Annotated in this window: 49 protein-coding genes and 5 pseudogenes (1 of these 54 only partly in view); 34 read left to right on the forward strand and 20 right to left on the reverse strand. The window is 72.6% G+C overall.

Annotated elements, in window-relative coordinates:
• Together ACH4PY_RS36030 and ACH4PY_RS36035 are read left to right on the forward strand one after the other, a co-directional pair.
• Positions 1–1,044: pseudogene (locus ACH4PY_RS36030) on the forward strand (hypothetical protein); the annotation flags it as partial.
• 67 nt (positions 1,045–1,111) lie between these two features.
• Positions 1,112–1,516: a hypothetical protein gene (locus tag ACH4PY_RS36035; RefSeq protein ID WP_398192740.1), complete on the forward strand. Its 405-nt coding sequence runs from the start codon at positions 1,112–1,114 to the stop codon at positions 1,514–1,516.
• Between the two features lie 18 nt (positions 1,517–1,534).
• Here the strand turns inward: ACH4PY_RS36035 and ACH4PY_RS36040 are convergent, their stop codons facing one another.
• Genes ACH4PY_RS36040 through ACH4PY_RS36050 form a run of 3 tightly spaced genes read right to left on the reverse strand, consistent with a single transcriptional unit; the run spans position 1,535 to position 7,125 of the window.
• Positions 1,535–3,631 carry an ATP-binding protein gene (locus ACH4PY_RS36040; RefSeq protein WP_398192741.1) on the reverse strand — a complete coding sequence of 699 codons (2,097 nt, stop codon included), beginning with the start codon at positions 3,629–3,631 and terminating at the stop codon, positions 1,535–1,537.
• Entirely contained in the window at positions 3,628–4,365 is a 738-nt protein-coding gene (locus ACH4PY_RS36045; RefSeq protein ID WP_398192742.1) for a DUF4255 domain-containing protein, read from the reverse strand. The genes ACH4PY_RS36040 and ACH4PY_RS36045 overlap by 4 nt, the downstream gene beginning before the upstream one ends.
• A gap of 39 nt (positions 4,366–4,404) precedes the next feature.
• Positions 4,405–7,125: an HYR domain-containing protein gene (locus ACH4PY_RS36050; protein WP_398192743.1), complete on the reverse strand. Its 2,721-nt coding sequence runs from the start codon at positions 7,123–7,125 to the stop codon at positions 4,405–4,407.
• 251 nt (positions 7,126–7,376) lie between these two features.
• Between ACH4PY_RS36050 and ACH4PY_RS36055 the strand changes: the two are divergent.
• Both ACH4PY_RS36055 and ACH4PY_RS36060 read left to right on the forward strand, forming a co-directional pair.
• Positions 7,377–7,832, forward strand: a pseudogene (locus ACH4PY_RS36055) (ricin-type beta-trefoil lectin domain protein); the annotation flags it as partial.
• 48 nt (positions 7,833–7,880) lie between these two features.
• A pseudogene (locus ACH4PY_RS36060) lies at positions 7,881–8,561 on the forward strand (polysaccharide lyase family 7 protein); the annotation flags it as partial.
• Positions 8,562–8,616: 55 nt separating this feature from the next.
• Here the strand turns inward: ACH4PY_RS36060 and ACH4PY_RS36065 are convergent.
• The 5 genes from ACH4PY_RS36065 to ACH4PY_RS36085 form a co-directional block, all read right to left on the reverse strand.
• Positions 8,617–9,102, reverse strand: a complete 486-nt coding sequence (locus tag ACH4PY_RS36065; RefSeq protein ID WP_398192744.1) for a phospholipase — start codon at positions 9,100–9,102, stop codon at positions 8,617–8,619.
• A 256-nt stretch (positions 9,103–9,358) separates the two neighbouring features.
• Positions 9,359–10,123 (reverse strand): SDR family NAD(P)-dependent oxidoreductase, encoded by a 765-nt coding sequence (locus ACH4PY_RS36070; protein ID WP_398192745.1) that lies wholly within the window; start codon positions 10,121–10,123, stop codon positions 9,359–9,361.
• A gap of 79 nt (positions 10,124–10,202) precedes the next feature.
• Positions 10,203–10,706, reverse strand: a complete 504-nt coding sequence (locus tag ACH4PY_RS36075) for a hypothetical protein (RefSeq protein WP_398192746.1) — start codon at positions 10,704–10,706, stop codon at positions 10,203–10,205.
• A 75-nt stretch (positions 10,707–10,781) separates the two neighbouring features.
• Complete coding sequence (locus ACH4PY_RS36080; RefSeq protein ID WP_398192747.1) at positions 10,782–11,666, reverse strand: bifunctional 5,10-methylenetetrahydrofolate dehydrogenase/5,10-methenyltetrahydrofolate cyclohydrolase; 885 nt, start codon at positions 11,664–11,666, stop codon at positions 10,782–10,784.
• Between the two features lie 108 nt (positions 11,667–11,774).
• Entirely contained in the window at positions 11,775–12,419 is a 645-nt protein-coding gene (locus ACH4PY_RS36085; protein WP_398192748.1) for a cyclodeaminase/cyclohydrolase family protein, read from the reverse strand.
• 230 nt (positions 12,420–12,649) lie between these two features.
• Between ACH4PY_RS36085 and ACH4PY_RS36090 the strand changes: the two genes are divergently transcribed.
• From ACH4PY_RS36090 to ACH4PY_RS36100, 3 genes are all read left to right on the forward strand, one after another.
• On the forward strand, positions 12,650–13,216 hold the full coding sequence (locus ACH4PY_RS36090) for a dihydrofolate reductase family protein (protein WP_398192749.1): 567 nt from the start codon (positions 12,650–12,652) through the stop codon (positions 13,214–13,216).
• Between the two features lie 367 nt (positions 13,217–13,583).
• Positions 13,584–14,228, forward strand: coding sequence for a hypothetical protein (locus ACH4PY_RS36095; protein ID WP_398192750.1), 645 nt, complete (start codon positions 13,584–13,586; stop codon positions 14,226–14,228).
• Positions 14,229–14,339: 111 nt separating this feature from the next.
• Complete coding sequence (locus ACH4PY_RS36100; protein WP_398192751.1) at positions 14,340–14,603, forward strand: hypothetical protein; 264 nt, start codon at positions 14,340–14,342, stop codon at positions 14,601–14,603.
• A 90-nt stretch (positions 14,604–14,693) separates the two neighbouring features.
• Here ACH4PY_RS36100 and ACH4PY_RS36105 read toward each other — a convergent pair whose 3' ends face one another.
• Entirely contained in the window at positions 14,694–15,122 is a 429-nt protein-coding gene (locus ACH4PY_RS36105; RefSeq protein ID WP_167987017.1) for a hypothetical protein, read from the reverse strand.
• A gap of 412 nt (positions 15,123–15,534) precedes the next feature.
• Between ACH4PY_RS36105 and hemL the strand changes: the two genes are divergently transcribed.
• The 9 genes from hemL to mqnP all read left to right on the forward strand — a co-directional run bounded on the left by hemL (position 15,535) and on the right by mqnP (position 26,014).
• Positions 15,535–16,842 carry a glutamate-1-semialdehyde 2,1-aminomutase gene (hemL, locus tag ACH4PY_RS36110; protein ID WP_398192752.1) on the forward strand — a complete coding sequence of 436 codons (1,308 nt, stop codon included), beginning with the start codon at positions 15,535–15,537 and terminating at the stop codon, positions 16,840–16,842.
• Positions 16,839–17,528: a histidine phosphatase family protein gene (locus tag ACH4PY_RS36115; RefSeq protein WP_398192753.1), complete on the forward strand. Its 690-nt coding sequence runs from the start codon at positions 16,839–16,841 to the stop codon at positions 17,526–17,528. Before hemL ends, ACH4PY_RS36115 begins: the two co-directional genes overlap by 4 nt.
• A gap of 406 nt (positions 17,529–17,934) precedes the next feature.
• Positions 17,935–19,227: a hypothetical protein gene (locus ACH4PY_RS36120; RefSeq protein WP_398192754.1), complete on the forward strand. Its 1,293-nt coding sequence runs from the start codon at positions 17,935–17,937 to the stop codon at positions 19,225–19,227.
• Between the two features lie 106 nt (positions 19,228–19,333).
• Positions 19,334–19,945, forward strand: a complete 612-nt coding sequence (locus ACH4PY_RS36125) for a TlpA family protein disulfide reductase (RefSeq protein WP_398192755.1) — start codon at positions 19,334–19,336, stop codon at positions 19,943–19,945.
• A 1-nt stretch (position 19,946) separates the two neighbouring features.
• Entirely contained in the window at positions 19,947–20,723 is a 777-nt protein-coding gene (locus ACH4PY_RS36130; protein WP_398192756.1) for a cytochrome c biogenesis CcdA family protein, read from the forward strand.
• Positions 20,724–20,727: 4 nt separating this feature from the next.
• Positions 20,728–22,491 (forward strand): cytochrome c biogenesis protein ResB, encoded by a 1,764-nt coding sequence (locus ACH4PY_RS36135; RefSeq protein WP_398192757.1) that lies wholly within the window; start codon positions 20,728–20,730, stop codon positions 22,489–22,491.
• Positions 22,488–23,606 (forward strand): c-type cytochrome biogenesis protein CcsB, encoded by a 1,119-nt coding sequence (ccsB, locus tag ACH4PY_RS36140; protein ID WP_398192758.1) that lies wholly within the window; start codon positions 22,488–22,490, stop codon positions 23,604–23,606. The genes ACH4PY_RS36135 and ccsB overlap by 4 nt, the downstream gene beginning before the upstream one ends.
• Before the next feature lie 36 nt (positions 23,607–23,642).
• Complete coding sequence (locus tag ACH4PY_RS36145) at positions 23,643–25,094, forward strand: menaquinone biosynthesis decarboxylase (RefSeq protein ID WP_398192759.1); 1,452 nt, start codon at positions 23,643–23,645, stop codon at positions 25,092–25,094.
• A complete protein-coding gene (gene mqnP, locus ACH4PY_RS36150; RefSeq protein ID WP_398192760.1) occupies positions 25,091–26,014 on the forward strand; it encodes a menaquinone biosynthesis prenyltransferase MqnP in 924 nt (307 codons plus the stop codon). Before ACH4PY_RS36145 ends, mqnP begins: the two co-directional genes overlap by 4 nt.
• Before the next feature lie 36 nt (positions 26,015–26,050).
• Here the strand turns inward: mqnP and ACH4PY_RS36155 are convergent, their stop codons facing one another.
• Both ACH4PY_RS36155 and ACH4PY_RS36160 read right to left on the reverse strand, forming a co-directional pair.
• Positions 26,051–27,310, reverse strand: coding sequence for a hypothetical protein (locus ACH4PY_RS36155; RefSeq protein ID WP_398192761.1), 1,260 nt, complete (start codon positions 27,308–27,310; stop codon positions 26,051–26,053).
• 108 nt (positions 27,311–27,418) lie between these two features.
• A complete protein-coding gene (locus ACH4PY_RS36160; RefSeq protein ID WP_398192762.1) occupies positions 27,419–28,021 on the reverse strand; it encodes a rhomboid family intramembrane serine protease in 603 nt (200 codons plus the stop codon).
• A gap of 175 nt (positions 28,022–28,196) precedes the next feature.
• On the opposite strand from ACH4PY_RS36160, the gene ACH4PY_RS36165 reads away from it, so the two are divergent.
• The 6 genes from ACH4PY_RS36165 to ACH4PY_RS36190 all read left to right on the forward strand — a co-directional run bounded on the left by ACH4PY_RS36165 (position 28,197) and on the right by ACH4PY_RS36190 (position 32,257).
• Complete coding sequence (locus ACH4PY_RS36165) at positions 28,197–28,931, forward strand: UbiX family flavin prenyltransferase (RefSeq protein WP_398192763.1); 735 nt, start codon at positions 28,197–28,199, stop codon at positions 28,929–28,931.
• A gap of 50 nt (positions 28,932–28,981) precedes the next feature.
• A complete protein-coding gene (locus tag ACH4PY_RS36170) occupies positions 28,982–29,470 on the forward strand; it encodes an Lrp/AsnC family transcriptional regulator (protein ID WP_398192764.1) in 489 nt (162 codons plus the stop codon).
• Positions 29,471–29,512: 42 nt separating this feature from the next.
• Entirely contained in the window at positions 29,513–30,676 is a 1,164-nt protein-coding gene (gene mqnE / locus ACH4PY_RS36175) for an aminofutalosine synthase MqnE (RefSeq protein ID WP_398192765.1), read from the forward strand.
• A gap of 46 nt (positions 30,677–30,722) precedes the next feature.
• Positions 30,723–31,244 carry a GNAT family N-acetyltransferase gene (locus ACH4PY_RS36180; RefSeq protein ID WP_398192766.1) on the forward strand — a complete coding sequence of 174 codons (522 nt, stop codon included), beginning with the start codon at positions 30,723–30,725 and terminating at the stop codon, positions 31,242–31,244.
• Between the two features lie 111 nt (positions 31,245–31,355).
• Positions 31,356–31,658 carry a DUF4229 domain-containing protein gene (locus tag ACH4PY_RS36185; RefSeq protein WP_398192767.1) on the forward strand — a complete coding sequence of 101 codons (303 nt, stop codon included), beginning with the start codon at positions 31,356–31,358 and terminating at the stop codon, positions 31,656–31,658.
• On the forward strand, positions 31,658–32,257 hold the full coding sequence (locus tag ACH4PY_RS36190) for a TetR/AcrR family transcriptional regulator (protein WP_398192768.1): 600 nt from the start codon (positions 31,658–31,660) through the stop codon (positions 32,255–32,257). Before ACH4PY_RS36185 ends, ACH4PY_RS36190 begins: the two co-directional genes overlap by 1 nt.
• Here ACH4PY_RS36190 and ACH4PY_RS36195 read toward each other — a convergent pair.
• A complete protein-coding gene (locus ACH4PY_RS36195) occupies positions 32,254–33,204 on the reverse strand; it encodes a helix-turn-helix domain-containing protein (protein WP_398192769.1) in 951 nt (316 codons plus the stop codon). The genes ACH4PY_RS36190 and ACH4PY_RS36195 overlap by 4 nt on opposite strands.
• Positions 33,205–33,328: 124 nt before the next feature.
• On the opposite strand from ACH4PY_RS36195, the pseudogene ACH4PY_RS36200 reads away from it, so the two are divergent.
• Positions 33,329–34,363, forward strand: a pseudogene (locus tag ACH4PY_RS36200) (saccharopine dehydrogenase family protein); the annotation flags it as partial.
• Here ACH4PY_RS36200 and ACH4PY_RS36205 read toward each other — a convergent pair.
• Entirely contained in the window at positions 34,363–34,941 is a 579-nt protein-coding gene (locus tag ACH4PY_RS36205; RefSeq protein ID WP_398192770.1) for a TIGR03086 family metal-binding protein, read from the reverse strand. The pseudogene ACH4PY_RS36200 and the gene ACH4PY_RS36205 sit on opposite strands and share 1 nt — an antisense overlap.
• A 48-nt stretch (positions 34,942–34,989) precedes the next feature.
• Here ACH4PY_RS36205 and ACH4PY_RS36210 point away from each other — a divergent pair, with 48 nt between their 5' ends.
• The gene (locus ACH4PY_RS36210; RefSeq protein WP_398192771.1) at positions 34,990–35,448 is read left to right on the forward strand and encodes a MarR family winged helix-turn-helix transcriptional regulator; all 459 of its coding nucleotides are present in this window, start codon (positions 34,990–34,992) and stop codon (positions 35,446–35,448) included.
• 216 nt (positions 35,449–35,664) lie between these two features.
• On the opposite strand, the gene ACH4PY_RS36215 is transcribed toward ACH4PY_RS36210, so the two are convergent.
• Positions 35,665–36,462, reverse strand: a complete 798-nt coding sequence (locus tag ACH4PY_RS36215; RefSeq protein ID WP_398192772.1) for a MaoC family dehydratase — start codon at positions 36,460–36,462, stop codon at positions 35,665–35,667.
• 1 nt (position 36,463) lies between these two features.
• Complete coding sequence (locus tag ACH4PY_RS36220) at positions 36,464–37,717, reverse strand: 3-oxoacyl-ACP reductase (RefSeq protein ID WP_398192773.1); 1,254 nt, start codon at positions 37,715–37,717, stop codon at positions 36,464–36,466.
• 82 nt (positions 37,718–37,799) lie between these two features.
• Here ACH4PY_RS36220 and ACH4PY_RS36225 point away from each other — a divergent pair, with 82 nt between their 5' ends.
• Both ACH4PY_RS36225 and ACH4PY_RS36230 read left to right on the forward strand, forming a co-directional pair.
• A complete protein-coding gene (locus ACH4PY_RS36225; RefSeq protein WP_398192774.1) occupies positions 37,800–39,080 on the forward strand; it encodes an acetyl-CoA C-acetyltransferase in 1,281 nt (426 codons plus the stop codon).
• A 111-nt stretch (positions 39,081–39,191) separates the two neighbouring features.
• Positions 39,192–41,087: an AMP-dependent synthetase/ligase gene (locus ACH4PY_RS36230; protein ID WP_398192775.1), complete on the forward strand. Its 1,896-nt coding sequence runs from the start codon at positions 39,192–39,194 to the stop codon at positions 41,085–41,087.
• Between the two features lie 118 nt (positions 41,088–41,205).
• On the opposite strand, the gene ACH4PY_RS36235 is transcribed toward ACH4PY_RS36230, so the two are convergent.
• Positions 41,206–41,409: a cold-shock protein gene (locus ACH4PY_RS36235; protein WP_031518800.1), complete on the reverse strand. Its 204-nt coding sequence runs from the start codon at positions 41,407–41,409 to the stop codon at positions 41,206–41,208.
• A 244-nt stretch (positions 41,410–41,653) separates the two neighbouring features.
• On the opposite strand from ACH4PY_RS36235, the gene ACH4PY_RS36240 reads away from it, so the two are divergent.
• From ACH4PY_RS36240 to ACH4PY_RS36270, 7 genes and pseudogenes are all read left to right on the forward strand, one after another.
• Positions 41,654–42,514, forward strand: coding sequence for a menaquinone biosynthetic enzyme MqnA/MqnD family protein (locus ACH4PY_RS36240; RefSeq protein ID WP_398192776.1), 861 nt, complete (start codon positions 41,654–41,656; stop codon positions 42,512–42,514).
• A gap of 81 nt (positions 42,515–42,595) precedes the next feature.
• Positions 42,596–43,786: a cyclic dehypoxanthinyl futalosine synthase gene (mqnC, locus tag ACH4PY_RS36245; RefSeq protein ID WP_398192787.1), complete on the forward strand. Its 1,191-nt coding sequence runs from the start codon at positions 42,596–42,598 to the stop codon at positions 43,784–43,786.
• A 49-nt stretch (positions 43,787–43,835) separates the two neighbouring features.
• On the forward strand, positions 43,836–44,534 hold the full coding sequence (locus ACH4PY_RS36250; RefSeq protein WP_398192777.1) for a demethylmenaquinone methyltransferase: 699 nt from the start codon (positions 43,836–43,838) through the stop codon (positions 44,532–44,534).
• Between the two features lie 129 nt (positions 44,535–44,663).
• Positions 44,664–44,735 (forward strand): annotated as a pseudogene (locus ACH4PY_RS36255) (zinc-ribbon domain-containing protein); the annotation flags it as partial.
• Positions 44,736–44,801: 66 nt separating this feature from the next.
• Entirely contained in the window at positions 44,802–46,724 is a 1,923-nt protein-coding gene (locus ACH4PY_RS36260; protein ID WP_398192789.1) for a hypothetical protein, read from the forward strand.
• 114 nt (positions 46,725–46,838) lie between these two features.
• Positions 46,839–47,411 (forward strand): DinB family protein, encoded by a 573-nt coding sequence (locus ACH4PY_RS36265; protein WP_398192778.1) that lies wholly within the window; start codon positions 46,839–46,841, stop codon positions 47,409–47,411.
• 141 nt (positions 47,412–47,552) lie between these two features.
• Positions 47,553–48,839, forward strand: a complete 1,287-nt coding sequence (locus ACH4PY_RS36270; protein ID WP_031518812.1) for a geranylgeranyl reductase family protein — start codon at positions 47,553–47,555, stop codon at positions 48,837–48,839.
• A 101-nt stretch (positions 48,840–48,940) separates the two neighbouring features.
• Here ACH4PY_RS36270 and ACH4PY_RS36275 read toward each other — a convergent pair whose 3' ends face one another.
• The gene (locus tag ACH4PY_RS36275) at positions 48,941–51,079 is read right to left on the reverse strand and encodes a protein kinase (protein ID WP_398192779.1); all 2,139 of its coding nucleotides are present in this window, start codon (positions 51,077–51,079) and stop codon (positions 48,941–48,943) included.
• A gap of 341 nt (positions 51,080–51,420) precedes the next feature.
• On the opposite strand from ACH4PY_RS36275, the gene gltX reads away from it, so the two are divergent.
• On the forward strand, positions 51,421–52,788 hold the full coding sequence (gltX, locus tag ACH4PY_RS36280) for a glutamate--tRNA ligase (protein WP_398192788.1): 1,368 nt from the start codon (positions 51,421–51,423) through the stop codon (positions 52,786–52,788).
• A 4-nt stretch (positions 52,789–52,792) separates the two neighbouring features.
• Here the strand turns inward: gltX and ACH4PY_RS36285 are convergent, their stop codons facing one another.
• The 3 genes in view from ACH4PY_RS36285 to ACH4PY_RS36295 are tightly spaced (at most 59 nt apart) and all read right to left on the reverse strand, a layout consistent with a single transcriptional unit that may run on beyond the window.
• Positions 52,793–53,719: a glycosyltransferase gene (locus tag ACH4PY_RS36285; protein WP_398192780.1), complete on the reverse strand. Its 927-nt coding sequence runs from the start codon at positions 53,717–53,719 to the stop codon at positions 52,793–52,795.
• Positions 53,720–53,778: 59 nt separating this feature from the next.
• Positions 53,779–54,408, reverse strand: coding sequence for an HD domain-containing protein (locus tag ACH4PY_RS36290; protein ID WP_398192781.1), 630 nt, complete (start codon positions 54,406–54,408; stop codon positions 53,779–53,781).
• A 5-nt stretch (positions 54,409–54,413) separates the two neighbouring features.
• A protein-coding gene (locus ACH4PY_RS36295; protein ID WP_398192782.1) for a carbamoyltransferase C-terminal domain-containing protein crosses the window boundary here: on the reverse strand, positions 54,414–55,986 show its 3' portion. The gene runs 131 nt beyond the window's last position; only the last 1,573 of its 1,704 coding nucleotides appear in the window; its start codon lies beyond the right edge, outside the window — the gene reads right to left on this strand; it ends in the stop codon at positions 54,414–54,416.

Below are 55,986 nucleotides of genomic sequence, written 5' to 3' on the forward strand. Positions count from 1 at the left end.
TCCCTCCTCGGCATCGGCAACCTCGCATCCAAAGTCAAATCCGTCTTCCACGCCGTCGCCAAACCCGTCAACCGCGTCATCGACAAAATCGTCGGCTTCATCGTCAAAATCGGCAAGAAGATCTGGGCCAAGCTCAAGTCGAAGTTCGGCAAGAAGAAGAACGAAGGCAAGGGCAAGGGCGATGGAAAGGACGCAGCGGCCTCAGGTGATCGGCCCGTCGTCCGGGTGCCGTTCGACATGGCCGGTGATTCCCATTCCCTCACCTTCACCCCCAAGGGGGGCGACGTCGATGTTGTCATGGCGTCCGTCAATCCCAGGGACCTTACGGAGAAGTTCAGTACGGCGCATGCCAGGATCGACTACTTCAGGAACTACATCGAATCCATTGAGGATCCGAAGGTGAAGGCGGGCTATGAAGCTCAGATACTTCCCTGGCTGGAGTCGTTCACTCGGGACAATGTAGCCACGTTCAGGAGCATCTACAAGGAATGGTATCCGGCGCGTGGGGAGCCGAACCGCCCGTCGGCTGCCACGGACAGAATCAGCCGGATGACCTCACAGGCGGAGCAGGCTCTGCAGAATCTCAAGGAGTGGGCTGCGAAGACCGGTATACCTGACCTCGAGCCCGAGGCGATCAACAGAACGATCAATGTCAAGGGTGCAGAGATCTGGAAGGAGGAATTCGACAGGAAGAAGCAGCTCATCGAGTCGGTTGTCGGGGGCTTCCGGTACCGGGGAAATCCGATCCAGTATCGGGGCAGCATGGAGTCCGGCTGGCGCGGCCCGCAGAAGGGGAAGACCCATTACGATCCGAAGGACTTCGACGTCGATATGTACGTGATCGACCCCGAGGATTTCGAGAGAATCGCGGAACGTAAGGGGCTCGGGCAGCGGACGAAATGGATCAAGGGCGACGCTGTCTACGCGCCAGAACTTCTCAGGCTCAGTCTTCGAGTCGCACAGGCGCTGCAGGGCGCATTTCCGGAAGTCAAGGGGATCGGCGATTCCAAGGTGATCCTGCGCCGGAGCGAACCCGGGCAATGAACTGCTTCATCCCCATCAAGTGGGCTAGGATCATCGCGGATGACGGGTACGCGCCTTGGAGGGTGTCGTGGTGAAAGTTCTTGAATTCTCGGTCCGGGCGAACGCGAGCGAGCCGTTCGCACGTGTGCGGAATGTGGTTGAGCAGGCGCTGGGTCTCACCTTCGAAGAGGGAGAATTCGAGGACGTTCCTGCTCTGGTGGCGAACTCGCTCGGAATGCATATCGGACTCTTCAAGTGGGGCGAGTTCTACTTGTTGGAGAGCAGGATCGACGACGTCAGGTTCCTGGAGGCGGCCGAGAGGAAGCCGCTGGAAGTAGTGCGGGTCAGTGAGGCTTTCGCGGACATGCTCACTACCCTCGGACCCGTCCGATGGCGTGTCGCCACCGAGGCGGATCTGATCGAGGACCGGGCGTACGGAGACGAGCTCGATCGGCAGATCGCCGACGACGAAGGCGCTCCCCCCTGGGCCTGAGGGCTGTGCACCCTGGGCTCACGTCGTCAGCAGGTGGGCGTACTCGCCGAATTCGGAGGGGAGGGTCAGGCGGCCGAGCTTCTGGTATTCGCGCTGCACCGCGTGGATGAGCATCGGCATCGTCAGGGGGGTGCCGGCTTCTGCCGCGAGGTAGGCGGCGGTCACGGCGACGGAGCGGATGTTGCCGCCGGCCAGCTCGAAGGACTCGGCGCAGAAGGCGAGGTCGAGGGGGGACGACGGCGGGAGGACGGGGTGGAGGGCGCGGTGCCAGAGGAGGTGGCGTTGTTCCGAGTCGGGGAGGGGGAAGTCGACGACGAGGTCGAGGCGGCGGGTGAAGGCGTCGTCGAGGTTGGCGCGCAGGTTCGTCGCGAGGATGGCCAGGCCGTCGAAGGTCTCCATCCGCTGGAGCAGGTACGCGCTCTCGACGTTGGCGTAGCGGTCGTGCGCGTCCTTGACCTCCGAGCGTTTGCCGAAGATCGCGTCGGCCTCGTCGAAGAGGAGGACGCCGTTGACGCCCGCGGCTTCGCTGAAGATGCGTTCGAGGTTCTTCTCGGTCTCGCCGATGTACTTGTCGATGACGGTCGCCAGGTCGACCGTGTAGAGGTCGAGCCCCAGGTCCTTCGCGACGACCTCCGCGGACATCGTCTTGCCCGTGCCGGAGTCACCGGCGAACAGGGCGGTGACACCGCGGCCGCGCCCGCCGCCCGGCCGCATGCCCCACGCGCCGAGGACGAGGTCGCGGTGCCGGGCGCGGGCGGCCAGTTCGTGGAGCTGGGCGAGGGGGTCGGCGGGCAGGACGAGGTCGTCCCAGCCCACGGCGGGTTCGATGCGCCGGGCCAGCCGGTCCAGGCCCGCCGCGTTCTGGGCGCGGGCCCCGGCCCGTACGTGGTCGGCGTCCAGCGGGCCGTCCGTGAGCAGCGCGGCCTGCGCGGTGGAGCGGGCGGCGCGGGTGATCTGGTCCGGGGTGAGGAGGAAGGGCGCGAGGGTGCGCCGTACGTCGAGGTCGTCCGGCACCGGGGCCTGGTAGGTGCGGGCCCACAGTGCGGCCCGGGTCGCCGGGTCCACCCGGGGGGCGTGCAGCAGCAGCGGGGGGCGCGCGGACCAGGCGGCGTCCCAGGGGGTGCGCCCGACCAGGACGGTGAGCGGCGCGGTGTCGGCCAGCAGTCGCAGCGCCTCCGTGTGCTCGGGCGTGAGCGCTTCGAGGGGCGCGCACACCAGGCCCGCCCCGGTGAGCCGCGCCTCGCGGGCCAGGGCGCGGACGGCTTCCGCGGGGTGCGGGTCCTGGGCCAGGCGGGTGAGGTCGACACCGAGGACGGGGTGGCCCGAGCGCGGCAGCGCCGCCGCGGCCAGCGCGGTTCCGGCGCCGCCCTGGTCCTCGCGCAGGTGGGCCAGCCGGACACCGTGGGTGAGGGCGCGGGCGAGGACGTCCGGGTCGCCGACGCCGGGGACGTCGTGCCAGGACGTGAGCAGGTCGGTGAGCCGCGGGTCGGGGGTGTCGTCCCCGAGCAGATGGCCCGCGACGCGGTCGGGCACGCGCAACGACCGTCCCAGGAAGGGGCGTTCGGCCTCCTCGACGACCAGCAGCCCGCCCGCCCGCAGTGGCGCCTGCGGCGCGAGCCGGGCCCGCGCCCGCGGATCGGCGGCCGCCCGCCCGCACAGCCCGAGGGCGAGTCCGACGGTGGGACGGCAGCGCGCGACATGGTCGTTGAGGTAGCCGTAGAACTGCTCGAAGCGGTCGTCCAGGTCGGGGACGAGCGCGATGAGCAGGATCTCGACGTCGAGCGGGGTCAGGCCGAAGGCGCGGGCGAGGTGCCGCAACCGGGACGTGTCGCGCCCGGTGTGCTCGGACGCGTCCGCCAGCGCCTCCGCCTCCGCGAGGCGTTCGGCGTCGGTGTGGTCGGGTCCGGCGAGCGAGCGGCCCTCGTCCAGCAGCCGCCGTACCGTCTCGTCGCTGAGGTAGAGCCCGCGGAAGGCGTCGTCCGGCTGCGGGTCGACCGCCTGCCGGGCGGCCACCGCGCGCCGCACCCGCTCCTCGACGAGCCCGGCCCGCGCGAGCAGGTGCCGCAGGCTGAGGTCGGCGGACCCGGCGCCGAGGCCGTACGGCTCCGGCGTCACGTGTCCTCCGCCACACGGGACGTGATGCCCGACCGGCGGGGCTCGCGCGGCTCGCGGGGCGGCGCCGGGGGGACGTTGGGCCTGCTGCCGTACACGGGGAGTTCGGTCCCGGACGGCATCCGGGCGGGCGGGCGCTCCGGTGACGCCCCGGGCGGCGGGACGCCCTCGGAGAAGCCGAGCCGCAGCCCGTCCTCGCCGACCGGCGGACCCGCCGCGTACACCGGCGACTCCGTCACGGGCACGCTGATCACCAGGTCGAGCGACGGCTTCAACTCGCCGCCGAGCGCGCTCCACACGTCCGCGAACGACCGGTCCTCCGGCGGCGGCAGGGCGACGCTCATCGGTACGGAGATGCCGAGTTCGGACAGCGTGCCGCTGAACCGCTCGGGCGACAGCGCCTCGTAGCGCAGCAGGCACAGCAACAGCGAGGACAGCAGCCGGTGTTCGTCCTCCGGGCGGCGCGTCCAGGCGGTGATCAGGTACGACAGCTTGAAGTAGCGCGGCGGGCGGCGCCGGGCCGTGACGGTGCCGTGCTCGTCGTACTCGTTGAGCAGGCCGCGCTCGCGCCGCCGCATGTCCTCGCGGATGTCGTACAGGTAGAGGTTGACGGTGGGGGCGTTGACCTTGGCCGCCCAGTCCCGGGTGGGCGCGTCGAAGACGACCGCGACCTGGCCGCCCGCGAGCGGGTCCGCGCGGAAGAGGGCGCGCAGGGCCTCGTCGACCTCATGGATCATGGGCGTGCCTCCTGCCGTGCCGGCTCCTACGGACGGGGTTCAGCTGCGGGCCGCGAAGTCCGGTGGCTGCACGGTCTGTTGCACGACCAGCACCGGCTGCGGCACCGGCGGGTCGTAACCGGTCGGCGTGGCCGTCACGTCCCGCGAGCCCAGCAGGTCGCGCGGCAGGACCACCACCTGCGCGGCGAACGTGCCGTCCGGCGCGACGAGCGCCGGATCGGTCCGGGCGGTGATCCCCCGGCTCCACGCCAGCGGCACGGCCGTGCCGGGCGGGAAGTCCGCGCCGCGCACCACGACCACGTCGCCGGGCCGGACGACCGACGGGCTGACCGTCAGCTTCGGCTGGAGGACGCGGATCGGCGCGGTCGCGGTGTTGTCCGCCGTCCGCGGGTCGGCGGGCGAGCCGTGCACGCTCACCCGCACCGTGCCCGCGAGCGGCACGTGGAGGACGCCCTGCTGGAGCAGCGTGACCCGGCCGCCGGGCGGGATCGTGCACGGCTTCGCGGGCGTGCACGCCGTCGGCGCCCCGACGCTGCTCCCGCCCGCGGCGGTCGCCGGCCACACCGACGACACGACCACGCCGGTCGCGGCGCGCGGCCCCGCGTTGCTGATCGTGACCTGTGCGACCGTACGCGCGCCCGTGTACGTCGGCGCGGGCCCGACGCCGATGCGGACGGTCAGGTCCGCCTGGTCGGGGATGGGCTTCGGCAGCACCGTGAACGTCGCCTGCGCGCTGCCGGTGTTGCCCGCGCCGTCGGTCGCCGTGCACGTGACGGTGGTCGAGCCGAGCGGGAAGAGCGACCCGGAGGCGGGCGTGCAGGTGACGGGCAGCGGGCCGTCCACGCCGTCCACGGCGGTCGCGGTGTAGCTGATGTGCGCGCCCTGCGAGCCCTGCGCCTCGACGGACCGGTTGTCGACGGTCACGACGGGGGCGGTGACGTCGCGGACGGCGATGCCGATGATCTCCTGGTAGTCGTTGGCAGGCTCCGGCAAGGGCGCCCCGGGCCCACCGGTGGTGCCGGTGGTGGTGCCCGTTGACGTGCCGGTCGACGTGCCGGTCGACGTGCCCGCGCTGGTCCCGGTGGTGGTGCCCGTCGTGGTGCCCGTGGTCGTGCCGGACGACGTCCCGGTGGTCGTACCCGTGCTGGTGCCCGTGGTCGTGCCGGTCGTCGTACCCGTGGTGGTGCCGGTCGTGGTGCCGGACGAGGTCCCGGTGGTCGTACCCGTCGTCGTCCCCGTCGTCGTCCCGGACGACGTACCCGTAGAGGTCCCGGTCGTCGTCGTACCCGTGGACGTACCGGTGTCCGTGTCCGTGCCGCCCGTCGCGGCGGCGCAGCCCGTGACGCCGCCGAGCAGGCCCGCGCCCGCGCCCGCCACGAGGCCGTCCGGGCCGGCGATCAGGCCGGTGCCGAGTCCGGCCACCAGGCCCCGGCCGCAGGCCCCGTCGCCGCCGCCCGCGCCCACGCCCGCCGCGAGGTCCGTTCCGGCGGTGGTGCCGGCCGGGTTGTCCGCCGCCGCGCGCTGCGGGGCCGCGGGTGTGCCCGTCACGCCGTCCGTGCCGGACGGCGGCGTACGGGCCGGGCCCGTACCGGATCTGTTCCGGACGGCTGCCGCGGTCACGACGTCCGGGGCCTGGCCGCCGGGCACCTTGCCGTCGAGCAGGAACTGCACGGCGCAGGTCAGTTCGGCGCCCTGCGGTGCGTCGGGGGCGACGGCGATCGTCTCGTCGAAGGACGCGGTCTCGCCGCTGGTGACCGTCCTGGTGGCGGGGTCGAGGCTGACGGTGAGGGCGGGGTCGCAGCCGACGGTCTGGTACGTGACGGTGGTGGGGAGGTTGACCAGGCCGTCGCTGATGGCCTGGGCGACGGCGTTCTCGTTCACGCCCGACATGAGCTTGCCGCCGGTGGCGTTCACGACCTTGGTGGCCTCGTCGGGGTCGTGGGTGCCCTCGTGGTTCTCGGGGGTGTCGCCGTCGCCGTCGAGGCCGTCGCCGAGGTCGGTCGTGATGTCGATGGCGAGGACGCGTACGCCCGCGTTCTTGAGGGCGCCGATGGTGGAGTCGAGCGAGTGGTCCACGCTGGGGTCGTGGCTGGAGGCGTCCCCGATGAGGACGACAATGGGGCTGGCCTCCGGGCGGAAGGTGATCCGCCCGTCCGCACCGTTGGCGATCTGCCAGAGCCCGTTGATCCAGTCCTCGGCGGGTCCGGGGCTGTCGTAGCCGCGCTCCGCGTCCAGGTCGTCGAACCACCCGCTCACATCGCTGACGTCCGAGGTCAGTCGGTGCTCCACGGTGAAGACCTTCGCGCCGTCCGTCACGTCGCCGTACGCGGTGAGCGCGAAGCGTGCGCCGGGCTGCTGGGCGAGGACGTTCGTGGCGACGGTCTGCATCGATCCGGCGACGTTGCTGATGCTGTCCTTCATGCTGCCGGTGTCGTCGATCATCAGCACGACGTCCGGCCGCGGCGGGATCGTCGGCGTCTGCACGGTCTTCGCCACGTGCGTGGACTCCCCGGGCGCGAGCGCCTGGTCCACCACCTGGGGCTGGACGGGCTGGTTGGCGGCCGCCGGGGACGCGGCCGGGCCCGCGGCCAGGCCGGGGGCGGCTCCGGCGACGAGGACGAGCCCGGCGACCAGGGTGCCGAGCCGCAGCGCGCGGCTCGCGGACCGGCCGGGCCGCACCCCCGGGGCACCGGCACCGGCACCGGCATCGGTACCGGCTTCGTGGCCGCCGACACCGCCGACGTGCTGACGCTTGCGCACCGAACCCCCCGTTCCCGGAAATCGCACCAGCCGACACCGTCGCGTGCGGGGGCCGGAAAGGGCAGCGCGGAGCGGGTCAAACCATCGGGTACGAAAGGGCTGCCTCATCGGACACCCGGTGCCCGGGCCCGCTGGACCAGCGGACGCCAACGACTGCCGCGGCGCGTGGCGTTGACGCCTCTGACGTGGGCGTGTTATTCAACTGGAGCGCACCCTTTGGACTAGACCATCTAGGCAAAGGACCCCCACCCATGGCAAACCTCCCGAAACTGCTCGCGGCCGTCAGCGCCGCGGGTGTGGCCGCTGCCGCCGGAGTGCTCGTGTCGCCCGCGGCCGTTGCGGCGACGTCCGGGCCGATCACCGGGCTCGGCGGCAAGTGTGTGGACGTCGCCGCCGCGTCGACCGCCAACGGCACGGCCGTGCAGCTCTACGACTGCAACGGCACCTCCGCGCAGAGCTGGACCACCGGCGGTTCCGACAGCACCGTGCGGGCCCTCGGCAAGTGCCTGGACGTCACGGGCGGTTCGACGGCCAGCGGTGCGAAGGTGCAGCTCTACGACTGCAACGGCACGGCGGCGCAGGCGTGGACGTACAGCGGTGGCCAGTTGGTCAACGGCGGCTCGGGCAAGTGCCTGGACGCCACGGACAAGTCCAGCGCCAACGGCAACCGGCTGCAGATCTGGACGTGCACGGGCGCGTCCAACCAGCAGTGGACGGTGGGGGGTTCGACGTCCCCCGGCGGCGGGCTGAACACCGGCGTCGCGCCCGGCGGCAACTTCGACCTCGGGGTGTGGGAGCTCCAGGAGCCGGTCGGCTCGCCCGGCTCGCCGACGACGATCTCCTCCTCCCACCTCCAGGGCGCGGGCGGCTACCAGGACACGTACTTCTTCACCGACGGCTCCGACGGTGCGATGACGTTCTGGGCGCCGGAGAAGGGCGTCACCACGCCCAACTCCAACTACGCGCGCTCCGAGCTGCGCGAGATGAACCGCAGCGGCAGCGCCGCCGACTGGTCGCTCGCCGGGTCGCACCGGATGGACGCGACGCTGCGGGTGGTGTCGGTGACGTCCAACGTGTGCGTCGGGCAGATCCACCTGGGGTCGGGCGGCACGTCCACCAAGCCGCTCATCGAGCTGTACTACCACTCCAACGGCGACATCGTCGCGGGCGTGGAGAACTCCCCGGACGGCGGCCAGACGACGCACACGGTCGGCCATGTCGCCGTCGGAACGAAGTGGAGCTACACGATCGCCGTGTCGGGCGGCAACACGATCGACCTGACGGTCAACGGGAGCGTCACGCACTACCCGATCCCGTCGTCGTTCAACGCCTACAAGCAGTACTTCAAGGCGGGTTCGTACAACCAGTCCTCCTCGGACAGCACGACCAACGGCGCGCGCGTCGCCTTCTACGCGCTCACCGTCGCCCACAGCTGACGGGGACCGGCGGGCCGGGGCCGGAGGGGACAACGGCTCCGGCCCGCCGGGCGGTTCAGCCGCGCCGCGCGGCGGGCGTGGCGCTGCCGAAGATGTCGACGGCGTGGTAGTACGTCCACGCCGTCGAGTCGCACGCGGACTTGGTCACACCGGAGTAGGCGGCGCAGACGCGCTTGAGGTCGGCGTAGAGCATGTTGTCCAGCCGGGCCTTGTTGGCGGTGAAGGTGCCCGCCTTCTTGTAGTTGCGGTAGCCGAAGTCGTGGCGGGCGCAGGAGAGTTTGAAGGGGAAGCCGAGCGGGTTGTCGGGGGAGTCGGAGCAGTAGTCCGTCGACCAGTCGAAGCCGTACGCCGACCAGGCGGCCTGGTTGTTGCGGGCGGCGAGCCAGGCGTTGTAGCTCGCGGCGCTGGTCTGCGTCCAGCTGCTGAGCACCTGCGGCTTGTCGGCGGGGGTGGCGCCTGCGGGGGACGCGGCGGTCAGGACGGCGGGCAGGGCGAGGGCCGCGGCGGCCAGCGGTAGGGCCAGACGGCGGGAGCGGCGCATGTGAACCTCCGGGCGGTGGTGGGGCACTGACGGGGTGTCCGGTTCTTCGCACGAGCCAACGAGTCAACGGGGTCGGAGTGACGTAAGGGTCTACGCGCGAAGAGCCGCGCGGAAATGGTTCCCGTCATCTACGCGCCGGTAACCGCCCGGTGCGGGTGAACCCGAAGGAAAGTGACGTGCCGTCAGGAGCCGGTGCACGCGCCCGTGCGCGCCCGCCCGGCGCGGTGTGCGCCGGGCCTTCCGGAGGCGGGAACGGCTACTGCTCCCGGTGGACCTTGTAGTTGGACGCCTGCGCGCGCGGGCGCAGCACCAGCAGATCCACGTTGACGTGCGAGGGACGGGTGACGGCCCAGCAGACGGTGTCGGCGACGTCGTCCGCGGTCAGCGGCTCGGCGACGCCCGCGTAGACGGCGTCGGCGCGGTCGGTGTCGCCGCGGAAGCGGGTGAGGGCGAACTCCTCGGTCCTGACCATGCCGGGCGCGATCTCGATGATCCGCACCGGGTGGCCGTTCAGCTCCAGCCGCAGCGTCTCGGCGATGACGTGCGCGCCGTGCTTGGCGGCCACGTAACCGCCGCCGCCCTCGTACGTCGCCAGGCCCGCCGTCGAGGACAGCACCACGATCGTGCCGTCACCGGAGGCGCTGAGGGCGGGCAGCAGGGCCTGCGTGACGTTTAGCACACCCAGGACGTTGACCTCGTACATCGCCCGCCAGTCGGCCGGGTCCGCGGTCGCGACCGGGTCGGTGCCGAGGGCGCCGCCCGCGTTGTTGACCAGGACGTGCACGGGGGGCAGCTCCGCCAGACCCGCCGCGAAGGCGTCGACCGCCGCCCGGTCCGTCACGTCCAGGGCGTGCACGGACACGCTGTGACCCGCGCCCCCCAGCTCCGCCGCGAGCGCGTCGAGGCGGTCGGCGCGGCGCGCGGTGAGCACCACGTGGAAACCGGCCCCGGCCAGCCTGCGGGCGGTGGCGGCACCGATTCCGCTGCTCGCGCCGGTGACCACTGCGGTACGGGTGCTCATGCTGCTGCCTCTCGGGGTGCGGGCGTCCTGCCCCGCAGCATATGCGGCGGCTCCGGCGGGCCCAGCCGCGCCCTGGAGGTCACCGCGCGGTGGACGCGGCCGCCTGCTCCGTGCACAGGGCCCGCAGCATGACCCGCTGGTCGAAGGCCAGCAGCCCCACCGTGGCGCCGCACATCCCGGCGGCGAGGGCCAGGTGCGCCCAGCCGGACGTCGCGTGCATGCCGACCGCGCCGAGCAGGACGTGCAGGCCGAGCCGCAGCGCGATCAGCCCGAGCGCGATCTTGCGGGTGCGCTTGCCCTTGAGCATCGCCTTGGCCATCTTCAGCCGCCCGCGCAGCACGGTGGAGGCCAGCACCAGGTTCACGGCCGCGCACGCGGCGATGACCATCCAGCCGTCCGGATGCGCCTTGAAGACGTCGAAGGACGCGCCCATGAGCCCCTCGAAGGCGAAGAACCACACCGGGACGGGCCGGAAGTCCGCGGCGCCGCCCGCCGCCGTCGCGGCTTCCACGGGAGCGGCGGCGTCGGCCGACGGGACGTCAGAAGGGGTGTCCGTCGCGGGAAGTGCCTCGGTGATCGTCATGACACGAGCATCGCGGCCGGCGGGGTACCGGCGGCAGAGCCGTCCGTCCGGACCCGGCCATGACAGATGTCACGGCTACGGCGTGACGCGTGTGCTCCCCGGCTGCTGCGCCGCCTCCGCCGCCAGGGCGGTGTGCCGCAGCAGCAGCGCCGTGGTGACCGGGCCGACGCCGCCGGGCACGGGGGAGAGGGCCGCGGCCACACCCCGCACGGAGTCCGCGTCCACGTCGCCGGTCAGGCCGCCGTCCTCGGTGGGGTTGGTGCCGACGTCGACCACGACCGCGCCGGGCGCGAGGTGCTCGGCGGTGACGAGCCCGGGACGCCCGGCGGCGGCCACCACGACGTCCGCGCCGCGCGTGACCGCGGCCAGGTCGGCGGTCCTGGAGTGGCAGACGGTCACGGTCGCGTCGCGGTCCAGCAGCAGGTGGGCCAGCGGCTTGCCGACGACCGTGGAGCGGCCGACGACCGCGACCGTACGCCCCGCGAGCGCGAGCCCGTGCGCGTCCAGCAGCCGGACGACGGCCTCGGCGGTGGCCGGGGCGAAGGCGGGCAGCCCGGCGGCGAGCCGCCCCAGGCTCAGCGGGTTGGCGCCGTCCACGTCCTTGCCCGGCGCGATGGCCCCGGCCAGGTCGGCGGCGGACGCGCCGGGCGGCAGCGGCGTCTGGAGGATGATCCCGTGCACTGTCGCGTCGCCGCTCAGCGTCGCCAACTGCTCACGGATCACGTCCGGTTCGGTGTCCGGGGGCAGCGTGACGGTGTCGCAGACGATGCCCACCTTCGCGGCGGCCCGGGTGATGGAGCGCACGTACCACGCGCTGCTCTCGTCCTCCGTCGCCACCACGACCACCAGCCGCGGCGCCGCCCCGCCCTCCCGTACCAGCCGCTCGGCGATCTCCCGCGCCTCCGCGCGGAACCCGGCCGCGCACTCGGCGCCGGTGAGGGATGCGGTGCTGTCGCTCATGGGCGGTACTCCTCGCTGGGCGGTACGTGGTGCGGGGCGGGCGGTACGTGGTGGGGGCTGCGGCGGTTGCACGCCGCAGGGCCGGGGGTACGTGCCGCGGGGCGGCCGTCAGGCCAGGGACGCGCGGACGGAGTCGGTCACCGCCGCGGCGCGGGCCGCGAGGTCGTCCACGTCCCCGACGGTCGCGGCCAGGGCGGCGCGGGTGTCGGGGTCCTTGATGCCGCCGAGGTTGATCTCGACGTTGACGCGGGCGGTGGTCGCGGCGGCGCGCGCGGCCTCCGCGGCGGCGGCGACGTCCGTGACGACGTTGCGATTGCCGATCGGCAGCAGCTCCTCGGCGAGGGCGACGAGCCGGCGGACCACCGCGACGACCGCGCCCGGCGGCTCGGCCGCGCCCACGAGGGCCCGCGCGACGGCCGCCGAGCGCGCGGCCTTCTGCGCGTCGTCGCCGCGCGGGAGCGCGTACGCGTCCGTCACGGCCGTGAAGGCGGCGGCGTCGGCCGCGGCGAGGTCCAGCGCGGTCACACGCAGCTCGTCGCTCTCGGCGGTGATCCGCCCGATCGCTGCGGCGTGCGCGGCGTACTTCTCGCCGGTCGAGTAGCGGGCGACCATGGCCAGCAGCGCGGCGCCCTGCGCGGCGTGCAGCGCCGCGGCGGCGCCCCCGCCCGGGGCCGGTACGCGGGCGGCCAGCCGCTCCAGGTAGCCGCCGACCGTGTCGTCCTGGATCCGCGCCGCCCGGGCCGTCCCGTCCACCGTGCCGTCCTCCCCGCCGTCTGGCTGCCGTCTCGCTGCCGCCTTCCGGCGGTACGTCCTCCGGTTTACGTCCGCAGCCTATCGCGCGTGCCGAAAGCGCTGGTGACACCGCATTGTCGGACCCCCGCGGCACAATCCGGGAAGGAGTATCCGGATACCGGGAGTGCGAACACCCGGACGAGCCGCGGCTTCGGGCGCGGACGCGAACACGGAGAGGAGAGTGCGGCACGGTGCGGAAAATCGTAGTGGCGATGTCGGTTTCACTCGACGGTTTCATGGAGGGGCCGAACCGGGAGATCGACTGGCATCTCGTGGACGACGAGCTGCACGGGTACTTCAATGATCAGCTGCGTGACATGGGCGCATTTCTCGACGGGCGCGTCACGTACGAACTCATGGCCGAATACTGGCCTACCGCCGACGAAGATCCGCACGCCCCGGCCCCGGTCCGGGAATTCGCCCGGATCTGGCGGGAGATGCCCAAGATCGTGTATTCCCGCACGCTGCGCGAGGCGGCGTGGAACGCGACGGTGGCGCACGAGGTGGTGCCCGCCGAGATCGAGGCCCTCAAGGCGCGTCAGGGCGGCGATCTCGCGCTGGGCGGCGCGGAACTGGCCGCCGCGTTCGCCGCGCACGACCTGATCGACGAGTACCTGATCTACGTGCACCCGGTGCTGCTGGGCTCGGGCAAGCGGCTCTTCCCGGCCGCCGCCGACCGCACCCGGCTGCGGCTGACCGAGAGCCGGACGTTCGGGAACGGGGTGGTGCTGCTGCGCTATGCGCGCGACCGCGGCTGAAGGCCGCGGCCGGTGCGAGGTTGACGGTGACTTCGCCGGAATTGCGCGGGGGATCTTTTCGAAAGCCTCACAACTGCCCCGCAGTGCCTCGCGGTGCCGCTGTTAGCGTTTTGTGGTCACCCGAGGCAGCACAGAAAACCATGGCAGGAAACAGACGATGGACTACTGCTACCAATGCCGCCGCAACCTCAACGGGGCGCTGGTATGCCCGGGTTGCGGTGCCTATGCGCCTGATATCGCACCGCCCGCGTCCGCCTACCGGGCGCCGCATTTCGCGGACGGGCCGATACCGGAATCCGAAACGGGTCCCGCGGCGTACACGACTCCGGCCAGGTCGGCGCTGTCCGCGATACGGACGGAGGCCCCGGTGACGGACGGCCCGCGGCTGCTTCCCATGCCCGGACCCCCGACAGCCGAGCCGCAGCCCGAGCCGCTGCCCGAGCCACTGCCCGCGGCGGGCGCGGGCGGCGGACGGGCGGCCCGGCGGCACGCGCAGGCCCGCTGGCGGCGGAACCGCCGCCGCGCGGTCGCGGCGACCGCGGTCGCGCTGGCGGGCGGCGGTCTGACCATCGCCGCGATGCCGACCGGCGGCGGCTCCGGCGGTACGACGAACGCCGCCGCGGCCCCCGACGCCCCGGTCGGCGACGCCCTGCCCACCGTGACCTCGCCCGCCACCACCGCGCCGCCCGCTGCCGCGGCCCCGTCCCGTACCGGCACCCCGGCACCCCCGCACCCGGCGGCCACCTCGACGCCCGGCCACACCCGCTCCGTCCCGCTCGTGCCGCGCACGCGGGCCCCGCGGCAGGCGGCGGACGGCGCGCAGCAGCCGCAGCCGGCCCCGTCGGCGTCCGCGGCCCGGCCGGCTCCCACGAGCGCGGCCCCGCAGCCGACGGCGACCACGCCCCCGCCGACCGACACCGCGACCCCGCCGCCCGCCACCTCGACGCCCCCGGCCGGGACCGACCCGACGACGCCGCCGCACGAGATCTGCGTCCTGGTCCTCTGCCTGTGAGCCGGCGGCCGGGCCGCGGATTGCGCGGTCCGGGTGGTGTGCGCGACACGCTGCGGTCATGTGGGCCACGCGTATCGTACAAACGTTCGACCGTGTGGTTGAATCCCGGGCATGCACCACCACACCTTTCCCGCCGACCTCGTCCAGGCGCAGCGCGAGTGGTACGTCACCTATCGCCAACTCGCCGCATCCGCAGGCACTCGGACCACGGTGCTGCGCCGCCGCCTGGTGCGGCTGTCCGTGCTGGTGACCGCGCACCCGTTCTGGGCGACCGTGCCCGACTGCGGGCCTGCGGCCCGTATGCAGCTCAAGGCGCTCGCGTGGGACGCGGCGGAGGAGACACCGGGCACGGCGGCCGGCGCGGGCGGGCGGTGAGGAGATCCGGAGACCTCCGGGACGCGGCCGGGACCGGCGACGGGACCGGGAACGGCCCGGACGGCCGGGCGCCGGACCGAACGACCGGACCTAAGGCCAGACCAGGCAGTAGAGCTGGTGGCCGGATTCCTGGCAGCGGCGGGCGAAGTCCTGCCATTCGTGCAGCATCTGGTAGATGACGAACGCGTCGCGCGGGCCGCGCCGGTCGGGGACCGTGGACCATATGAAGGCGGCGGCGCCGAGGGATTCCTCGTTGGCGTTGCGCAGCGGCTCCACGACGGAGGCGGGCAGCCGGACCACGGCGTAGTCGGGGTGCAGGACGACGAGTTCGAGCGGCGGGACCTTGTTCGGGGGTATGCCCTCGATGCCCGTGAGGACCATCGCGGCCATCGTCTCCGGCTTGACCTTGGTGTACATGCCCTGGCCGAGTTCGTCGCCGCCGAGCTCCTCGGGGCGCATGGAGATCGGCACGCGCGCCGCGGTCGCACCGTCGGGCGCGCCGAAGTACTTGTAGGTCACCCCCACTCGGCCACCCCTGCTCCTGCCCTCTGCGGTCGTTCGGCGTCCGCGCCCGCGCCGGTCTCGCTCGTTGCGCGGCTCGCGGTGTTGCTGTTGCTCGTGGTGTTCTGGATCGCGTGGTGCTGGACTGCTCGGCTCTGCTGCGTGTCGGTTCTGCGGATCCTGCGCGTTCTGCGGGCTCTGTGAATTCTGTGCGTTCCGCCGGTCCTGCGGGGCGCGACGGCGTTTTCCGGTCGGGCCGGCGTCCTCGGGGTCGGGTACGTGCTCTCCCGGCTCTTCGCCCGGACCGCCACCCCGTTGCTGCATTCCACTACCCGACCATCTGCCGCCCCAACCATGCAACCCGATCATCGTGTCAGATGCACGGTTGAGACGTTGTCGCGCAACGCCCGGCGTTTGAGACCATGTATCCGTGAGCTACCCGTACGAAGCACCAGTGTCCCAGGAACTGTTCGACCGCGCGGCGGCCGTGACCCCAGGAGGCGTGAACTCCCCGGTCCGCGCCTTCCGCGCCGTGGGCGGTACGCCCCGTTTCATGGTGTCCGGCAAGGGTCCGTACCTGACCGACGCCGACGGCCGCGAGTACGTGGACCTCGTCTGCTCATGGGGCCCGATGATCCTCGGCCACGCCCACCCCGAGGTCGTCGCGGCCGTGCAGGACGCCGTGACGCGCGGCACGTCCTTCGGCACCCCGGGAGCGGGCGAGGTCGAGCTCGCCGAGGCGATGGTGGCCCGGGTCGAGCCGCTGGAGCAGGTGCGGCTGGTGTCGTCCGGCACCGAGGCGACCATGTCCGCGATCCGGCTCGCCCGCGGGTTCACGGGGCGCGCGAAGGTGGTGAAGTTCGCCGGGTGCTACCACGGTCACGTCGACGCGCTGCTGGCCGCCGCCGGTTCGGGCGTGGCGACCTTCGGACTGCCCGACACCCCCGGCGTGACCGGCGCGCAGACCGGCGACACGATCGTGCTCCCGTACAACGACCTGGACGCGGTACGGGCCGCCTTCGCCGCCCACCCCGGCCAGATCGCCTGCGTCATCACCGAGGCCTCGCCCGGCAACATGGGCGTCGTCCCGCCCCGCGACGGCTTCAACGCCGCCCTCAAGGAGCTGTGCGCCGCCGACGGCGCCCTCTACGTCTCCGACGAGGTCATGACGGGCTTCCGGGTCAGCGCCGCCGGCTGGTACGGCCTGGACGGCGTCCGCCCCGACCTCATGACCTTCGGCAAGGTCATGGGCGGCGGCTTCCCGGCGGCGGCCTTCGGCGGCCGCGCCGACGTCATGGCCCTGCTCGCCCCGGCCGGGCCCGTCTACCAGGCCGGCACCCTGTCCGGCAACCCGGTGGCCACCGCCGCCGGTCTCGCCCAGCTGCGGCTGCTGGACGACGCGGCCTACGCGCACCTCGACGCCGTCTCCGCGCAGATCCGCTCGCTGGTCACCGAGGCCCTGGCCAAGGAGGGGGTCGCGCACCGGATCCAGACGGCGGGCAGTATGTTCTCCGTCTTCTTCACGGACGACGACGTCCGTGACTTCGAGGCGGCCAAGCGCCAGGAGGCGTACCGCTTCACCCCGTTCTTCCACTCGATGCTGGCGCAGGGCGTCTACCTGCCCCCGTCCGCGTTCGAGTCCTGGTTCGTGTCCACCACGCACGACGAGCGGGCCGTGGAGCGCGTCGCCGCGGCACTGCCGGCCGCCGCACGAGCCGCAGCGGAGGCGCGCGCATGAGTTCCGGGACCGACGAGCTGACCGTGGTGCACCTGATGCGCCACGGCGAGGTCCACAACCCCGACGGGGTGCTGTACGGCCGCGCGCCGGGCTACCACCTCTCCGAGCTGGGCCGCAAGATGGCCGACCGGGTCGCCGAGCACCTCGCCGACCGCGACATCACCTACGTCGTCGCCTCGCCGCTGGAACGCGCGCAGGAGACGGCGACACCGGTCGCCGCGGCGCACGGCCTGGAGCTCGCCACCGACGACCGCCTCATCGAGGCGCAGAACATCTTCGAGGGCAAGACCTTCGGCATCGGCGACGGAGCGCTGCGCCGCCCGGCGAACTGGAAGTACCTGACCAACCCCTTCCGCCCCAGCTGGGGCGAGCCGTACGTCGACCAGGTCGTCCGGATGAGCGCGGCGCTGGCCGCCGCGCGGGACGGGGCGCGCGGGCACGAGGCGGTGGCCGTCAGCCACCAGCTGCCGATCTGGGTCGTGCGCTCATGGGCCGAGCGCAGGCGCCTGTGGCACGACCCGCGGAGGCGGCAGTGCACGCTGGCGAGCCTCACGAGCTTTACGTATCGGGGGGACGAGATCGTGTCCGTCGGCTATTCGGAGCCGGCGATCGATCTTGTGCCCGTGCACTTGCGTGGGGGCGGGGCGAAGGCCCCGAAGGGGGCGAGCAAGGCGTTCGGGGCGTAGGCCCCTGAGAGCCCCCTTTCGCGGGGGGGCGGCACCCGTTTTTCAGGGGCGCGTGGGGGTACCCCCACGCGCCCCTAAAAACGCGTGCCCGGCGGCGCAGCCGCGCCCTTGAAAACGCTCGCCCGGTGCGGCAGCGCGGACCCCCCCGCGGCAGCGCGAAACGCGTGCCCGGCGGCGCGGCCGCAGCCCCCGGCGGAGCCGGCACCTCCCGGCGCAGCCGCCCTCCGGCAGAGCCGGCACCCCCGGGAGGGGGAAGGGGGATCCACCATGTGGGGGTAATTAATAGGATTTGACCACAATCACATAAAGCGTGAGGAACGTGTGGACAGCAAGGCGGGCTGTCCACACGAGCACCCGCCCCGGAGCCGCACGGCAAGTGCATCGTGCCGAGAGACGGGACCCACGCATGAGTGGAATGAGCCGAAGGAGTCTGCTGGCGACAACCGCGGGGGCGGCGGCCGGGCTGGCCGTCGCGGGGTGCGGGGCGGGGAAGGGCGGCAAGGAGGGTGCTGCCCGGCGGACGGGGGAGCCGTCGGGGGCGAGCGGGGCGCACGCGCCGACGCGGACGGTGACCCTCATCGGCGACGGGTCGACCGCGCACACGGGCGCGCAGCCGTACCAGCCGGTGGTCGACCGGCTGGAGCCGGGGCAGACGCCGCCGCAGTTCGTGGTCTTCTCGTGGGACGGCGCCGGCGAGGTCGGCAACGGGCTCTTCCCGCGGTTCCGCAAGCTCGCCTCGGACCACGGCGTGTCCATGACGTTCTTCCTGAGCGGGCTCTATCTGCTCCCGGAGGACAAGAAGCTGAACTACGCCCCGCCCAACAGCCCGCTCGGCGCCTCCGACATCGGCTACCTCGCGGACGACCACCTGCGGATGACGCTCGACAACGTCCGGCAGGCGTGGCTGGAGGGCCACGAGATCGGCACGCACTTCAACGGCCACTTCTGCACCGGCACCGGCAGCGTCGGGCGGTGGACCCCGGCGGACTGGAAGAGCGAGATCGACCAGGCCAAGAGCTTCGTGACCACCTGGAAGACGCAGACCGGCTGGCACGGCGAGGAGCCGCTGCCCTTCGACTACGAGAAGGAGCTGGTCGGCGGCCGCACCCCGTGCCTGCTCGGGCAGAACAGCCTGCTCCCGACGGCGTCGGCGCTGGGCTGGCGGTACGACGCCAGCTCGCCGGGCGGCAACCAGGTGTGGCCCTCGAAGAAGCTGGGCCTGTGGGACTTCCCGCTCCAGCTCATCCCCTTCCCCGGGCACACCTTCGAGGTGCTGTCGATGGACTACAACATGCTGGCCAACCAGTCGCACGCGGCGACGCAGTCCGACCCGCGCAACTACCCGTACTGGCGCGAGCAGGCCACGCAGTCGTACATCGCGGGCTTCGAGCGGGCGTACCAGACGAACCGGGCGCCGTTCTACATCGGCAACCACTTCGAGGAGTGGAACGGCGGGATCTACATGGACGCGGTCGAGGCGGCGTTCACGTACATCGCGGCCGCGGGGCACGACGACGTGCGGATGGTGTCCTTCCGGCAGCTCGCGGACTGGCTGGACGCGCAGGACCCGGCGGTGCTGGAGCGGCTGCGCGGGCTGGAGGTCGGGGAGAAGCCGTCGCAGGGCTGGAAGGAGTTCATGACGCTGCCCGCGCCCAAGCCCGCGGGCACCACCGCCTCGCCCCCGGCCCCGGTCGTCTAGGTCCGCCCGCGGCCATCACCTGGTCCTTACTTGGGGCGATTGCCGCTTTTGGTGCCGGTGTCGGGGGTGTGGAAGATCGCTCCGGGGCCCATGCGAAACTTTTCACATGAGTCCTACCCGCGCCCCCCGGCGCCGTATGCCGCGCCGTGCCGCGGCGCTCGCCTGTGTCGCGGCCGTGGCGTCGCTGCTGAGCGCGTGCTCGTCGTCGAGCGGGTCCACGTCGTCCGACGGCTCGAACTACGTCGGCGGCGCCGGCACGATCACGTACGTCAAGGCCGGTGACCGCAAGTCGGCGCCCGAGCTGGCGGGCGAGACCGTGGACGGCGGGCGCGCGGACCTGGCGGCGTACAAGGGCAAGGTCGTCGTCATCAACATCTGGGGCTCGTGGTGCGCGCCCTGCCGCGCGGAGGCGCCGCACATGGCGTCGGTGTCGCAGGCCGACGTCTCCAAGGGCGTGCAGTTCCTCGGCATCAACACCCGCGACCTCGAGCGATCGCCCGCCCAGCGGTTCGTGGACCACTACAAGATCCCGTACCCGAGCCTGTACGACCCGGCCGGGAACCTGATCCTGAAGTTCCCCAGGGGCAACATCAACCCGGCGTCGCTGCCCGCCACGCTGGTCGTCGACCGGCACGGGAAGATCGCCGCCCGGGTCCTCGGTGCGCTCACCGAGGACGGTCTCAACGAGATGATCGACAAGATCGTCGCGGAGAAGTGACATGGCCGGGAACGGCACGCTGACCGTGCTGGCGTTCGACCAGACGCACACGGTCCTGACCGGCGCGTTGCTCGCCGCCATACCGGTCGCGATGTTCGCCGGCCTCATCTCCTTCTTCTCGCCCTGCGTGCTGCCGCTCGTCCCCGGCTACCTGTCGTACGTGACCGGTGTCACCGGCACCGACCTCGGCGAGGCCCGGCGCGGGCGGACGCTCGCGGGCGCGGCGTTGTTCGTGCTCGGCTTCAGCGCGGTCTTCGTGTCCGGCGGGGCGCTGTTCGGCAACTTCGGGCAGACGCTGCTGGTCCACAAGGACGTCCTGACCAAGATCTTCGGGTCGCTGACCATCGTGCTGGGCCTGGCCTTCATGGGCATGGTCGGCGGGGTCACGCAGCGCGAGTTCCGCTTCCACGTCCGGCCCACGATGGGCCTGGCCGGGGCGCCGCTGCTCGGTGTGCTGTTCGGGCTCGGCTGGACGCCCTGCGTCGGGCCGACCCTGACGGCCGTCAACACGCTGGCCTTCAGCGACGCGAGCGCGGTGCGCGGCGCGGTGCTGATGGCCTTCTACTGCGCCGGGCTCGGCGTGCCGTTCATCGTGGCGGCCATAGCTTTCCGCCGTACGCTGGGCGCCTTCGCCTGGGTCAAGCGGCATTACGCGTGGGTCATACGGACCGGCGGAGTCATGCTCGTGGCGGTCGGCGTCCTGCTGGTCACCGGAGTGTGGGACCACATCACCTACCAGATGCAGATCTGGTCGAGCGGCTTCACTTCAGGGGTCTGAACCCATGAGCATCACCGAGAAACCCGGGAACGCCGGGACGGACGGGACCGCGCCCGGCGCCGGGCAGCCCGACCGCGACGACCTGGGCGCGGCCGGCGCGCAGCTGAGCACCGCCCCCGCCGACAGCCTGAACGAGGTGCCGGGGCTCGGGGTGCTGGGCTGGCTGCGCTGGATGTGGCGGCAGCTGACCTCGATGCGGATCGCGCTGATCCTGCTCTTCCTGCTGTCGCTCGCGGCGATCCCCGGCTCGCTCATCCCGCAGCACAACGACCAGCTCAAGGTCGACGCCTTCAAGGCGCGGCACACCGTGCTGGCGCCGCTGTACGAGCGGTTCGGCCTCTTCCACGTCTACAGCTCGCCGTGGTTCGCGGCGATCTACATCCTGCTGTTCGTGTCGCTCGCGGGCTGCATCGTGCCGCGCACCTGGCAGTTCGTCGGCCAGCTGCGGGCCCGGCCGCCGGCCGCGCCGCGCAACCTGACCCGGCTGCCCGCGTACAGCACCTGGCGCACGGACGCGAGCCCGGAGCAGGTCACCGAGGCGGCCCGCACGGTGCTGCGCGGACGCCGCTTCCGCACCAGCGTGACGGGCACCTCGGTCGCGGGCGAGAAGGGCTACCTGCGCGAGTTCGGCAACCTGCTCTTCCACGTCTCGCTGTTCGGCCTGCTGATCGCCTTCGCGCTGACGTCGCTGGAGAAGGCCGAGGGCGGCAAGCTCATCGTCGAGGGCGACGGCTTCGTCAACAACCTGACCTCGTACGACGACTTCAGCGGCGGCACCTGGTACGGCGCCGACGACCTCCAGCCCTTCGGCTTCAAGCTCGACAACTTCGAGTCGAAGTACGCCACGAGCGGCCCGGAGAAGGGCACCGCCCTGAAGTTCCAGGCGAACATCCGCTACTACTCCGGCACCGACGACTCGAAGACGACCAAGGGCACGATCTCGGTCAACCACCCGCTGAGCATCGGCGGCGAGAAGGTCTACCTCATCTCGCACGGCTACGCGGTCAAGGTCACCGTCGTCGACGGCCAGGGCAACGTGGTGCACACCACCGTGCCGTTCCTCCCGCAGGACTCGGCGCTCACCTCGGTCGGCGTCATCAAGGCCCCGGACGCGATCGGCAAGGACGGCAAGGAGGACCAGCTCGGCTTCCGCGGCATCCTCGCCCCGACCTTCGCCACGAGCAAGACGCTCGGCATGTACTCGACCTTCCCGACGCTCCAGAACCCGCGGCTGGCCCTCAACGCCTTCCACGGCGACCTGGGCCTGGACGCCGGTCTCCAGCAGAACGTCTACAAGCTCGACGAGACGCACCTGAAGCAGTTCACCAACCCCGACGGCTCCCCGCTGTCCGACCTGCTCGGCGTGGGCGACACCATGACGCTGCCGAACGGCGCGGGCACCCTGCGGCTGGACGGCATCGCGACCTGGGCCAGCTTCACCGTCTCCCACCAGTCCGGCAACCTCGGCGCCCTGGTCAGCGGTATCGGCGCGATCCTCGGCCTGGCCGGTTCGCTGTTCATCCAGCGCCGCCGGATCTGGGTGCGGGCGAGCGCCGGCAAGGGCGGCGGGACGGTCGTGGAGCTGGGCGGCCTGGGCCGCAGCGAGTCCGCGCGGATCGCCGACGAGCTGGGCGACGTCGCCGTACAGATGCTCCCCGACGCACCCGTCACGCCCGACCCCGGCAGTGACGGGGACGACGCGGCACCACCCGAGTCCGGGTCAGAACCTGACACCACAGCGACCGACGACGAAGGAGCGCGCGCGTGAACATCGCTGCCGCGGTCAACGAGAACTTCGCGAACTACAGCAACTACATGATCCGCTCGGCGATGTTCGTGTACACGCTCGCCTTCCTCGCGCACCTGGCCGAGTGGGTCTTCGGCGGGCGCAGCAAGATCGCGGTGCAGTCCGCCGCGCTCACCGAGGAGGGGCGTGCCGAGCTGGCCGCCGCCGAGGCGGCCGAGGCCGCCCGCAAGAAGGCGGCGCAGCAGGTCACGGTGAAGACCGCGGGCGGCACCGTCACGCTGGAGCGCCCGACCGTCGTGACGCGCGCCTCGGCGAGCGACCGCGGCATGGAGGACGGCCCCGGCGCCGCGGGCGGCGACGAGAAGGGCGACCTCTACGGGCGGATCGCCGTCTCCTTCACGGTGCTCGCGTGGCTGCTGCACGTCGGCGGCGTCGCCTTCCGTGCCGCCTCGGTGGAGCGCGCCCCGTGGGGCAACATGTACGAGTTCTCCACCACCTTCGGCGCGGTCGCCGTCGGCACGTACCTGCTGCTGCTCGCGCTGCGCAAGAACGTCCGCTGGATCGGGCTGTTCCTGACCACCACGGTGCTGCTGGACCTGGGTCTGGCGCTGACCGTCCTCTACACCAACAGCGAGCAGCTCGTCCCGGCGCTGCACTCGTACTGGCTGTGGATCCACGTGTCGTGCGCGATCATCTCCGGCGCGGTGTTCTACCTCGCGGCCGTCGGCACGCTGCTGTTCCTCTTCCGCGACCACTACGAGGTCGCGGTCGCCGCGGGCAAGGCGAGCACCGGTCGCTGGGGCGACATCATGCGGCGGCTGCCCGCGGCGGCGACCCTGGACAAGTTCGCGTACCGGATGAACGCGCTGGTCTTCCCGCTGTGGACGTTCACCATCATCGCGGGCGCGATCTGGGCGCAGGCCGCCTGGGGCCGCTACTGGGGCTGGGACCCCAAGGAGACCTGGGCGTTCATCACCTGGGTCGCCTACGCCTGCTACCTGCACGCGCGCGCCACCGCGGGCTGGAAGGGCCGCAAGGCCGCCTACCTGGCCCTCGCCGCCTTCGCGTGCTTCCTGTTCAACTACTACGGCGTGAACATCTTCGTCGGCGGCAAACACTCCTACGCCGGGGTCTGACCCGGCGCCGCCCGGCGGGATGCGAGACTGGGGCCCATGGCTTACGACGATCTCCGCTCGTTCCTCCGGGCACTGGAGAAGGAGGGCGACCTGCGGCGGATCACCGCCGAGGTCGACCCGTACCTGGAGGTCGGCGAGATCACCGACCGGGTCAACAAGGCCGGCGGCCCCGCACTGCTCTTCGAGAACGTGCGGGGCTCGGCCGCGCCGCTCGCGATGAACGTCTACGGCACCGACCGGCGGCTGCTCAAGGCGCTCGGCCTGAAGTCCTACGCGGAGATCAGCGAGAAGATCGCCGGGCTGCTCAAGCCCGAGCTGCCGCACGGCTTCGTCGGTGTCCGGGAGGCATTCGGCAAGCTGTCCGGGATGCTTCACGTGCCGCCGAAGAAGGTCAAGGACGGGCCCGTCCAGGAGGTCGTGCTGACCGGGGACGACGTCGATCTCGACGCCCTCCCCGCGCTCTTCACCTGGCCGCAGGACGGCGGCTCCTTCTTCAACCTGGGCCTGACCCACACCAAGGACCCCGAGACGGGCGTCCGCAACCTCGGCCTCTACCGGTTGCAGCGGCACGACCGGCGCACCATCGGCATGCACTGGCAGATCCACAAGGACAGCCGCAACCACTACCAGGCCGCCCAGCGGCGCGGCGAGAGGCTGCCCGTCGCGATCGCCTTCGGCTGCCCGCCCGCCGTGACGTACGCGGCGACCGCGCCGCTGCCCGGCGACATCGACGAATACCTCTTCGCGGGCTTCGTGCAGGGCAAGCGGATCGAGCTGGTCGACTGCAAGACGGTGCCGCTCCAGGTGCCCGCGCAGGCCGAGGTCGTCATCGAGGGCTGGCTGGAGCCCGGGAAGACGCTGCCGGAGGGCCCGTTCGGCGACCACACCGGCTTCTACACCCCGCAGGAGCCCTTCCCGGCGCTCACCATCGACTGCGTGACGATGCGCAGGAAGCCGGTCCTCCAGTCGATCGTGGTGGGCCGGCCGCCGACCGAGGACGGGCCGCTGGGCCGCGCGACCGAGCGCTTCTTCCTGCCGCTGCTGAAGGTCATCGTCCCGGACATCGTGGACTACCACCTGCCGGAGGCGGGCGGCTTCCACAACTGCGCGATCGTCTCGATCGACAAGAAGTACCCGAAGCATGCCCAGAAGGTCATGCACGCGGTGTGGGGCGCCCACATGATGTCGCTGACCAAGCTGATCATCGTGGTGGACGCCGACTGCGACGTCCACGACCTGCACGAGGTCGCCTGGCGGGCGCTCGGCAACACCGACTACTCCCGCGACCTCACCGTCGTGGAAGGACCCGTCGACCATCTGGACCACGCCTCCTACCAGCAGTTCTGGGGCGGCAAGGCCGGGATCGACGCAACCCGCAAGCTGCCCGAGGAGGGCTACACGCGGGACGGGGGCTGGCCGGAGATGGTGCTCTCCGACCCGGAGACGGCGGCGAAGGTCGACCGCCGATGGAGGGAGTACGGCCTGTGAGTGCCGACACAGCCACCCCGGACCTCGTCGGACGCGGTCCCCGGCCCGAGAGCCGGGTACGGGCCTTCCTGCGGCTGGTGATGATCGAGCACTCGGTCTTCGCCCTGCCCTTCGCCTACATCGCGGCGCTCACCGCGATGTTCCGGGACGACGGGCATGTGCACTGGGGCGAACTGCTGCTGGTCACCGTGGCGATGGTGGGCCTGCGGACCTTCGCGATGGCCTGCAACCGGATCATCGACCGGGAGATCGACGCCCGCAACCCGCGCACCGCCACCCGCGAACTCGTCACCGGCGCCCTGTCGGTGCGCACCGCGTGGACGGGCGCGCTCGTGGCGCTCGCGGTCTTCCTGGGCGCGGCCGCGCTGCTCAACACGCTGTGCCTGGTGCTCGCGCCGGTCGCGGTGGTGCCGATGGTCGTCTACCCCTACGGCAAGCGCTTCACGAACTTCCCGCACGCCATCCTGGGCCTGGCCCAGGCGATGGGCCCGGTCGGGGCGTGGCTCGCGGTGACCGGCTCGTGGTCCTGGCCCCCGGTCGTGCTGGGCCTGGCGGTCGGGGTGTGGATCGGCGGCTTCGACCTCATCTTCGGCTGCCAGGACGTGGCCGCCGACCGGGCGCACGGCGTCAAGTCCGTCCCCGCGCGCTTCGGCATCCCGGCCGCCCTGCACGGCGCCCGCGCCAGCCACGTCGTGACCACCGCGCTGCTCGTCTGGTACGGCGTGCTGACCGACGCGGGCGGCCTGTGGTGGACGGGCCTGGCGGTCGTCGCCGGAGCCTTCCTCTACGAGCACTCCATCGTCCGGCCGCACGACCTGAGCCGGCTCAACCGGGCGTTCTTCACCGTCAACGGCGTCATCGGCATCACGCTCTTCGTCTTCGCGCTGTGCGACCTGCTCGCGCGCGGCCTCGGCGGCTGAACCACCGGGGCCGCACGCGGTCCCGAGCCGTACGGCTCAGAAATCGCTCGGGTCGAAGTTGAGGTCGTCCAGCGCACCGTTGAGGTCCGAGGTGTCGGCGGTGTCGGAGGCGCTCGGGTCGGAACCGTCGTCCGAGCCGCCGAGCTGCGACATCACCAGGCCCATGAGGTCCTGCGGGTTGAGCTGCTGGGCGCCGGAGGGCGCGCTGACCGGGGCGGCGTCGCCGTCGATCGACAGGTCCAGCGGCAGCTTGCCGTGGATCGTGTCGTCGAGCTGCGCGAGGTCCACGGTGATGTGGGTGAGCTTGCCGCCCTTGATGGCCAGGTCCACGTTGACCGTCTTGTTCGGGACGTCGTCGAGGTTCTTGGTGACGTCACCGGGCAGCGACTTGGAGAGCGAGCCGAGGCCGTTCTGCAGGTCCTTGGCGAGGGTGCGGGCCGGGATGGACGCCTGGATGTGGTCCGCGCCGTCCTTCGTGCCGAGGTCGGTGAGCTTGGCGTCGCGGGTGAGCGAGGTGCGCAGCGGGTCGATGAGCTGCGTGAGGCTCTTGTTCGCGAGGTCGGTGGGCAGCCCGGTCGGCAGGCCGGTGGGCAGGCCGAGGCCGGACAGCGGGTCGTCGCTGCCGGAGTCGCCGGAGGCCGCGTCGCCCTGCGAGCCCAGGGACTTGAAGAAGTCCCCGAAGCTCTTCGGGTCCAGCGACACCCAGCCGCCCTTGACGAGCGTCTTGACGGAGGCGAAGGAGGACGGCATCTGGTCGACCGAGCCGAGCATGCCGTTGAGTTCCTGGAGGTCCTTGTCGGACGGGTCGAGCCCGGCGATGGCCTTGAGATCCACCTTGAGGTAGACCTTCTCGTCCACCGCCCGCAGGCCGACGAGCGTGCTGCCGTCCTTGCCGCCGGAGGCGTCCGAGGCGACGGTGAAGCCGACGTTGCCGCCCTTGTCGCCCTGCTTGAGCTGGGCGAAGGGCTTGGGGGAGCTGAGCGCGGCGCTGATCCTCAGCCCGGCGAGCACCTTGGCGTCGGACAGGTCGAAGTCGTCCTGGTCCTTCATCGCCGCGTAGATCTGCTGCGCCGTGCCGTCGAAGGACAGGCCGACGGTGACGGCCTTCTGGTCGCCCAGGTTGGTGAACGCGTTGGTGACCTTGCCCTGCGGGGTGCTGGGCTCGTCGTCGCCGCAGGCGGCGGCGCCCGCGGTTATCAGTGCCACGACTGCGGCGGCGGCAAGACCCTTGCGGATGCTGTTGATGTCGAACTCCTCGTTCGCCGCCGAGCACTTCCGTACCCGCGGACTTTGCACAATCTTGACTGAAGGTTACCTGTGCAGGCGCTGTGCTTTCGACGGGATATGTCTGCCGACGTGCGGGCCGCCCGCTGCCGGGATCCGGCAGCGGAAGCAGCCGCTCCGTCAGGAGGCCTGCGCCACCGAGCGGTCGCGGAAGAGGAACGCCGCCACGACACCGCCGACCAGACCGAACAGATGCGCCTGCCAGGACACCCCGGTGGCCGTCGGCAGCACACCCCACAGGATCGACCCGTAGAGCACGCCGACGATGAGGCCCACGATCACGTCCAGCGCCCGGTGGTCCACGAAACCGCGCACCACCAGGTACCCGAACAGGCCGAAGATGAGCCCGGACGCGCCGAGCGTGACACTGTGCGCGGGCGCCGTCAGCCACACGCCGAGCCCGCTGACCACCATGACCGTCAGGGCCACCGCGAGGTAGCGGGCTATGCCGCTGAGCGCGGCGATGAAGCCCAGCACGAGCAACGGCAGGCTGTTGGACGCCAGATGGGAGAAGCCGACGTGCAGGAAGGCCGCCGGCACGATGTCCAGCAGCTCGCTGCCCTGCCGGGGGGAGATCCCGTAGGTGTCCAACCGCTGACCGCTCAGCGCGTTGACCGCCTCGATGCCCCACAGCAGCGCCAGCCAGCCGCCCATCAGGATGCCCGCCGCGGCCACCCGGCCGCCGGCCCGCACCGGGGCGAGCAGCGTGCCCGACACGCTCATGACCGCCTCCCGCCGTGCGCGGTGTGTCCGTGACCCACGGCCAACCCCCTGAATCCCCCGGCCGTCTCCCGACGGCGACCGGCCCCGCCACTCCCTTTACTCCTGGAAGACGCCGATCGCCCCCGCGGGGTTCCCTCCGCGGCGGTCTCCGGCGCCGCCGGTTACCCTCGTCGGCGTGGACGACGCACAGCACGGGGAGCCCCATGAGGACGCGAAACCGCAGGCCGGGCCGCCCCGCACCCCGTGGGTGGTGGGCGTCTCCGGCGCCTCGGGCACCCCGTACGCCGCCGCGGTGCTGCGCGCGCTGCTGGCCGCGGGCCAGGACGTCGACCTCGTCGTGAGCCGCGCGGCCCGGCTCACCCTGCTGGACGAGACCGGCGGACCGTTCCGCGACGCCCACTGGCGGACCGACCTCGCCCGGCTGCTCGCCCGCGGCGCCGACGGCGACCCGGCCGCCTACCCCGTGCCCGACCTGGACCGGGTACGCCACTGGCCGGCCGGCGACCTGGCCGCCGGGCCGTCCTCCGGCTCGTACCCGGCCCGCGGCATGCTCATCGTGCCGGCCAGCACCGCGTGCGTGGCCGGGGTGGCGCTCGGGCTGTCCAAGGACCTGCTGCAGCGCGCCGCGAGCGTGACCCTCAAGGAGCGCCGCCCGCTCGTCGTCGCGGTGCGCGAGACCCCGCTGAGCGGCCAGACGCTGCGCCACCTGGTCGCCCTGGACGACGCCGGGGCCGCCGTCCTGCCCGCCTCACCGGCCTTCTACACCGGCGCCACCCACATCCAGGACCTCGTCGACTTCGTCGCCGGGCGCGCCCTGGACGCCGCCGGGGTTCCGCACACCCTGTACCGCCGCTGGCAAGGCGGCCTCGGACGGGCAGATGCGCAGGGCGCAGGCCCCGCCATGCCTTAGATTCGTGTCCAGACAGCGCAGTCGCGGTACGAACAGGAGGGTCCCCCCTGATGGACGCGGTGGACAGACAGCTCATCCAGGCGTTGCGGGAGAACGGCCGGGCGTCGTACGCCGAACTGGGCCGGCTGGTGGGCCTGTCCGGCCCCAGCGTCACCGACCGCATCAACCGCCTGGAGCAGGCCGGGGTGATCACCGGCTACCGCGCCACGGTCGCCCCCGCCGCGCTCGGCCTCGGGGTGACCGCGCTCGTCGGCCTCCAGCTCAGTGACGCCGCCGACCACGAGGACGTCGCCGAGCGGCTGCGCGCCCTCGACGAGATCGAGGACTGCTGGTTCATCGCCGGGGACGACTCGTACATGCTCAAGGTCCGGGTCAACGACGTGGACGGCCTGGAGGCCACCATCCGCCGGCTGTCCGGCACCAAGGGCGTGGCCCGCACCCGTACCACGATCGTGCTGTCGACGAAGTGGGAGAACCGGGTCGGCGCGCTGCCCGAGGAGGCGGTGGGGGCACCGCCCGGCCGGAGGCCGGGGGAGTAGTGTCGGACGCCGGGCGGTCGATCCCGGCAGGAGGAGAAGCACATGGACGCGGGGCTCAAGCGGGAGCTGGAAGAGAAGGTCTACGCGGGCGAGCGGCTGACGCGTGAGGACGGCATCGCTCTCTACGAGTCCGACGACCTGGCGTGGCTCGGCGGGCTCGCGCACCACGTGCGCACGCAGAAGAACGGCGACGTCGTCCACTTCAACGTCAACCGTCACCTCAACATGACGAACGTGTGCACCGCCTCGTGCGCGTACTGCTCCTTCCAGCGCAAGCCGGGCGAGAAGGACGCGTACACCATGCGCATCGAGGAGGCCGTCCGGCTGGCCAAGGCCATGGAGGGCGACAACCTCACCGAGCTGCACATCGTCAACGGCCTGCACCCCACGCTGCCCTGGCGCTACTACCCGCGCTCGCTCAAGGCCCTCAAGGAAGCGCTGCCGCAGGTCTCGCTCAAGGCCTTCACCGCCACCGAGATCCACCACTTCGAGACCATCTCCGGGATGTCCGCCTCCGACATCCTCGACGAGCTGATCGACGCGGGCCTGGAATCCCTCACCGGCGGCGGCGCGGAGATCTTCGACTGGGAGGTGCGCCGGCACATCGTGGACCACCGCACCCACTGGGAGGACTGGTCCCGCATCCACCGGCTGGCGCACTCCAAGGGCCTCAAGACCCCCTGCACCATGCTCTACGGCCACATCGAGGAGCCCCGGCACCGCGTCGACCACGTGCTGCGGCTGCGTGAGCTGCAGGACGAGACCGGCGGCTTCCAGGTCTTCATCCCGCTGCGCTACCAGCACGACTTCGTGGACATGAAGGACGGCAAGGTCCGCAACACCCTCCAGGCCCGCACCACGATGGCCACCGGCGCGGAGGCGCTCAAGACCTTCGCCGTCTCCCGGCTGCTCTTCGACAACGTGCCGCACGTCAAGGTCTTCTGGGTCATGCACGGCCTGTCCACCGCGCAGCTCGCCCTCAACCACGGCGCCGACGACATGGACGGCTCGGTCGTCGAATACAAGATCACCCACGACGCGGACGACTACGGCACCCCCAACAAGCTCACCCGCGACGACATCCTCGACCTCATCCGCGACGCGGGCTTCCGCCCGGTCGAGCGCAACACGCGCTACGAGATCATCCGCGAGTACCCGGGCCCGGACGACTCCCGCCGCGACGCCCCGCAGCCCATGCGGGTGTGACCCGCCTCATGGGGACCCGGCTCCACGTAATGGCTACTCTGAAGGTATGACCCTTACGTGCGAGCTGGACCCCGTGCTGGACGACGTGCTCCGCGAGGGCATCCTCGCGCTCTGGACGGACGTCACCAACGCGGACGGCGCGGTCGGCTTCGTGCCCCCCGTCACCCCCGAGGACATCCGCCCCACCCTCGACGCGTCCCTCGCCGCGGTCGCGGACGGCAGCCGCCGGCTGCTCGTCGGCCGCGACGAGGACGGCGCGGTGGCCGGGACGGTCTTCCTCGCCTTCAACGAGCACCGGCTCATGACCCACTGGCTGTGGCTCTACACGGTGATGGTCCATCCCCGCCACCAGGGCCGCGGCTACGGCCGCACCCTGATGTCCGCGGCGGAGGCGGCCGCCCGCACCTTCCCCGGCATCGAGGCGATCCGCCTCACGTGCCGGGGCGGCACCGGGGTCGACTCCTTCTACGCGGGATGCGGTTACAAGGAGGTCGGGCGCGTCCCCGACGCGATCCGGGTGGCCCCGGGGGACGACCGCGACGACATCATGATGCTCCTGACCCTGTAGCTCCCCAGCCGCGTGGGGCGGTGCGCGTTTTCAGGGGCGCGGGCCCTGCGCAGGGGCGGGGTTCGGGGGGCCGCCCCCGGTGGGGAGGGGGCGGCGTGCTTCACTGGGAGCATGCTTAGGTACACCGCCATGCGCTTCGGCCTCATCGTCGCGAGCTTCGGTGTCATCTGGGGGCTGGTCCGGCTGCGTGTCCTGCCGGCCGGGCTCGGTGACTCGAACTACCTGTGGGTCGCCCTGCTGGCCCTCATCGTGTCCGCCCCGCTGAGCTTCGTCCTGCTGCGCAACGTGCGCGAGCAGGCGGCGACCCAGGTGTCCGACAGGGTCGAGCGCACCCGGCAGAACCTCATCGCGAACCAGCAGCAGGAGGACGCGGCGGACGACGCCGCGCGGGACGGCGCTGCGCGCACCGCCTGATGCCCGCGGCGGGGGGCAAGCGGGTCCCGCGGGCCGAACGCGAGCGGCAGATGCTCGACGCCGCAGTCGCGGTGTTCGCGCGCCGCGGTTTCCGTGCCGCGTCGATGGACGAGATCGCGGAGGCGGCGGGCGTCAGCAAGCCGCTGGTGTATCTGTACCTGGAGTCCAAGGACGCCCTGTTCACCGCGTGCATCCGGCGTGAGGCGGACGCGCTGACCGCGGCCGTACGCGACGCGGTCGCGGCGGACGCGCCGCCGGAGCGGCAGTTGTGGAGCGGGCTGCTCGGCTTCTTCGAGCACACCGCGGCGCACCCCGACGGCTGGACGGTGCTCTACGCGCAGGCCCGGACGGTCGGTGAGCCGTTCGCCGCGCAGGTGGCGGGGCTGCGGGCGCGGATCGTCGACTTCGTCGCGGAACTCATCGCGGCGGCGTGCGGCGCCCCCGACACCCGGACCGTCGCACCGTACGCGTACGCGCTGGTGGGGGCCGCGGAGTCGCTCGCGGCGTGGGCGTCGGCGACGTCCGAACCGCCGCTCCCGCACGATCTGGCCGCCTCCCTCATGACCTTCGCCTGGACGGGCCTGGCCCAGACGGTCTAGCCCTCGCGCGCCTCCGCGCGGAAGGTGCGGCGGTAGGTGTCGGGCGGGACGCCGACCACACGGTGGAAGTGGCGGCGCAGGGTGGCGGCCGAGCCCAGGCCGGTCGCGGCGGCGACCGCGTCGATGCCGCGGTCGGTGGTCTCCAGCAGTTCCTGTGCGCGCCGGACGCGCTGGGCGAGCAGCCACTGGAGCGGTGTCGTGCCCGTCACGGACCGGAAGTGCCGGCCGAGGTGGCGCGAACTCATGCGGGCCTGGCGGGCGAGGTCCTCCACCGTCAGCGGCCGGTCGAGGTGCCGCAGCGCCCAGGGCAGCAGCTCGGAGAGCGGGTGGCGGCCGGGCGCGGCGACCGGCGTGCGGACGAACTGGGCCTGGCCGCCCTCCCGGTGCGGGGGTACGACCAGTCGCCGGGCGACGGCGTTGGCGACGGACGAGCCGCGGTCGCGGCGGACGAGGTGCAGGCACAGGTCCATGGCGGCGGCCTTGCCCGCGGAGGTCAGCACCCGGCCGTTGTCGACGTAGAGCACGTCGGGGTCGACCTCGATGCGCGGGTGCAGCGCGGCCAGTTCGCGGGTGTGGGCCCAGTGCGTGGTGGCGCGCAGGCCGTCCAGCAGCCCGGCCGCGGCGAGCACGAAGGCGCCCGTGCACAGCGAGGCCACCCGGGCGCCCGCGTCGTGGGCGGCCCGTACGGCGTCGACCAGGTCCGCGGGCGGGGTGACGTCCGGATCCGCCCAGCCGGGGACGATCACGGTGTGGGCTGCCGCGAGCCGGTCGAGCCCGTGCTCGGGCTCCAGCAGGAAGCGGCCGACCCGTACCGGGGCCGCGCCGCACGTCTCCAGGTCGTACCAGGGTCCCGGGACGGTGTCCGGCTTGGCGCCGAAGACCTCGGTGGCCAGGGACAGTTCGAAGTGCAGCATTCCCTCGCTGACGGCGAGCGCGACCGTGGTCATGTCCGGAAGTGTACGTGTGCTGTCGTTCCGGACACTCGTCGCCGTCCGGGCCGCCCGCCAGGATGGCCGTACGGATCGCGGCGGACACCACCGCGCGGGGACGGCGTAGGGAACGGGAGAGCTGATGGACGCGGGGACGGGGACGGGGCGGAAGGTCGCGGTGTTCGGGGCCTACGGGCACACGGGGCGTTTCGTGGTGGCGGAACTGGCCCGCCGGGGCTTCGTGCCCGTGCCCGCCGGGCGGGACGCGGGGCGGCTGGCGGAACTCGCGGCCGGGCGGGGCCTTCACGACGTCCGCCCGGCGTCGGCGGACGACCCGGCGGCCCTGGACCGGGCCCTCGCCGGGACCGCGGCCGTGGTCAACTGCGCGGGCCCCTTCGCGGCGACCGCGGGCCCGGTGGTCGAGGCCGCGCTGCGCGCCGGGATCCCCTACGTGGACGTGGCCGCCGAGATCGAGGCCAACCACGACACCTTCGAGCGCTACGCGGACCGCGCGAAGGCCGCGGGCGCGGTCGTCGTCCCCGCCATGGCCTTCTACGGCGGCCTCGGCGACCTGCTGGCCACCGCCGCGATGGGCGACTGGGCGTCCGCCGACGAGGCCCATGTCGCCTACGGCCTGAGCGGCTGGCACCCCACGCCGGGCACGCGTGCCTCCGGTGCCGTCTCGCACGAGCGGCGCGGCGGCCGCCGGGTCCGCTTCAGCGGCGGACGGCTCACTTACCACGACGACCCGCTGCCGACCGAGGAATGGCACTTCCCCGGCCCGCTCGGCCGCCGCGCGGTCGTCGCCGACTTCACCATGGCCGACTCCGTCACCATCCCGCGCCACCTGCCCGTACCCGAGGTGCGCGGCTACATGACGGTCGAGGCCGTCGAGGAACTGTCGTCCCCCGCCACGCCGCCGCCCGCCCCCGGCGCGGACGGCCGCTCGGAGCAGACCTTCGTCGTGGACGTCGAGCTGCGCCGCGGAACGGACCGCCGCCGGGCCACCGCGAGCGGCCGGGACATCTACGCGGTGAGCGCGCCCCTCGCCGTCGAGGCGGTGGCACGGATCCTCGACGGACGTACGAAGACGGTCGGCGTCGCCCCGGCGGGCGAGATGTTCGACGCGGCCGACCTCCTGCGCGCCCTCGCACCGCACGTGACGGTGGAGCTGCCTCAGCCCCGCGGGCTGCGGCCCAGCCAGGTCAGGACGCGGGTCAGCGGGTCGGCGTCCGGCGCCGCGGGCAGCGGGTCGGCGAAGACGGGGGAGGCGGGCGGTACGGCGAGGGCGATCGGGAGCGCGGCCTCGACCAGGTCGGCGTCGGGGGTGAAGGGGACGCCGAGGGTCACCGCGACGTCCCAGGCGTGCACCACGTAGTCCAGGAAGTGGAAGCCCACCGCCAGGCGGGCGGGGAAGTCCGGGCCGGTGCTGAACTCGGGCAGGGTGAAGGGCTGTTCGGGGTCGTCCACGGCGGCGAAGGCGGTGACGACGTCCGCGGCGGCGGCCTCGTACGCGGCCACCGGGTCCGCGTCCTGTGCGACGGCCCAGACCGCGGCCTCGCCGCCCGCCCCCCGTGCGGCGGCGGCGAAACCACGGTGCTGGGCCGTCATGTGCCCCAGCAGATCCGCGAGGTCCCACCCCTCGCAGGGGGTGGGGCGGCGCAGATCGGCTACGGTCGATTCCCGGACGAGCCCGGTACTCAGGCGCACCGCGCGTGCGTCGAGGTCACGGAGCCGCTCCATAATGGTAGGCATGTGCTTATCGTCTGCGAGAGCTTATTATCTGTCAAGGGAGTTCCTGCGATGTCCGCCGATCGCCGCCGCCCGCCTCGCAAGGACCTCGCCGCGATGATCGTCCCCCTCGGCCGCGCCCTCACCGCGGCGGAACTCCCCGTGCTGCGCGAGTACGGGCTCACCATGTGGGCCTACTCCGTCCTCCTCGGGCTCGACCCCGAACCCCTGCGCAGCCAGGCCGCTCTCGCGGAGGCCATCGGCGCCGACAAGACCCGCATCATCGAGGTCCTCGCCGATCTGGAGGCCCGCGGCCTCATCACCCGCACGCCGGACCCCTCCGACCGCCGCGTCCGCCTCCTCGCCCTCACCCCGGAAGGCCTGCGCCTCCGCGATGCCGCGCAGGGCGCGATCCAGTCCCGCGAGAACGCCCTCCTGTCCCGCCACCTGACGGAGGCCCAGGCCTCCACCCTCCTGGCCGCCCTCGCGAGCCTCTCCGCGCTTCCGGCGGAGGCCCTGGGGGAACGGTAGGGGCTACGCCCGGTTTTGGGGCGCGTGGGACTGCGCGACCAGCCCCCACCGGGGTGCGGGTCGTCACCGACCCGAAGGGGCAGTACGGTCCGTACCGGACCACCGGCCGGTGGGTGGTTGCTCGCGCAGCTCCCCGCGCCCCTAAAAACGGGTGCCCCGTGCGGCAGCGCGGAACGCTCGCCCCGTGCGGCAGTGCGAGATGCCCGACCGGCGAGGTCAGCTCATCGTGCCCACCACGTGGACGCCGGAGGGGGAGCGGACCTCGAAGGCGGAGCCGGACGCGGCGAACTCGACGGTCGAGGGGAGCAGGACGGGCCGGCGGAACTCGGCCTCAAGAACGTTCGCCTCAGCGGCGAGCGCCCCGCACCGCGCCACCGTCCACATGCCGTGGACGATCGCGCGGGGGAAGCCGAAGGGGCGGGCGGTGGGGGCCGAGAGGTGGATGGGGTTGTAGTCGCCGCTCACCCGGGCGTGCCGGCGCCCGAGGTCGCCGGGCAGTTGCCAGGTCTCGACGAGGGGGAGGCGGGGGCCGGGGGCGGCGGCCCCCGAGGCGCCCTGGTCCGGCACGCGGTGCCTGGCCAGGTACGTGCTGGCGTCCTGCCACACCAGTCGGCCCCCGAGGTGCGCCTCGGTCACGACGACGACCTCCGTACCGCGCCGGTGCGGCCGCAGGCCCTCCGTGCGGACGGTGAGGTCGGGCCGGTCGGTGACGGTCAGGGCGTGCAGCCGCCGCACCGTGATCGACGTGTGGACGAGCCCCAGCAGCGGCAGCGGGAACGCGCGGGCGGCCATGAGCCGCGCGGCGAGCGGGAAGCCGAGGATGTGCGGGTAGGTGAGGGGGAGGACGGGCCCTGGCTCGTACCCGCAGACGCGGGCGTACGCGGCGGCCCGCGCGGGGTCGATGCGGACGGCCTCGCGGGTGAGCCGCGCGGGGGTGAGACGGGAGGCGGCGGAGGGGCGCTTGGTGAGCCCGGTGAGCGCGCCGCGGCCGAGCGTCAGGAGCAGTGGCGCCATGTCAGGCGCCCAGCAGCGACTGGCCGCAGACGCGGACGACCTGCCCGTTGATCCCGCCGGAGGCCCCCGCGGCGAGCCAGTTGACGGTCTCGGCGACGTCCTCGGGGTGCCCGCCCTGGCCGAGGGAGTTCATCCGGCGGCCGGCCTCGCGGATGACCAGGGGGACGGCCGCGGTCATCGCGGTCTCGATGAAGCCGGGCGCGACCGCGTTGGCGGTGATGCCGCGTTCGCGCAGTTCCGCGTCGGCGGCGAGGGCGCGTACCCAGCCGATGATCCCGGCCTTGGAGGCGGCGTAGTTGGTCTGGCCGACGTTCCCGGCGATGCCCGCGATGGACGCGGTGCCGACGATGCGCGCGTGGTCGGCGACGGCACCGGCCTTGAGAAGCGCGGCGGTGGTGCGCAGGACGCTGCCGAGGTTGACGTCGACGACGCTGTTCCAGCGGTCGGCGGCCATGTTGGCGAGCTTGCGGTCGCGGGTGATGCCCGCGTTGTGGACGAGGACGTCGAGGCTGCCGCCGGGCAGGGCCGCGGCGATGCGCTCGCCCGCGTCGGGCGCGGTGATGTCGAGCGTGAGGGCCTTGCCGCCGAGGCGGGCGGCGACCTGGGCGAGCGCGTCGCCCGCCTGCGGCACGTCGAGCAGGACGACGTTCGCCCCGTCGCGGGCCAGCGTCTCGGCGACGGCCGCGCCGATGCCGCGCGCGGCCCCGGTGACGAGCGCGGTGCGCGGTCCCTCGGGCCGGGGGGCCGCCGGGCCGACCTCGACGACCTGCCCGCTGACGTACGCCGAGCGCGGCGAGAGCAGGAAGTCCAGCGCCGCGTCGGGCTCGGCGCCGGGGGCGAGCCGGACGAGGTTGACGGTGCTGCCCCGCCCGATCTCCTTGCCGAACGACCGGACGAAGCCCTCCAGCGCCTGCTGCGCGGCCGCGTGCGCGATGTCGCCGTCCTGCGGCCGCCCGCCGAGCACGACGACGCGTCCGCACGGGGCGAGCGAGCGGGCGAGCGGGTGCAGGGCGGCGTGCAGGCCGCCGAGCGCGCCGGGCTCGTCGATCCCGCCGGCGTCGACGACGATCCCGCCGTACGGCGCCTCACCCGCCGCGGGCGGTGCCTCGCCCGCGGCGATCCGCAGGACGGGGCCGGGCAGTTCCGGCGTCCGCGCGGAGTAGCGGCGCAGCGGGACGGGCAGGGGAAGGCCCAGGCGGCGGGCGAGGAAGCGGCCGGGTGCGGTGCCGGTGGCGCGGAGATAACGATCGGCCATTGGCCTTCTCCTTACTCTGGAGTAAGTTTACCGGCGGTAAGGCTACTGGTGAGTCACGCAGATCGGAAGATCGGGAGACCGCATGCAGACCGTCCGCCGCGTCGCCGTCATCGCCGGCAACCGCATCCCCTTCGCACGCGCCGACGGCCCCTACGCCACCGCGTCCAACCAGGACATGCTCACGGCCGCGCTGAACGGCCTGGCCGAACGCACCGGCCTGGCGGGCGAGCGGGTGGGGGAGTTCGCCGCGGGCGCCGTCCTCAAGCACAGCCGCGACTTCAACCTCGCCCGCGAGACCGTCCTCGGCTCCGTCCTCGCCCCCGACACCCCCGCCTACGACGTCCAGCAGGCCTGCGGCACCGGCCTCCAGGCCGTCTTCGCCGTCGCCGCGAAGATCGCCCTCGGCGTCATCGACAGCGGCATCGCGGGCGGCGCCGACACCACCAGCGACGCGCCCCTCGGCGTCAACGACCAGCTGCGCCGCACCCTGCTCGCCGCCCGCCGCGCCAAGACCCTCGGCGGCCGGGCCCGCGCGCTCGCCGCCGTACGCCCCCGGCACCTCGTCCCCGACATCCCGCGCAACGCCGAACCGCGCACCGGCCTTTCCATGGGCGAGCACGCCGCGCTCACCGCCGCGCAGTGGGGCATCACCCGCGAGGCCCAGGACGAACTCGCCGCCGCCAGCCACCAGCGGCTCGCCGCCGCCTACGACCGGGGCTTCTTCGAGCCGCTCGTCACCCCCTTTCGCGGACTCACCCGCGACCAGAACCTCCGCCCCGACTCCACGCCCGAGAAGCTCGCCCGGCTCCGCCCCGTCTACGGCGGCCCCGACGGCACGATGACCGCGGGCAACTCCACCCCGCTCACCGACGGCGCCGCCGTCGTCCTGCTCGCCTCCGAGGAATGGGCCGCCGCCCACGGCCTCGAACCCCTCGCCTTCCTCACCGCCTACGAGACGGCCGCGGTCGACTTCGTCTCCGGAGCGGAGGGGCTGCTCATGGCCCCGGCCTACGCGGTGCCGCGCATGCTCTCCCGTGCCGGGCTCGGGCTCGACGACTTCACCCATTACGAGATCCACGAGGCCTTCGCCTCCCAGGTGCTGGCCACGCTCGCCGCGTGGGAGGACAAGGACTACTGCGTGTCCCGGCTGGGGCTCGACGCCGCGCTGGGCTCCGTGGACCGCGCCCGGCTCAACGTCGCCGGGTCCTCCCTCGCCACGGGGCACCCGTTCGCCGCGACGGGTGCGCGGATCGTCGCCACGCTGGCCCACCACCTCGCCGGTGAGGCCTCGCCCGCGCGGGGGCTCATCTCCATCTGCGCCGCGGGCGGCCAGGGCGTCACCGCGGTCCTCACCCGCCCCTGAGCCGGCGCGGGGCGGTGAGCGTTTGGGGGCGCGTGGGAGGTGCCCTCACGCGCCCCTGAGAACGCCCACCCTCCGCGGTAGCGGAACCCTCACCCTCAAGGAGCCGTACGGATGCCCATACGCAAGACGCTCCCCCCGCCGGGGGAAAGGCCCGAGGTCCGGGTCGAGAACGGCCGGGTCGTCACCGCCTCCGTCAGACCGTTGGTGGACCCGCCGAAGCGGGGCTCACTCGCCGACATCCCGTTCACGAACGCCGACGAGGCCCCCGACGACGTCGTTCTCAGCCGCAAAGCGCCGGACGGCGCCTGGCACGACGTCACGGCGGAGGACTTCCGCCGGGAGGTGCTGGGGCTCGCGAAGGGGCTGATCGCCACCGGCCTCAGGCCCGGTGACCGGCTCGCGGTCATGGCGCGGACCTCGTACGCGTGGACGCTGCTGGACTTCGCGGCGTGGGCTGCGGGTCTGGTCACCGTGCCGGTCTATCCGACGTCCTCCGCGTCGCAGACGGAGTGGATCCTCGCGGACTCGGGCGCCGCGGCCTGCGCGGTGGAGAGCGTGGACCAGGCCCGTATGGTCAGCGCGGTGCGCGGGCGGCTGCCGGAGCTGCGGGAGCTGTGGCAGCTCGACACCGGTGTGCTGGACCAGATCGCGGCGGATGGCCGTACGCTGCCGGACGCGCTGGTCACCTCGCGGCGGCAGTCGATGGCGCCGGACACCGTCGCGACGCTCATCTACACCTCGGGGACGACGGGCCGGCCCAAGGGCTGCATCCTCACGCACGGCAACTTCTTCGCCGAGGTCGACAACGCGATCGAGCTGCTGCACCCGGTGTTCAAGTCGGTGAGCAGCGAGCCCGCGTCCACCCTGCTCTTCCTGCCGCTGTCGCACGTGTTCGGGCGGATGGTCGCGGTGGGCTGCCTGCGGGCCCGGGTGCGGCTGGGGCACGCGCCGAGCATCGCGACCGAGGACCTGCTCGCGGATCTGGCGGGCTTCCGGCCGACCTTCCTGCTGGCGATCCCGTACGTGCTGGAGAAGGTCTACAACACCGGCCGGGCCACCGCCGAGAAGATCGGCCGGGCGGCGTCCTTCGACCGGGCCGCGCGGATCGCGCAGGCGTACGGGCGGGCGCAGGTCGCCCGGCAGACGGGTACGGGCGAGGGGCCGGGTCTGGGGCTGCGGCTCGCGCACGCGCTGTACGACCCGCTGGTCTACCGGCGGATCCGGGCGGCGCTGGGCGGCAAGGTGCGGTACGCGATCTGCGGCGGCTCCCCGCTGGGCGCGCGCCTCGCGGCCTTCTACGCGGGCGCCGGGGTGATGGTCTTCGAGGGCTACGGCCTGACGGAGACCACCGCGGCCGCCACCGTCACCCCGCCGCTGCACCCGCGGCTGGGCACGGTGGGCTGGCCGCTGCCGGGCACGGCGGTCAGGATCGGCGCGGACGGCGAGGTGCTGCTGCGCGGCGGGCAGGTCTTCGCCGGGTACTGGAACGACGAAGGACCCTTCCCGGCCGTCGAGGGATGGTTCCCGACGGGGGACGTCGGCGAGCTGGACGCCGAGGGCTATCTGACGATCACCGGGCGGAAGAAGGAGATCATCATCACCGCGGGCGGCAAGAACGTCGCCCCGGCCCCGCTGGAGGACCGGCTGCGGGCCCATCCGCTGGTCGGCCAGTGCATGGTGGTGGGCGACAACCGCCCGTACGTCGGCGCGCTGCTCACGCTGGAGCCGGACGGGCTCGCGCACTGGCAGCGGATGCGGCACAAGGAGAACCTGGGCCCGGCGGAGCTGGCCGAGGACGCGGAGCTGCTGGCGGAGCTGCAGAAGGCGGTGGACGAGGCCAACGCGACGGTGTCGCGCGCGGAGTCCATCCGCCGCTTCCGGGTGCTGGCGGTCGACTTCACCGAGGACGGCGGCCACCTCACCCCGTCCCTGAAGATCCGCCGGGCGGCGGTCGCCCGGGACTTCGCCGCGGACATCGACGCGCTGTACGCCCGCCGTGCCGGATGAGACCCCCGGCAGCGGGTAAAGGCAGGGGCCGCCTCACCGGAGTGAGGCGGCCCCTTGGTACTACAGGTTCTGGGCGCGGACATGCGCCGCCGGACTGACTAGAAGGTCAGGCGACCGACTAGGCGGGGGTGACGTTCTCCGCCTGCGGGCCCTTCGGACCCTGGGTGACGTCGAACGACACGGCCTGGTTCTCCTCGAGGGAGCGGAAGCCGGAGGCGTTGATCGCGGAGTAGTGAACGAAGACATCCGGGCCGCCGCCGTCCTGGGCGATGAAGCCGAAGCCCTTTTCAGCGTTGAACCACTTGACGGTTCCGGTAGCCATTTAAAGCCCTCCTTGGGCCAAAGGGTCGCCCTGCTCCAGAACCTGCAACTGCGAAGTCTGAAAACGACAAGAGCCTGCGGGTTACATGCTCCGCAGGCTCTGTACTGCAAGGGAAACCAAACTGCAACTTGCGAGGAGCCTAGCATGACCCCTCGTGGCGACGGAAGGGATCCAAGATCGATTCTCCGGCACGCGCGGGGGGCCCTGCGCGGGGCGCGGCGACACGAGGAGTAGCGTCCACCAGGTGGACACTTCAGCGCACACCGACGGCCCCGGACCCCTCCGCCCGAGGGTCGGACACATCCAGTTCCTCAACTGCGTCCCGCTCTACTGGGGCCTGGCCAGAACCGGCGCGCTGCTGGACCTCCAGCTCACCAAGGACACCCCGGAGAAGCTCAGCGCCCAGCTCGTGGCCGGCGACCTGGACATCGGCCCGGTCACGCTCATGGAGTACCTGCGGCACGCCGACGAGCTGGTCGCCCTCCCCGACATCGCGGTCGGCTGCGACGGCCCGGTCATGTCGTGCGTCATCGTCAGCCAGCTGCCGCTCGACCGCCTCGACGGCCAGCGGGTGGCGCTCGGCTCCACCAGCCGCACCTCCGTCCGGCTGGCCGAGCTGCTGCTCACCGAGCGCTACGGAGTGACGCCCGACTACTACCGCTGCCCGCCCGACCTGTCGCTGATGATGCAGGAGGCGCAGGCCGCCGTCCTGATCGGCGACGCGGCGCTGCGGGCCTCGCTGCACGACGCGCCGCGGCTCGGCCTGGAGGTCCACGACCTGGGGCAGATGTGGAAGGACTGGACGGGGCTGCCCTTCGTCTTCGCGATCTGGGCCGCCCGCCGCGACTACCTGGCCGCGAACCCGGAGGCCGTCCACGACGTCCACCGCGCCTTCCTCTCCTCCCGCGACCTGTCGCTGGAAGAGGTCGAGAAGGTCGCCGAGCAGGCCGCCCGCTGGGAGGCCTTCGACGCCGACCTGCTGCGCCGCTACTTCACGACCCTCGACTTCTCGCTGGGCGCCGAGCAGTTGGCGGGCATCGCGGAGTTCGCCCGCCGGGTGGGCTTCCCCCGCGAGGCCGAGGTCACCCTCCTGCCCCCGAGCTGACCGCGCGGGCGGCGTACGCTGGCCCGTGTCGTGCCCGTGCCGTCGGCGGCCCCCCGCCTGCGCCTTTCCGGAAGGGACTCCCTGGTGAGCGACCACGCAGCCGTCCTCGAACGCGCCGCCGCCGGCGGCCGCATCACCGCCGAGGAGGCGCTCGCGCTCTACCGCGACGCCCCCCTGCACGCGCTCGGCGCCGCCGCCGACGCCGTACGCCGCCGCCGCTTCGCGGGCACCGAGCACATCGCGACGTACATCATCGAGCGGAACATCAACTACACCAACGTGTGCGTCACGGCCTGCAAGTTCTGCGCCTTCTACGCGGCCCCCAAGGACACCGCGAAGGGCTGGAGCCGCGGCCTCGACGACATCCTGCGGCGCTGCGCCGAGACCGTCGAGCTGGGCGGCACGCAGATCATGTTCCAGGGCGGGCACCACCCGGACTACGGGGTGGAGTACTACGAGGAGCACTTCGCCGCGATCAAGCGGGAGTTCCCGCAGCTGGTGATCCACTCGCTGGGTGCCTCCGAGGTCGACCACATGGCCCGGATCTCCGGCGTCAGCGCCGAGGAGGCCATCCGCCGGATCCACGCCGCCGGTCTCGACTCCTTCGCCGGGGCGGGCGCCGAACTGCTCCCCGAGCGCCCGCGCAAGGCCATCGCGCCGCTCAAGGAGTCCGGCGAGCGCTGGCTGGAGATCATGGAGACCGCGCACCGCCTCGGTGTGGAGTCCACCACCACGATGCTCATGGGCACCGGCGAGACCAACGCCGAGCGCATCGAGCACCTGCGGATGATCCGCGACGTCCAGGACCGCACGGGCGGCTTCCGCGCGTTCATCCCCTACACCTACCAGCCGGAGAACAACCACCTGAAGGGCCAGACGCAGGCCACGCTCTTCGAGTACCTGCGGATGATCGCCATCGCCCGGCTGTTCCTCGACAACGTCGCCCACATCCAGGGCTCCTGGCTCACCACCGGCAAGGAGGTCGGCCAGCTCTCCCTGCACTACGGCGCCGACGACCTCGGCTCGGTCATGCTGGAGGAGAACGTCGTCTCCTCCGCGGGCGCCAAGCACCGCTCCAACCGCATGGAGCTGATCCACCTCATCCGCGCCGCGGGCCGCGTCCCCGCCCAGCGCGCCACGACGTACGAGCACCTCGTCGTCCACACCGACCCCGCGAACGACCCGGTGGACGACCACGTGGTCTCCCACCTGTCCTCCACCGCGATCCCGGGCGGCACCGCCCACCCCGAGCTCCAGATCACCCCGGCGTGATCCCCGGGCACCGAAGGGGCCTGCCCCGCACGGAGATTAAGGTGGGAACGTGACGCGCGCATCGCTGGAGAAGCAGCCGCAGGACGTCGCCGGGATGTTCGACGACGTCGCGGCGCGGTACGACCTGACCAACGACGTGCTGTCGCTGGGGCAGAGCAGGCTGTGGCGCAAGGCCGTGGCCCAGGCCCTGGACGTCCGGCCGGGGGAGCGGGTGCTCGACCTGGGGGCGGGGACGGCGACGTCGTCGCTGCCGTTCGCCGCCGCCGGGGCGACCGTCGTCCCGTGCGACTTCTCGCTGGGGATGCTGCGCGAGGGCAAGAAGCGGCATCCCGAACTGCCGCTCACCGCCGGGGACGCGACGCGGCTGCCGTTCGCGGACGGGGTGTTCGACGCCGTGACGATCTCCTTCGCGCTGCGCAACGTGCAGGAGACGGACGCCGCGCTGCGCGAGATGCTGCGGGTGGCCAGGCCCGGCGGACGGCTGGTGATCTGCGAGTTCAGCCAGCCGACGTTCCGGCCGTTCGCCACCGTCTACACCGAGTACCTGATGCGGGCGCTGCCGCCGGTCGCGAAGGCCGTGAGCAGCAACCCCGACGCGTACGTCTACCTCGCCGAGTCGATCCGCGAGTGGCCCGACCAGCGCGCGCTCGCCGGGCGGTTGCAGAAGGCGGGCTGGGGCAAGGTCGCGTGGCGCAACCTGACGGGCGGCATCGTCGCGCTGCACCGCGCGACACGTCCGGCGGTCTGAGCCGTCCGACAGCCCGTCCGGCGGCCCCGGGGACTGGGCCATTCGGGTGTCCGGGAAGGGAACTGACCCCTAGGCTGCGGTGTCTGTGCTGGGGAGCGCGTATCCCCCCGACCGACGGAGTAGCCCCGTATGTCGTACTGCCCCACGTGTGGGAACCCTGTCTCGGACGCCTCCGCCCGCTTCTGCATGAAGTGCGGCCGCGAACTTCCCGCGGCCGCACCGCCCGCGGCCGGTCCGGCGCCAGCGACCCCGCCTCCCGCTCCGCCCGTGCCACCGACGCCCACGCAGGTCACCCCCGTACCGCCACCGCCACCCCCGCCGCCCGCGTACGCCGCACCCACGGCGACCTTCCCGGCGGCCGGCGGACCGCCGCCGGCCGCGCCGGGGGTGCCGGGCCCGCCCGTACCGCCGTCGCCGGCCGCGCTGTTCGTCCGCCGGGTCTTCTCCGGCGGCTGGGGCCCGGCGGTGATGGCCGCGGTCGTCCCGGCGGTGGTGCTGTTCGTCATCGCGGCCGGGCTCGGCACCTGGTCGCAGCACTCCCTGAAGAGCGACGAGGTCAGCTGGCAGACCCGCACCCGGATAGCCCTCGCGCTGACCGTCCAGGGCCTCGGCGGCCACGCCAACGTGCCCAGCCCGTACGGCGACAGGTGCTCGGACGGCGGCGACTCCGGCTCCGGCTTCTCGGACGGCGGTGACAACGGCGACGACTTCAGCAGCAGTGGCGGCGACTACGGCGACAGCAGCGGCGACGACGGCAGCGACGGTTACGACAACGGCGACGACTTCAGCAGCGGCGGCAGCGACTACGGCGACAGCAGCGGCGATTTCGGCGACAGCAGCGGGGACAGCAGCGGGGACTTCGGCGACAGCAGCGGCGACTACTACGGTGACAGCAGCGGCGACGACGGCAGCGACTACTACGGCGACAGCAGCGACGGCAGCACCTTCGGCAGCTACCGCACCGACAGCTCCCCCCGGACCTACAGCGACCACCTCGCGGCCGACGACTGCCTGACGACGACCCGCAGCGCCCATCTGTCCGTCGTCCCCCTCGGCGTCACGCTCGTCTGGCTGCTCGCGCTGATCCTCTGCCTGCGCTCGGTGCGGCTGCGCAGCCCCGGCCCGGAGACGGCCGCGCGCGTCGCGCTGCTGACCGGCGTCGTGTCGACGGCCCTGGCCTTCTACGCGCAGCCGTCCCTCAACGGCATCGAACTGCACTCGGGCCCCTGGCGCGTCCTGCTGTGGTCCTTCCTGCTCGCCCTGGTGACCTCGCTGGTGGTCCTCGACGGGCCCGCGCTGCGGACCCGGTTCGGCACCGTCTACCGCGTGCTGAGCACGGCGCTGCTCGCGCTCGTCGTCACCGTGATGTTCGCCGGTGTCGTCGTCTACGCGATCGGCATCGGCTACCACCACGAGCTGGAGACCCCCGGCCTGATCGCGGCCGCGCTGCTGCTGCCGAACCTCGGGCTGGCCGGTCTCGGCCTCGGCTGGGGCGCCCCCTTCAAGGTCACCGCGACCGGCGGCAGCGGGCGCAGCTCGCACAGCGTGTCCTTCGGCCTGAGCAAGCTCAACGACTACTGGGACGGCTCGGCCACGCCGCTCGCCGTCCTCGGCGGGGCGCTGTGCGCGCTGGCCATCGGCCTGATCGCGTCGAGCCGGGTGCGGGACCGGGCCCAGCAGTTCGCGGTCGCTGGCGCCTTCACCCTGATGTTCTGGGTGCTGGTCGTGATCGGCGGGATCGGTGTGAGCGGCCTCTACACCTTCAGCCTCGCGGAGGGCACCAACGGCCACGAGCACGTCGGCACCGACGCGGGGCAGGCGCTGCTGTTCGCGCTGCTGTGGTCCTTCGGCGGTGTCCTGGTCGCCCCGTTCCTCCGGCGCGTCTTCGGCGGCGGGGACGAGCCCGGCACCCCGGCGTACGCGGGCCCGTCGCCGTACGCGCCGCCTGCGCCGCACGGCGCCGCGCAGGGCTACGGGCAGCCGCAGGGCGGGGCGTACGTGCCGACGCAGCCCGCTCCCGGGCAGGGCGCGGCCCCGGCGCCGGCCCCGGCGCCTGAGCCCGCTCCCGCGCCGCAGCCGCCCACGCCCACGCAGGAGGTGCACGACCTCGGGGTGGTCCAGCCCGACCGGCTGACCAAGCGCGAGGCGGCCCAGCGGGACGAGGGGGAGGGCACGCCGCCGCAGGCGTGACACACGGTCCCGGTCACCGGTCCCCTTTGCGGACCGAAGCTGTCCGCAAGGGCTTCTAGCGTGGGTGTCGCACCCCCAAGGAGAGCCCTTGCGGACAGCGGAAGGCGGACCACCATGACCGGGACCGGCACCCTCGACCAGCAGCAGAACGGCGACCCGGCGGCCGCCGCCCCCGTACCCACCGGGGAGCGCGCCGACCTGCTGGAAGTGCTCGGCAAGCACCGCCACTTCCTGCGCTTCACCGCCCGCGACCTCACCGACGAGCAGGCCGGGCAGCGGACCACCGTGAGCGAGCTGTGCATCGGCGGCCTCATCAAGCACGTGACCTCGGTCGAACGCTCCTGGGCGAACTTCGTCGTCGAGGGCGCCTCCGCGATGCCCGACTTCACGGCCATGACGGAGGCCGACTTCGCCGCGCGCGCCGCCGAGTTCCGCATGCAGCCCGGCGAGACGCTCGCGGGCGTCCTCGCCGCGTACGACGAGACTGCGCGCCGCACGGACGATCTGGTCGCGTCGCTGCCGGACCTCGACGCCTCCCACCTGCTGCCGAAGGCGCCGTGGTACGAGGGCGACGCGCGGTGGAGCGCCCGCCGCACCTTCCTGCACATCGTCGCCGAGACCGCGCAGCACGCCGGGCACGCGGACATCATCCGCGAGGCCCTGGACGGGGCGAAGACCATGGGCTGAGGCCCGGCGAACGGCGGATCCGGCCGGTCCGTACGCCCCCGCCGCCGCCCGACCGCGGCGGGGGCTCATAGACTCGGGGGCAACCGGGCCCGCGGCCCGGCGCCGTCATGCCGTCCCTCGCCGCACTACGGGAGAGCCACCGTGCCCGACACCGCCCTGTCCGAGCGCACCGCCGACGTGATCGTCGTCGGCGCCGGCCCCGCCGGTTCGACGACCGCGTACTACCTGGCGAAGGCGGGGCTCGACGTCCTGCTGCTGGAGAAGACGTCCTTCCCGCGCGAGAAGGTGTGCGGCGACGGCCTCACCCCGCGCGCCACCAAACAGCTCGTGTCGATGGGCATCGACATCTCCGAAGAGGCGGGCTGGCTCCGCAACAAGGGCCTGCGCATCATCAGCGGCGGCCTGCGCCTGGAGATGGACTGGCCGGACCTGGCCGCCTACCCGGACTACGGGCTCGTCCGCCGCCGCGAGGACTTCGACGAACTCCTCGCCCAGCAGGCCGTGAAGGCGGGCGCGCGGCTCTACGAGCGCTGCAACGTCTCCGGTCCGATCATCGACGAGCGCACCGGCCGTATCACCGGCGTGACCGCCAAGCTCGGCGTCGAGAAGACCCCGCTGGCCTTCAACGCCCCGCTCGTCGTCGCCGCCGACGGCAACTCCACCCGGCTCTCCCTCGCGATGGGCCTGCACCGCCGTGAGGACCGCCCGATGGGCGTCGCGGTGCGCACCTACTTCACCTCCCCGCGGCACGAGGACGACTACCTCGAGTCGTGGCTGGAGCTGTGGGACCGGCGCGGCTCCGTCCCGCGCCAACTGCCCGGCTACGGCTGGATCTTCGGCCTCGGCGACGGCACCTCCAACGTCGGCCTCGGCATCCTCAACTCCTCCGCGGCCTTCCGCGAGCTGGACTGGCGCGAGGTCCTCAAGGCCTGGGTCGCCGGCATGCCCGAGGACTGGGGCTACACCGAGGAGAACATGACGCAGCCCATCCGCGGCGCCGCCCTCCCGATGGCCTTCAACCGCCAGCCGCACTACACCCGCGGCCTGCTGCTCGTCGGCGACGCGGGCGGCCTCGTCAACCCGTTCAACGGCGAGGGCATCGCCTACGCGATGGAATCCGGCCAGCTCGCCGCCGACGTCATCACGCAGGCACACGCCCGCACCACCCCGGCGCAGCGCGAACTCGCCCTCCAGCGCTACCCGAAGATCCTCAAGGACACCTACGGCGGCTACTACACGCTCGGCCGCGCCTTCGTGAAGCTCATCGGCAACCCGAAGGTCCTCCAGCTGTGCACGGAACGCGGCCTGACCCACCCGATGCTGATGCGCTTCGCCCTCAAGCTGCTCGCCAACCTCACCGACCCGACGGGCGGCGACGCGATGGACCGCATCATCAACGGCCTGACGAAGATCACCCCCCGCGCCTGACCCGTTCCCGCGCCTGACCCGTTCCCGCGCTGTTTGCGCGTGCGGACGACGAAGCGCCCCGGCCCCGCAGGTGACTGCGGGGCCGGGGCGCTTCGCGTGGCTCAGCTCTCTTCCTGCGGCGGCAGCGCGTTGCGCCACAAGGTGATGTCCAGCACCACGTAGGTGCTGGTCTCGGTGGCCTTCGACGCGCTCTTGTAGGTGATCAGCGCGACCGTGCCCTCGGGGGTGCGGGCGCAGATCTGGCTGCCGGGGGACACCCGGGCCACGCTGATCTCCTGGGTGAAGCGGGTGTCGTGCAGGCACGTGGCGAGCGAGCCCTCCTCGCCGGTGTCGAGCAGCACGAGCTTGGTGTCGTAGGCCTTCAGGCTGCACGGGTCGTTCGCGCAGCTGTAGGAGAAGTCGTCGTCCGTGTCGTTCTGCGGGGTCAGCTCGCTGTCGGCGAAGCTCAGGTGGTAACCGGCGGGCAGCTGGATGCCGTTGTGCGGCTCCGGCTGCGGGTTGGGGTCGGCCTGGCTGGACGGCTGGTCGTCCGGGGTGCCGGTGTCGCCGCCGCTGTCGGCCGCGTCGGTCGGTTCCGGCTCGGTCGTCGGCGCCGCGGTGGTGGCGGGCGCGGAGGTGTGCGTCGTCGGCTTGTCGGCCTGGTCGTCGCTCTTGCCGCCGCCGTTCAGGGCGACGGCGGCGCCGACCGCCGCCGCGATGACGACGACCGCGACGCCGACGGCGATGGCCACCCGCTTGCCGCGCCCCATGCGCCGGGGCGGCGGGGTGCCCGCGCCGCTGCCGGCCGGGGTCGGCGCGGTCGGGCCGTTCGGGGCGCCGAACTGGCCCTGGGGCGCGTACGGGGAGCCGCCCTGCGGATAGCCGTACGCCGGGGCGCCGCCGGGACCGGCGGGGTGCGTGGCCGGGTAGGCGTACGCCGCCGGGACACCCTGCTCGCCGCCCGGCTGGGCCTGCGGCTGCGGGGAGGCGTAGGCGGCGGGCTGCGCGTGCTGGACCGGCTGCGCGGGCTCGACCGGGGGCTGCGCGGGCTGGACGGGGGCCTGCGCGGCCGGAGCCGGGGTCTGGGCCTGAGGTACCGGGGCCTGCGGTGCGGCCTGCGGCGGGGCCTGGACCGGGGGCGGGGTCGGTGCCACGTCCGGCCGGGTCGGCGTCGGCGGGGGCGTCTGCGGGACGGCGTCCGCCGGGGCCGCGGCGGGCGGCGGCGGAGTGGCCGGGGCGGGCGGCGCGGTGGGCGCGGCCGGCGGCGGGGTGGCGGGGGCCGCTGCCGCCGGGGCGGAGGCGGGCGGGGCCGACGGGGCCGGGGGCGTGGCGGGCGACTCGGGCGCGACGTGCCGCGCCGGGATCTCCGCGGCCAGCGCGACCGGCAGCCACTGCTCGGGGCGGCGCAGCTCCGTCTGCTGCGAGGCCGCCCGGCACATCCCCACGACGTCGGCCAGCGAGGGCCGTTCGGCCGGGTCCTTCGCCAGGCAGCGGTGCACCAGCGGGCGCAGCTCCTCCGGCAGCGTCGCCAGGTCCGGCTCCTCGTGCACGATCCGGTAGAGCACCGCGTGCGAGGGGCCGTCCCCGTACGCGGGCGCGCCGAGTGCGGCGTAGGCGGCGACCTGTCCGAGCGCGAAGATGTCGGTGGCGGGCGTGATCTCCCGCCCGGAGGCCTGCTCGGGCGCCATGAAGGCGGGCGTGCCGATCGTGACGCCGCTGCCGGTCAGCGCGGTGGCGTCGGCGGCGCGGGCGATGCCGAAGTCGATGACGCGCGGGCCGTCGGAGGCCAGCAGCACGTTGGACGGCTTCAGGTCGCGGTGCACGAGCCCGGCGCCGTGCACGGCCTCCAGCGCCTCCGCGATCCCGGCGACCAGCAGCAGCACCGTCGGCACCGGCAGCGGCCCGTGCTCGGCGACCGCGGACGCCAGCGTCGGCCCCGGCACGAAGGCGGTGGCCAGCCACGGCCGCGTACCGTCCGCGTCGCTGTCGATGACCGGCGCGGTGTACAGGCCCTGCACGCGCTGCGCGGCCTGCACCTCCTGCTTGAACCGGCGGCGGAATTCCGCGTCCTCCGCGAATTCCGGCCGGATCACCTTGACGGCGACGGGCCGCCCGGCGGGCGTGTGGGACAGGTAAACCTTGCCCATCCCGCCCGCGCCGAGCCGCGCCGCCAGCCGATACGCCCCCACCGACGCCGGATCGTCCGCCTCGAGTGGCTGGAAAACCTCGCCGGACCCTCCGGCCCCGCCCGCCCCGCTCATCCTCTGACCGCCTCGTCCCCGAAGTTGCTCCTGGCGGCATGGAGACTACCGGCCACGGGGCCGGTAGCCGTGCTCCGTCTCCCAGTTGTGCCCTGACAGGCACTCAGCGGTGACGGACCGCACGGCTCCTGCACGGGCCGCGCCCCGTCCGGACGATGAAGCCCAGGGCGCCCGATCATCGGGTCGTTGACCTGCTTGCGCCTTGTTCGCCGACACAGGAACACCTCCATTCAGGGGCGGCTGATGTCTGCGGACCGGCACGGGCCTACGCCAGGGCTCGCTAGGCTTGGCCCATGTCTGATGCCCCGGTTCGCGTTCGTTTCGCCCCCTCTCCGACCGGCATGTTCCACGTCGGTGGAGCCCGGTCCGCTCTGTACAACTGGGCGGTGGCGCGACAGTCCGGCGGCACGTTCGTCCTGCGGATCGAGGACACCGACGCGGCCCGGAACCAGCCGGAGTGGGTGCAGGGGATCATCAACGCGCTGGCTGCGATCGGGATCAATGAGTCGGACAGTGTCTTCGAGGGGCCGTACTTCCAGTCGCACAACGCCGACCGGCACCGTGAGGCTGCCCAGCAGCTCTTCGCGGCCGGGAAGGCGTACTACTGCGACTGCACCCGCGAGCAGCTCAAGGAGCGCACCGGGTCCGAGCACCTTGGTTATGACGGCTTCTGCCGGGGGCGGGGGCTGGCGTACGAGCCCGGCCGGGCGCTGAGGTTCCGCACGCCGGATGAGGGCGAGACGGTAGTGGTGGACCTCGTCCGGGGGGAGCCTGCGTTCCCGAACAGCGCGATCGAGGACTTCGTGATCGCCCGCGGCGACGGGTCTCCGGTGTTCCTGATCGCGAATGTGGTCGACGATCTGGATGAGGGCATCACGGAGGTCATCCGGGGCGAGGAGCACCTGTCGAACACGCCGAAGCAGCAGCTGCTGTGGGAGGCGCTGGGTGCGAAGCCGCCGGTGTGGGCGCACCTGCCGGTGATCGTCAACGAGAAGCGGCAGAAGCTCTCCAAGCGCCGGGACAAGGTCGCCCTGGAGGACTACCTCGCGGAGGGCTACCTGCCCGAAGCGATGGCGAACTACCTGATGCTGCTCGGCTGGGGGCCGGGCGGGGACGTGGAGATCCGGCCGTACGAGGAGCTGGAGCAGCTGTTCCGGATCGAGGATGTGAACACCTCGCCGGCGTTCTTCGATGTGAAGAAGCTGACGGCGTTCAACGGCGAGTACATCCGGGCGCTGGCACCTGACGCCTTCGTCGAGGCGTGTGCGCGGTGGCTGACCGCTCCCTACGCGCCGTGGAAGCCGGAGGCCTACGACCAGGCGGTCTTCGAGGCGGTGGCGCCGCTGGCGCAGACGCGGCTCGCGGTGCTGTCCGAGGTCACGTCATACGTGGACTTCCTGTTCCTGGACGAGCCGGTGCACGACGAGGTGTCGTGGGGCAAGGCGATGAAGCCCGGGGCCGCCGAGCTGCTGCGTGATGTCCGAGGTGAGCTGGCCACCGCCGAGTGGGAGGCGGAGCCGCTGAAGGCCGTGCTGGTAGCGGTGGGGGAGAAGCACGGACTGAAGCTGGGCAAGGCCCAGGCTCCAGTCCGTGTCGCGGTGATGGGACGCACCGTCGGTCTGCCGCTCTTCGAGTCGCTTGAGGTGCTCGGGCGCGACCGGGTGCTGGCCCGGCTGGATGCGGCTCTGGAGCGCCTGGCGGCGGAGTAATACGTCAGGCGGCGACCGCGGCGAGCAGTCCGCCCCAGGCGCGGGAGAAGTAGCCGGAGTCGAAGCGGGCGAGGGCGTCGTAGGCGGCCTTGGTCTCGGCTTCGGGCGTTGCGGCCCGCTCGTATACCTGCTCCCGGAGGCGGGACAGGTCGGGGACGGGCTGCCCGGCGATGTACGCGAGGTCGCCGAGGCCGGCGATCGGGCGGATCAGGCACGGCATGCCCGTCAGCAGGGCCTCGGCTGCGCAGCGGCTCCAGCCCTCGCGCATTTGCGGGGCGAAGACGCCGAGGTCGCATGCCCGGAGCAGCCGCAGGTATCGGTCGCGGGGCAGGTCGTGGTGGGTGCCTGTGAAGCCGATGGTCTTGCTGCCCGTGGCGAGGACGTGGAGGCGGGAGTCACCGTGCAGGGCCGAGGCGACCGCGTCGGTGCCCTTCCAGTGCACGGCCTTGCCGGCGTAGACGGCGATGGCGTCCGGGGCGAGACCGAATTCGTCACGGCAGACCTGCCGGTCGAGGGTGCGGACGTGGTCGAACTCGGTGAGGTCGAAGGCGTTGTAGATGACCTTGACGTCGGGGACGCCCTGTGCACGGAGGAAGTTCGCCCAGTAGGGAGCTACACACACCACCGCGGCGCACTGGGGCAGCGCGGCGAAGAGGCGTTGCCATAGCTGGGCTTCGATAGGGGCCGAGTCGTGTTGGAGTGGTTCGTAGTGGTGGAAGACGAAGATCGTGCGGGCGCGCATGCTCGGGGTGAAGAGCAGGAGGCTCAGATCGTCCCACACGAACGTCCCCGGCACGTGCTGTAAGCCTCGGATGGCAGGTGCGAGGCGGGCCAGGTGGCGGAGCTTGCGCCAGCGCCGCGCCCGGTAGGCCCGCTTGTAGTCCGGCACGGTGTGCCACTCGTACTGGTCCGCGGTGACGTCGTGAATCATCCGAAGGTAGGCACGGCCGCCGGTGCGGCCTGTCGGTTCCAGGGAGTGCACGACCGGCTTCATAAGCCAACCTCCGGGGTCTCGTGTGCGTAGCGCTCGTATTCGGCCCGCAACAGCGCGCAGGCTGCGTTGAGGTGGGTGTTCACAGTTCGGCTGGTTTCGGCGAGCGGCAGGTAGAAGTCGACGAGAGCGGCGACAAACCGTTCGCGGCGGCCGGAGTCTGTGGAATTCCGCAGGTCGCGGAGGTTGTGGATGCGGTCGGTGAGCCTTACGAGCAGCGGCTCGGGGCCGAGGCGGCCGGTCTTGGCCCGCCAGGCCGCCTCGTCGCCGGGCTGCTTGGGCCTGCGCTCCAAGCGGTGGTCGGGGGTCATCTCACGAAGCCGTTCGGCGAACTCCTGGCCCAGTTCGGCTGCCACAGCGGACGCCGATTCCGGGGAGATCTCCAGGGCGTCGTGGAGCAGGCCGAGGAGTAGCGTGGTCGGCGAGGTGACGGCGAGTTCGTCCCGGAGGATGGCCACGACGGCGACGGGGTGGTGGAGATAGGGAGTGCCCTGGTCCCGGGTACGGCCGGAGTAGATGCCGAATGCCAAGGCGGCAGCACTCTCCGCGCGGGTGTAGTCGGCCTGGTCCCAGGTATCGGCCTGCAAGGCGTTGAGGATGGCGGTGGTGGGTTCCGAAGTCGGAGGCATGTGACTCACCTTCCGTTCGTGGAGGGGACCGGGATGCCGTCGGCGAGCAGGAGCGTGTCGCCGACGGCGAGGGCGTCCAGGCCGAGGTCCGCGGTGGCGTGGACGGCTTGCTCGGCGGTGCGCAGGATCGGGGTGCCCTTGCGGTTGAAGGAGGTGTTCAGCAGAAGGGGCAGGCCCGTGCGGCGGTGGAACTCCTCCAGGAGGGCCCGCAGGCCGGTGTGCTCGGTGGTGACGGCTTGCAGGCGGCTGCTGCCGTCGCGGTGGACCACGGCGCCCATGCGGTCAGCGTGGCAGTGGCGGGCTTGGGCGACGCGGTTCATGTAGGGGTCGCCTTCGGCCATGAACCACTCGGTGGCGTGCTCGGCGAGTACCGCGGGGGCGAACGGCCGGTACGTGGCGCGCTGCTTGATGGCGTTGAGGCGGTCGCGGGTGGCTGCGTGGCCGGGGTGGGCGAGGATCGAGCGGTGGCCGAGGGCGCGGGGGCCGAACTCCATCGGGCCTTGGACCCAGCCGACGATGCGGTGGTCGGCCAGGAGGGCGGCCACCGTCGGCACCAGCTGGGCGCCGAGGTTCGGGATGATCCGGTATCCGGCGGGCAGGCCCGTGGTCGGGAGCCGGCCGGGTTCCGGGCCCCAGGCGGCGTCCGTCGGGGCAGCGAGGCGGGGCTGGCCGAGCTGGTAGTGCCAGGCGTACAGCGCGGCGCCGACGGCCGTACCGGCGTCGTGCGGGGCCGGTGCCACGAACAAGGTCTCGTACCCGGCGTCGGCGGCGAGACGGCCGTTGAGGTGGGAATTCAGCGCGCATCCGCCGGAGAAGACGAGCGTGTCCGCTTCGGTGAGGTGTCGAAGGTGGCGGGCGACGTGGGTGACGGCGTCGGCGAAGGTCTCCTGTACGGCGGCGGCCAGGTCGGCTCGTTCCGTCAGGGACGCTTCCGCGACGCTGTCGGCGCTCCAGGCACGCTTCCCGATGAGCAGCGGGGTGTCGGCGTCGGCGGAGCCAAGCGGATGAGCGACGTGGACCTCGCCGTCGCTGCCGAGGTGGATCAGCGCGCGAACCTCGTCGCGGTGGCGGCCCGGGTCTCCGTACGCGGCCAAGGCCATCATGCTGCCTTCGGGTTCGTCCCCGGGCGGGACCAGTCGCAGCGCGAGGTTGCGGTAGAAGTGGCCGAGCGAGGGGTGGGCGCGACGGGGGCCGGGGCTGAGGCTCGGCAGGGCCTGGTGGATGCGGTCGATCCGGTCGGGGCGAAGGTCGTAGCCGGTGACGCGTTCGCGACCAGCACCGATGTCGCTGCCGAGGGACGATCCGCCGGCGTCGATGACGAGTCCGGCCGCGTGGTCGTGACCGGAGAGCAGGTAGCCGGCCATGACGTGGGCGGTGTGGTGGGAGAGCAGCCGCAGGCGTCCGCCGAGGGAGGTGGGGAGAAGCGCCGCGAGCTCCCCCCGTTCCTCGGCGAGCCACCACCCTGCGGCCGGGGTGGGGCGCATGGAGGGGGTCCAGATGGCGTCGATGTCGTCGGGGCCGACGCCTGCGGCGTCCATGCACCAGGCCAGGGAGTGCGTCGGGGCGGTGAGGGTGGCC

It is taken from the genome of Streptomyces sp. NPDC021224, assembly GCF_044332905.1.
Lineage (GTDB): Bacteria > Actinomycetota > Actinomycetes > Streptomycetales > Streptomycetaceae > Actinacidiphila.

What these genes read in the sequence shown, in the direction of transcription:
- ACH4PY_RS36045 (WP_398192742.1), bottom strand. Translation starts at nt 4,365, where the DNA reads ATGATCCATGAGGTCGACGAGGCCCTGCGCGCCCTCTTCCGCGCGGAC.
- ACH4PY_RS36065 (WP_398192744.1), bottom strand. Translation starts at nt 9,102, where the DNA reads ATGCGCCGCTCCCGCCGTCTGGCCCTACCGCTGGCCGCCGCGGCCCTC.
- ACH4PY_RS36070 (WP_398192745.1), bottom strand. Translation starts at nt 10,123, where the DNA reads ATGAGCACCCGTACCGCAGTGGTCACCGGCGCGAGCAGCGGAATCGGT.
- ACH4PY_RS36075 (WP_398192746.1), bottom strand. Translation starts at nt 10,706, where the DNA reads ATGACGATCACCGAGGCACTTCCCGCGACGGACACCCCTTCTGACGTC.
- ACH4PY_RS36080 (WP_398192747.1), bottom strand. Translation starts at nt 11,666, where the DNA reads ATGAGCGACAGCACCGCATCCCTCACCGGCGCCGAGTGCGCGGCCGGG.
- ACH4PY_RS36100 (WP_398192751.1), top strand. Translation starts at nt 14,340, where the DNA reads ATGCACCACCACACCTTTCCCGCCGACCTCGTCCAGGCGCAGCGCGAG.
- ACH4PY_RS36115 (WP_398192753.1), top strand. Translation starts at nt 16,839, where the DNA reads ATGAGTTCCGGGACCGACGAGCTGACCGTGGTGCACCTGATGCGCCAC.
- ACH4PY_RS36120 (WP_398192754.1), top strand. Translation starts at nt 17,935, where the DNA reads ATGAGTGGAATGAGCCGAAGGAGTCTGCTGGCGACAACCGCGGGGGCG.
- ACH4PY_RS36125 (WP_398192755.1), top strand. Translation starts at nt 19,334, where the DNA reads ATGAGTCCTACCCGCGCCCCCCGGCGCCGTATGCCGCGCCGTGCCGCG.
- ACH4PY_RS36130 (WP_398192756.1), top strand. Translation starts at nt 19,947, where the DNA reads ATGGCCGGGAACGGCACGCTGACCGTGCTGGCGTTCGACCAGACGCAC.
- ACH4PY_RS36135 (WP_398192757.1), top strand. Translation starts at nt 20,728, where the DNA reads ATGAGCATCACCGAGAAACCCGGGAACGCCGGGACGGACGGGACCGCG.
- ACH4PY_RS36145 (WP_398192759.1), top strand. Translation starts at nt 23,643, where the DNA reads ATGGCTTACGACGATCTCCGCTCGTTCCTCCGGGCACTGGAGAAGGAG.
- ACH4PY_RS36160 (WP_398192762.1), bottom strand. Translation starts at nt 28,021, where the DNA reads ATGAGCGTGTCGGGCACGCTGCTCGCCCCGGTGCGGGCCGGCGGCCGG.
- ACH4PY_RS36170 (WP_398192764.1), top strand. Translation starts at nt 28,982, where the DNA reads ATGGACGCGGTGGACAGACAGCTCATCCAGGCGTTGCGGGAGAACGGC.
- mqnE (WP_398192765.1), top strand. Translation starts at nt 29,513, where the DNA reads ATGGACGCGGGGCTCAAGCGGGAGCTGGAAGAGAAGGTCTACGCGGGC.
- ACH4PY_RS36180 (WP_398192766.1), top strand. Translation starts at nt 30,723, where the DNA reads ATGACCCTTACGTGCGAGCTGGACCCCGTGCTGGACGACGTGCTCCGC.
- ACH4PY_RS36185 (WP_398192767.1), top strand. Translation starts at nt 31,356, where the DNA reads ATGCTTAGGTACACCGCCATGCGCTTCGGCCTCATCGTCGCGAGCTTC.
- ACH4PY_RS36190 (WP_398192768.1), top strand. Translation starts at nt 31,658, where the DNA reads ATGCCCGCGGCGGGGGGCAAGCGGGTCCCGCGGGCCGAACGCGAGCGG.
- ACH4PY_RS36195 (WP_398192769.1), bottom strand. Translation starts at nt 33,204, where the DNA reads ATGACCACGGTCGCGCTCGCCGTCAGCGAGGGAATGCTGCACTTCGAA.
- ACH4PY_RS36205 (WP_398192770.1), bottom strand. Translation starts at nt 34,941, where the DNA reads ATGCCTACCATTATGGAGCGGCTCCGTGACCTCGACGCACGCGCGGTG.
- ACH4PY_RS36210 (WP_398192771.1), top strand. Translation starts at nt 34,990, where the DNA reads ATGTCCGCCGATCGCCGCCGCCCGCCTCGCAAGGACCTCGCCGCGATG.
- ACH4PY_RS36215 (WP_398192772.1), bottom strand. Translation starts at nt 36,462, where the DNA reads ATGGCGCCACTGCTCCTGACGCTCGGCCGCGGCGCGCTCACCGGGCTC.
- ACH4PY_RS36220 (WP_398192773.1), bottom strand. Translation starts at nt 37,717, where the DNA reads ATGGCCGATCGTTATCTCCGCGCCACCGGCACCGCACCCGGCCGCTTC.
- ACH4PY_RS36225 (WP_398192774.1), top strand. Translation starts at nt 37,800, where the DNA reads ATGCAGACCGTCCGCCGCGTCGCCGTCATCGCCGGCAACCGCATCCCC.
- ACH4PY_RS36230 (WP_398192775.1), top strand. Translation starts at nt 39,192, where the DNA reads ATGCCCATACGCAAGACGCTCCCCCCGCCGGGGGAAAGGCCCGAGGTC.
- ACH4PY_RS36235 (WP_031518800.1), bottom strand. Translation starts at nt 41,409, where the DNA reads ATGGCTACCGGAACCGTCAAGTGGTTCAACGCTGAAAAGGGCTTCGGC.
- ACH4PY_RS36265 (WP_398192778.1), top strand. Translation starts at nt 46,839, where the DNA reads ATGACCGGGACCGGCACCCTCGACCAGCAGCAGAACGGCGACCCGGCG.
- ACH4PY_RS36275 (WP_398192779.1), bottom strand. Translation starts at nt 51,079, where the DNA reads ATGAGCGGGGCGGGCGGGGCCGGAGGGTCCGGCGAGGTTTTCCAGCCA.
- gltX (WP_398192788.1), top strand. Translation starts at nt 51,421, where the DNA reads ATGTTCCACGTCGGTGGAGCCCGGTCCGCTCTGTACAACTGGGCGGTG.
- ACH4PY_RS36285 (WP_398192780.1), bottom strand. Translation starts at nt 53,719, where the DNA reads ATGATTCACGACGTCACCGCGGACCAGTACGAGTGGCACACCGTGCCG.
- ACH4PY_RS36290 (WP_398192781.1), bottom strand. Translation starts at nt 54,408, where the DNA reads ATGCCTCCGACTTCGGAACCCACCACCGCCATCCTCAACGCCTTGCAG.